This is a genomic window from Agrobacterium sp. ST15.13.013 (genome assembly GCF_027956525.1).
In the GTDB taxonomy this organism is placed as follows: Bacteria; Pseudomonadota; Alphaproteobacteria; order Rhizobiales; family Rhizobiaceae; genus Agrobacterium; species Agrobacterium salinitolerans.
Genome location: NZ_JAQKGP010000012.1, coordinates 57672 through 113891 on the forward strand (window position 1 = coordinate 57672; position 56220 = coordinate 113891).

Below are 56220 nucleotides of genomic sequence, written 5' to 3' on the forward strand. Positions count from 1 at the left end.
TGAGGTTTATCACACTGGCAACCCTGCCAGTTACGTCAATGATGCAAACACTTGTTTCCTTGATCGAGACGTCCAATCCGGCAAAATATACCATGCTGCGCTTCTTCAACTAATGTTTGGAGCTACGTCACGTAGCGCGACGCGCTCAGTCCGCTTCATTTGCGAGGCGATTCCTCCGATACTCAAAGCGGTCTTGTAGCAGACCAGCAGTGACACAATCGGTGCCAGATACCGAACGGTTTTTATAGCTGTTACATAATTTACTTCATGCCCCAATCACGCGGTAAATGGCGGGAATGACCAGGATAATCAGCAGGGTCAACGATGCGGATTTTGTCTTCCGCAGAATGATGCTTGCGCGTCGCGCGGCGGATGTCCTTGATGGTGTTCTCCACCGCCGATGTCTGCGGCCCGGTTTTCTGTCTCATCGCTTCCTTCGATAGTGCTACGATGAGCCGAAAATCCTCTCTTCTCAATTAAACCAATTCTGTCTCAAGGGCGCTGATCCGGGACAGGTTCGACTGCATGCACGGAGTTCTGAGTCATCACACCGACGCGGCAGTATAAGCGGATTCGATGAGTATTTTAGTGTACTCAGCCGACGGCTTGCTGAATATTGTGTCTGTCTCTCCCTCCTCCACGATCTTTCCATTTCTCATGACGATGACGTAATCCGAAATGGCCTTGATGACGGACAGGTCGTGGCTGATGAAGATGTAGGAAAGGCCGTGGGCTTTCTGAAGATCACGTAGCAGATCGATGACCTGGCCCTGAACGGACCGGTCCAGCGCTGACGTGGGTTCGTCAAGAATGATGACCTCGGGTTTAAGAATGATGGCGCGGGCGATGGCGATGCGTTGGCGTTGTCCCCCGGAAAATTCGTGGGGGTATCGGTTGCGGGCGGCGGGATCAAGGCCCACTTCCTTCAGAGCCTCGATTGCGCGTCTGTCCCGTTCCGCACGGTTGAGGTCATGGCCGTGGACGAAGAGCCCCTCGGTGATGATCTCGCCTACCGTCTGTCGCGGCGAAAGCGAACCATACGGATCCTGGAATACCAACTGGAGATGTCGCCGTAGCGGCCGCATCGCCTTTCGATCCAGGCCGGTGATTTCCTGTTTTCCGAAGAAGATCCGGCCATCGGCCTGGATCAGGCGCAGGAGCGCCCGACCGAGCGTGGACTTTCCTGACCCGGATTCCCCAACAATGCCGATTGTCTGCCCCTGGTGGAGGTTGACGTTCACGCCGTCCACTGCCCGGAACTTGCGCGATTTCGACAGGAAGCCGCCCGGAATCGTGTAGTCGATCGTCACGTTCTGACCGGAAAGCACGATCGGAGCCTCTTGACTGACTGCGGACTTGTTCCCACGGGGTTCGGCATCGAGAAGCATCCGGGTGTAATCGGCCTTCGGGCGCTGGAAGATGTCCTCCGTTGACCCGGCTTCCACGATTTCCCCCCGACGCATGACCGACACGCGATCGGCAAAGTGGCGTACGACGCCGAGATCATGCGTAATCAAGACGATTGCCATCCCGAAACGCTGCTGCAGCGATTTCAAAAGATCCAGGATCTGGGCCTGGATCGTGACGTCAAGCGCTGTGGTCGGCTCATCTGCAATCAGGATGTCCGGCTCGTTCGCGAGCGCCATGGCGATCATGACGCGCTGGCGCTGACCACCGGAAAGTTCGTGCGGATAGCTGTCTATCCGCCGCTCGGGTTCTGGAATTCCCACCAGCTTCAGCAGTTCGAGAACGCGCGCCCGCGCCTCTTTTTTACTGCCGCCCCTGTGGTGAATAATCGGCTCAGCAATCTGCGCTCCGATCCGGTAGAGAGGATCGAGCGACGTCATCGGCTCCTGAAAGATCATGGTGATTTTCGCGCCGCGGATTTTGTTCAGCTCGCCGACAGGCAGTCCAAGTAGTTCCCTCCCGCGATATTTCGCCGAGCCGGTGATCGCGCCATTGGAGGCAAGCAATCCCATGATACCCATCATGGTCTGACTTTTGCCCGAACCGGACTCGCCGACGACAGCAAGCGTTTCGCCCTGTTTGACGTCAAGATCGATGCCCTTGACGGCATGGACGGTTCCATCCGGTGTGGTGAAATCGACCTTCAGGTCACGAACGGTGAGGATGGTTTCAGTTTTCGTATTCATGTCAACGATCCTTGGGATCGAGTGCGTCACGCAACCCATCGCCAACAAAATTCAGCGAAAACAGGGTCAGCACGAAGAAGATTGCCGGGAATATCAGAAGCCAGGGGGCTGACTGGATATTGTTGGCGCCTTCGGAAATCAGCGCGCCCCAGCTTGTCAGAGGCGCCTGAACGCCGAGACCGAGGAAGGACAGGAAGCTTTCCAGAAGAATGACTTTGGGCACGACGACCGTCACGAACACGACCACCGGTCCGATCGTATTGGGGATGATATGACGGCGGATGATCTGCCAGTCGCTTAGTCCCAGAGCCTGCGCCGCACTGACAAATTCCCGCCGTTTCAGGGCAAGTGTCTGGCCACGCACGATACGCGCCATATCCAGCCACTCCACCGCGCCGATGACAAGGAAGATCAGGATGAAGCTTCGGCCAAAAAAGACGACCAGAACCACCACCAGAAAAACGAAGGGCAAGGAATAGAGAATTTCGACGAAGCGCATCATCACATTGTCGACGCGCCCGCCGATATAGCCTGCTGTTGCACCGTAGACAACGCCGATCCCCAGCGAAACCAGACTGGCCAGCACTCCAACCGCGATCGAAATCTGTCCGCCCAGCATGACGCGTGCGAGCATGTCACGACCGTTCGAATCTGTGCCGAAGAAGAAGTATTCGCGGTTGACGCCGCCTTCGAGCTTCAGCGTGCGGCCGTCATCTTCGGTTGCAACCAACTTCGTATTTTCGAATTCGTTGGCGCGGTCGAAATAGCGTGTTGCGCGCGGATCGATTGCGCTGCTCGAGGTAATCGTCGCCGTGAAAGACTGGCCTTCAACGGCAAATTCCTTCAGCTCGACGCGGGCTCGGCTGGCGACACCCTCCATCACTCCCTGAAGGTTATTCACATCGGGACGTGGCTCGAGGCTGGGTGCGACCGAGACATAGGAGGAAAAGACCTGATCATACGTATGCGTCAGGAAATGAGGCCCGACAAACGAGAACAGAGCGATCAGAAGCAGCATGACGGAGCCCGCCATGGCCGCCTTGTTGCGTCTGAACCGCAGGGCTGCCAGCTGGAACAGGCTGCGGCTTTTGACCTGTTGCATATGGGCATTCGTGCCGGGGATATCAGTCATGTCTGACCCTCGGATCAAGCAGGCCGTAGAGGATATCGACCACGAGATTGAACAGGATGACGAAGATGGCAACGAGAACGACGGTTCCCATCACCAGGGTATAGTCACGGTTGATGGCGCCGAGAACGAAGTAGCGGCCGACGCCGGGAATGGTGAAGATGGTCTCGATAACCGCCGAACCTGTCAGCAGGGCGGCGGCACAGGGGGCGAGATAGGAAACGACCGGCAACATCGCGGCGCGCATGGCGTGAAAAACAACCACGCTGCGTGCAGGAAGGCCATACGCTTTCGCCGTGCGGATATGGTCCATGCGTAGCGCCTCGATCATCGCGCCGCGCGTTAGCCGTGCAATGACGGCAAGCTGCGGCAAGGCAAGCGCGATCATCGGAAGAATGAGGTAGCGTAGCGATCCGTCGCCCCAGCTGCCAGCCGGGAGAAGCCCGAGCAGCACGGCAAAGACGAGCGTGAGAACCGGAGCAACGACAAAATTCGGTACGGTCACGCCGACCGTCGAGATGGACATGATCGAGAAGTCGAAGGCGCTGTTTTGCCTGAGCGCCGCGAAGGTGCCGGCAAGCACACCGCCGACCAGCGCTAGCAACAGGGCGTAAGAACCCAGTTCGAGCGAATAGGGCAGACCCTTGCCGATCAATTGCGCGACGGTGTTGTCCTTATAGATGTAGCTCGGACCAAAATCGCCGGTGACGGCATTGCCTAGATAGATGAGATACTGGCGCCAGAGTGGCTCATCCAGATGGTAGGTTCTCATCAGGTTTTCCATGGTCTGCGGCGGCAGGGGTCGTTCAAGATTGAACGGACCACCGGGCGCAAAACGCATCAGGAAAAAGGAAATCGTGACGACGATGAACAACGTCGGCACGGCGCTCGCCAAACGGCGCAGAATAAACGATATCATGTTTTTTCGGGCTCCGGCATGGCACGGTGGTGTCTGCCACCGTGCCAGTGCTGCTTATTCGGAAACGCTCAGGAAGCGGCTGAGGTGTTCGTTTGCAGCATTGTCCACCCAGCCCTTGACGCGGTTGGAAACCAGCCAGAGATCGGCCTGCGTCAGCAGCGGTGCCACCGGCTGTTCCTTCATGAGGATTGTTTCTGCCTCATGCAGCAGCTTGGAGCGCGCCGCCGGATCTTTTTCCTCATAGGACTTCTTCATCAACGCGTCATATTCGGCGTTGTTGAACTTCGAGTAGTTGAAGGTCTTGTTGGACGAGATGGAGAGCGCGAGAAAGTTTTCCGCATCCGCATAGTCGGCAACCCAGCCGGCACGTGCCACGTTGAACTTGCCGCCTTCCTGGAGGTACCCATAATGCGAGGCGACGTCGAGGTTCACGAGGGAAACCTTGGCGCCGAAGGTATTCTTCCACATATCGGCGATGGCGGTCGCAACGCGCTCGTGGTTCGGGTTGGTATTGTAACGGATTTCGATGGACAGCGGCTTGCCGCCCTCACCATAACCGGCTTCCTTCATGAGGTTAAGGGCCTCGTCCTCGCGGTCGAGCTGCGACAGTGTCGCGAAGTCGGCCTTGGCGGGCTCTCCGTAGGAATCCATGCCCGGAGGAACCATCGAATAGGCCGGAACCTGCGAGCCGCTGTAGATTTCCTTGGCGAGGAAGTCGCGATCGACAGCCATGGATAGCGCCCGGCGCACGCGGACGTCGTCATACGGTGCTTCGCGCGTATCGAAGGTGTAATAGTAGGTGGCAAGCGTCGGTGAAACGTGCACCTGATCGCCATAGGATTTCCGCAGACGGTCGATCTGGTCAGCAGAGAAATTGTAAGCAAGGTCCATTTCCTTCGCCTCGAAACGGCGAACGGAGGCTGCCTGGTCATCGACGGGGTAGAAGATCACCTTGTCGATCTTGGTATTGGCGGCATCCCAGAAATTGGTGTTCTTCACCACCGTCAGGCTGTCGTTCGGCACATGGGCCTCAAGCTTGTAGGCCCCGTTTGACACCATCACGCCCGGCTTCACGAAATTCGTGCCGTTCTTTTCGAAGCTCGCCTTGGAAATGGGCAGAGCCGTTTGATGGGCGAGCAATTCAAGGAAGAACGGCGTCGGCCGCTCAAGCGTGATCTCCAGGGTCTTGTCATCGACCGCCTTCACGCCGAGCTGGTCAACGGGCGTTTCGCCCTTGTTGATCTTTTCGGCGTTCTTGATCGGGTAGAGAATATTGGCGTATTTCGCTGCGGTCTTCGGGTCTTCGACGCGCCTATAAGAAAAGACAAAATCCTCCGCCGTCACGGGCGTACCATCCGACCACTTCGCATCGGCGCGCAGTTTGAACGTGTAAACGGTACCATCGTCAGACAGCGTCCAGCTTTCGGCCGTGCCCGGAACGATCTTGCCGGTCGCGTCATAGATGGTCAGACCTTCATAGAGATCCTTGACAATAAAGGCCTCGATGTTGATGGACGTCTGTGCCTGATCGAGCGTCTGTGGTTCGCCGGCATTGCCGCGGTGTAGCACCGTTTCGGCGAACGCAGAGCTCGTGCCAAGAAGAAGCGTTCCCACCAGAAGTGCGGTCCGAGTCTTGGTTGTTATCGACATTCTTTCTTTCCCCGTGACTATTGAGCCGACAAATATGGCCAAATCGCCAGGAAGCGCAACCGAGACGAAATCATCAGGTAGAATTGCCACTCCATCGCCCAGGGTTGCGAGAACCGGATGCAGCAGTTGTTTGCCCAATGACTGAAAAACGGTAGAGGTCATGCGGAATTCCGCAACATATTTTGCAAATGTACGGAATTCCGCTCGCGCGCGGATCTGCTAACTTGCAAGTCCTGGTATCTCATCCGACATAATTTACTGGCCGCTCGAAGCTATGCTCCAACTTACCTGATGTGATGGACGGCCTCCGCTCCGGCATCGCATTGTGTCAGGATATGGAGTGTCGAACTCACATCAGGAGGTGGCATGAAAGATGCTGCTCCCAGCATTGAGAGAACGGATTTCTGAGATGCAGATAATCGTGGGACAGTCACGTTTTGCGCCATTTGGCTTATCTTTCCCGGGTCGCAATTCGCGATGATGGCTGGAGTGGACGTCGTGACGGGGGATGTGGAAAAGGTTGGTAATCTGTTTTGGATGGAGACAGAGCGTTGTAATGTCGCGATGACTTGAAGCGCATCATGATCCGCTCTCGCCGCCGGACTGGTTGGTGAAAATTCTCCGCCCGATTGTTCAACCCTTTGTTGGAGCGATGCTCAACGCCGGGCATGATCTGGTGCTTTGCGGCGTCGTAAGATCGAAGCTTATCGGTGATCATCACCCGCGGTGCTCGGCCCTGGCCCTTCAAAAGCTTGCGCATCAGACGCTTGGTTGCCTCGGCATTTCGGCCGCTTTGCACAACAACCTCCAAGGCGAACCCGTCTTGATCCACAGCGCGCCACAGCCAACGTTTCTCTCCACCGATCGAAATCTCGGCTTCATCGAGGTGCCATTTCTCGCCGAGCCGACCGGAGGAGCGGCCGCGGATCTCATTGGCGAAAGTTCGCCCAAATTTCTCCGCCCACAGCCGAACCGTCTGATGGGAGACAATGATCCCTCGAGCCGCCAGCAAGTCCTCGACTATGCGCAGTCTGAGAGGAAACCGGAAATACAGCCAAACGGCGTGAGCAATGATTTCCGCGGGAAAGCGATGGCGGCGATAGAGGGGATCACGGTCTGTCATAGGCCGTCATCGCACATCGAGTTCCAGCTTTCAGTTAAATGACAATGCCCATCGGATGGATGTTTTTAGGCGTCACGTGGTTGTAGTGGTTTTCACGGCCAGCGCGCGGTTCAAAATTGGGATGCATGCGAAATACACCGCCGCGCCAATAAGCCATACGGCACCCGTATGAAGGTCGCGCACAAGCATATAGACGGTTCCAAAAACCGGGGGACCAGCTATGGCCGCCAAGGCGATGGCACTGGAGAGTACGCCTTGTAGAAGGCCCTGTTGCTCTTCTGCGACCTGCCGGGACATTGCAGACAGCAGCGCTGGTTCTCCAACGCCGCCCAGACAGAATAGTGGTATCAGGAGCACCGCCATCCAGCTCATAGAAGCGAATGCCAGAAGAGCGCATGCGGCGGTATCGCAGAGAACAGCAAAGAGTACCGTGCGGAACTCGCCTAGGCGTTCGCCAATTGGTCCTGTTGCAAAAGCTTGCACCGCGGCGTGGAACAGGCCCAAACCTGCGAGCGAGAGACCGATTTGAACAGAGTTCCAGCCATAGCGATCCTGGCCATGCAAAACCCAGACAGTGGCACCAATTTCTCCGACAAGCGCCACGATCACATATACCGCCAAAAGCGGGATCATCGATCGCTGACGCAGGGCCCAGCGGAAGGCAGCAAGAGGCCCCAGGGAGCTGCCCGGGTTCTCATCGGGTGCTTCTGCAGGATGGCTTTCTGATAACCAGCCTGCGACGAGAATAAGGTTAAGCGCGTTGAGGATCGCGGCGAAAATGAAAGGGCTTTGCAGGGAATAGTCACCAAGCATGCCGCCGGCGGCAGGGCCCACTACAAACCCCAACCCAAAAGCGGACGCTAGATAACCAAATCGTCTTGTTCGTTGGTCAGTCGGTGTGACGTCGGCGACATACGCATTCGCCACGGCCATCACAGCCGATGTCATGCCGGAAATTGCCCTGGCGAGGAACAGGACCGGCAGCGTTGGCGCAAATGCCATCAAAAGGTAGTCCAGTGTCCCTCCTGCCAAGGATATGAGTAGGACGCGGCGCCGGCCATACCGATCACTTAGTGTACCTAACACAGGGGCGCAGACGACCTGCATGAAAGCAAAAACAGCGAGGAACAGCCCGTGGAGAACAGGCGAATTCTGGTGTCCAAATTGCTCAAATAAAAGTGGTACTACCGGCAGCACCAGACCTATCCCGGTTACGTTTAGAGCGACGGTAAACCACAATATTGCTATTGACTTCGAAACCAATACCACGTTCCCTATCGATGATAGATAATTTGCCTATCACCGATAGGGAGGGCTCGCAATGGAGAGGACGCTGGAAAAGGAAATTATAATTCGTGCCGCTTTCGACCTGTTGTCGGATCAGGGCCTGGATGCCTTCTCAACCAGGAAGGTCGCGGCAAAGCTGGGCGTGCAGCAACCCTCGCTTTACTGGCATTTCCGAAACAAGAGCTCGCTGTTGTCAGCTATGGTTGAGGATATGCTGGACCGGGGGGGAGCGCATTCTACGCCCCGACCCGATGAGCCTTGGCCCGATTTCATGTTGCGCTCGGCGCATGCTTTCCGAAATGCACTCTTGCAATGTCGAGATGGCGCGCGCCTTTTCGCCGGGACGAAAATTATTCCCGGTCGCCTCGACGCTTTCGAGAACCAACTACAGTATCTGATTACCGGTGGCCTCAATGTGAAGGCTGCAACTCAGCTTACCATCTCAGTCGGTCATTTCGTCGTAGGCTGTGTCATGGCGCAACAGGCCAGCGAGTCCACTCATTCAAAGGAGTCTGGATACGCTCCCGATTTGGGAGAACACGACCTTCTCAAGAATGCTCTCGAAAACCACGCCGGTGCTGACGAGGTCTTTGAATTCGGTATTTCGGCGCTGATCGCTGGTTGCGGGAGTTCCATCGTCAATAGGAAACCGGTTGAGGGCCGCTGCACCTCCAATTTCGCCGATCATCAAACTTCGATAGTAGAGTGCTGATAATCAATGGGTTTTTCTGGCAACTGTGGCTCTCGGGATGATGGTCGAGTGCGCTTCAAGCTACTGCTTTTGAGCGACGCGAAATTTAGTTCCTCGGCAAGATTAGAGCGCGGCGCCTTCTCGCTTCTTCATGCATGTTGACGGGCGAAGCTGCGAGAACGCGGGTAAGCAAAGACGGGAGAAAACGTGCCGGCGACAGATCATCTGGTGTCCGCTCTTCCAGGGTCGATACCTTCGGCAGGGCCTTGACGATTGCCTCGACAGTGCTGGCCGGAAGATGCGCGATTTCGCCCGTCGGCGGGATCTTCGATTGGCTGAGGTCCGGGTTCCAATATACGTTCGGTCGGTTCTTGCCTGTCGGCCACCGGTAGTGCCGAATTCCGATGTGAATAGATGGCGATGTTGCCGCTCGACCCACCCGGCACGTTCGGTCAGAGCATGGTCGGGTTAATCCCAGCGGGCGCAAGGATGCCAGCATGGCATTTCAATACGATGATTGGGATCAATCTGGCGAAGAACGCTTTTCAGGTTCATGGAACTTTTCTTCCGGAGAGGTCAAGTTCCGGCGGAAGCTATCCCGGCAGCATTTTCGTAGATTTATGGCGGACAAGACGCTTCGATAGTCGTTGTCCCGGCACTCTCTTATCCTCCAGAATTGCCCGCCCCAATCGGATAGGGCGGGCTAGGATGATTGCTCAGAAGTCCATTCCGGCGCCGGACGGCAGTGCCGGAGCGGCTTCTTTCTTGGGCTTCTCTGCAATCATTGCTTCGGTCGTGACCAGCAGACCTGCGACAGAGGCTGCATCCTGCAGGGCAGTGCGAACCACCTTTGCCGGATCGATGACCCCTTGGGCGTAAAGATCACCATATTCGCCCGTTTGGGCGTTCCAACCAAACGAAAGATCTGTCTTTTCCCGGAGTTTGCCGACGACAATCGAACCTTCGGCGCCGGCATTTTCAGCAATCTGTCGCACAGGCGCCTCGATTGCCCGGCGAACAATCTCAATACCAACGCGCTGATCGTCATTGGCCGTCGGTAGACCCTCCAACGCTTTGACTGCACGTAGCAAGGCTACGCCACCACCGGGCAGGATACCCTCTTCGACGGCTGCGCGGGTTGCATGAAGGGCGTCATCGACGCGATCCTTCTTCTCTTTCACCTCGACTTCGGTCGAGCCGCCGACGCGAATGACGGCAACACCGCCTGCGAGCTTGGCAAGACGCTCCTGCAGCTTTTCGCGGTCGTAGTCGGATGTCGTCTCCTCGATCTGAGCACGGATCTGAGCCACGCGGCCGTCAATCTCGGCCTTGGAGCCGACGCCATCGATGATGGTCGTGTTTTCCTTCTCTATCGCGACCTTCTTGGCGCGGCCGAGCATGTTCAACGTGACGTTCTCAAGCTTGATGCCGACGTCTTCGGAGATGACGGTGCCCCCCGTCAGGATAGCGATGTCTTCCAGCATCGCCTTGCGGCGATCACCGAAGCCAGGTGCTTTCACTGCGGCGATCTTCAGGCCGCCACGCAGCTTGTTGACGACGAGCGTTGCGAGTGCTTCACCCTCGACGTCCTCGGCGATGATGAGGAGCGGCTTGCCAGACTTCACGACGGCTTCCAACACCGGCAGCAAAGACTGGAGATTGGAGAGCTTCTTCTCATGGATCAGTATATAAGGGTCTTCGAGCTCTACCCGCATCTTGTCCTGGTTGGTCACGAAGTAGGGCGAGAGATAACCGCGGTCGAACTGCATGCCCTCGACGACTTCTAGCTCTGTCTCGGCAGTTTTTGCTTCCTCGACGGTGATAACACCTTCATTGCCGACCTTTTCCATCGCTTCAGCGAGGTACTTGCCGATCTCTTCGTCGCCATTGGCCGAGATCGTTCCAACCTGTGCGATTTCCGAATTGCTGGTAATTTTGCGCGCGTTCGCTTGCAGCTCTTTAACGACTGCCTCTACGGCGATATCGATGCCGCGCTTCAGGTCCATCGGGTTCATGCCCGACGCAACAGCCTTGGCACCTTCCTTGACAATCGCCTGGGCAAGAACAGTTGCGGTTGTTGTGCCGTCGCCGGCGAGATCATTGGTCTTTGATGCCACTTCGCGCAGCATCTGCGCGCCCATGTTCTCGAACTTGTCTTCCAGTTCGATTTCCTTGGCGACCGAAACGCCGTCCTTGGTGATGCGCGGCGCGCCGAACGACTTGTCGATGACGACGTTGCGGCCCTTCGGGCCGAGCGTAACTTTGACGGCGTCGGCAAGAACATCGACCCCACGCAGCATGCGTTCACGGGCATCGGTGTTGAATTTGACTTCTTTTGCAGCCATTTGTTCACTCCTTCAATAGGCAGCTTTTTGACTGGTGGGCGGCGGTGCGTGACTAGGCAGCCTGCTTCTGCTCGGCCTGGGCTTCGATAATGCCCAGAACGTCGCTTTCCTTCATGATCAACAGATCCTCGCCGTTGATCTTGATTTCGGTGCCTGACCATTTGCCGAACAGGATGCGGTCGCCAGCCTTGACGTCCAGTGTCTGGATCTGGCCCGCCTCGTTGCGTGCACCAGGGCCGACGGCAACGACTTCGCCTTCCTGCGGCTTTTCCTTGGCAGTGTCAGGGATGATGATACCGCCTTTGGTCTTTTCTTCGGATTCGACCCGGCGGACGAGAATGCGATCATGAAGCGGTCGGAACGACATGTTTTCCTCCGTTGAGCAAAAATGATGACGTTGAAGACCCAGACCGGACCGGATGACCAGTCCGGGGGGTGCGAACCTCACTTGAGCGTCCGCGGGCAAAATCTATTTTCGAGATTTTTCGATTTCAAGAGGGCGCATGCAAAAAATTAGCACTCGGGCGCGGTGGATGCTAACATGCTGTAAAGGAACAGAAAATTTATATATTTCGTTCGAAAACATGTTGATGGCGGAAATGTTTTGCATCACCATCATCGCGTCACGAAACGGAGATGAAGCATGCAATTCTCATCGGATCTGGAACGGCAATTGAGCGGCTACGGCTTGACCACCGCGCATATCCTTTATCGCGTCCCGGACTTTGAATCCGTTCTCCAGACCTACGTCTGGCAGGACTACGATCTGGCTCCCGATTTTCCCGAGATGCACAGGTTCCTTGACTTCTGGAGATCGACCCTCGATGGTCCTCTGCACTCTGTCCACTACAGCCATCAGCGCCTGATCGGGCCCAACGAATGGCGGCGTGTCGATGGTGAGTTCAAGCTGCACTAGGCTTGAACCGGACACGTCCACTTCCTAGCTCATCCGGCGATCGGGGCTTGATGAGCCCGGTCGCTTTCCCACGTCTGTATGGAGTGAGACCAAATGGAAGAAAACATTAAAATCATCAAGGACGCTAGCATCGCCGAGAGGGAAGAGATCATCGTTGATTTCGCGCGGTGGCTTGAGACCGCCTCGCAGGAGGCCTTTGTCTACGGTGAGGGTTGTTTTGCATTGTTGTCTGCGAATATGGCGGAAGCCATCCGCATAAACGCCGACGAACTGGCACGCGACACTCCCGAAACCACCGAGCGGGTATTACAACAAGCTTGCGAGATGATCTCGCAGTTCAAGGCGGCTTATCCGCATCGCGTTCTCAGCCGATCGGTACATTGAAAGCCGGACGGTGCGAATTCGGTAAATTTTTTCCGCAGTAGATCTTGAATCGGAAAATCGCCAAAACCAAATCGGTTGCCGCCAGCCGCTTAAGACAGGGTTGGCATTGCCGGGAGCGCCGCTTTTGGCACTCCCGTACCCATGTTGCTTCAAGGAGGATATGGCTATGGCAACATCTTACGACTATGCACCACTCTACCGCTCGAGCGTTGGTTTCGACCGGATCTTCAATCTTCTGGAGAACGCCCAGCGCACCCGGTCGTCCAACGACTGGCCGCCCTATGACATCGTCAAGACAGGGGACGACACATATCGGATCTCGATTGCGGTGGCGGGGTTTGGCCAGGACGATCTCGACATCAGTTTCCAATCCAACCTGCTGACGGTCGCCGGCAAGAAGCAGGAGGCACCCTCGGATGGCTACCTGCATCGCGGCATCGCTGGTCGCCCGTTCGAACACCGTTTCGAACTCGCCGACCATGTCCGTGTGAACGGAGCGGGTTTGAATAACGGTCTCCTGTCGATCGAGCTTGTCCGCGAGATTCCCGAGGCATTGAAGCCGCGGAAGATTTCGATTGAGAGTACGCCCGCGCTGACGTCGGCGGCTCCGGCACAGATCGAAGCACAGAAGGCAGCTTAATCTCTAAGTTTGTCCACTAAGTCCAAGGGCGCCATTGCGATGGCGCCCGTCAACATTCCGGGTTGGGAAGGAGAGAGATATGAAACCCGATATGTTCAGAAAACCTGTCACCATTCTTGTCGGCTTGGGCTTGCCTGCGGAAATCCGCTCCGTAATGGATGCCTATCGACACCTGGTCGAGTGGCCGGTTTCACTCAGAGACACCGCGCATTCGGTTGCTGTTAAAGCCTGTCAGGCGGCACTTCGCGGCGAGATTGAAGCAGAAACGGCGCGTGGAATGTTCACAGCATTTGCAGAAAAACATGAGCTTCTTGCCCCTGAAACATCCGCGGTTGTGACTTATCGGCTGTGTCGCGATAGGGATCCACACGTGGGGTGATGCAGCTCAAGAGGTTGACTGGTTGGCGCGACGCCTCACGGGGGCGTCGTCAACTTAACAGAATGTGGACGTTGATGTGCGAACGACGGTTCATGACAGACCGTGACCCACTCTACCGCCGCCATCGCTTTTCCGCTGAGATCATCGCCCATGCGGTCTGGCTCTATTTCCGTTTTCCTCTCACCCTGCGAATGGTTGAGGACTTGCTAGCTGCCCGTGGGATCACTGTCTCGTACCAAACAGTCAGGCTGTGGGCGGAGAAATTCGGTCGTGCCTTCGCCAACAAGATCCGACGCTGGTTCTCGTTCAAAGCCGCCAAAAGCGAAACGCCTGATGCGCAAGCTGTTGACAGGACAAGGTCGCTCACCGCGTGTGATGATTACTGACAAGCTGGTATCCGACGACGCAGCAAAGCGAGAGATCATGCCGGTGTTGAGCACCTTTCGCATAAAGGCTTGAATAATCGGGCAGAGAATTCTCGCCAACCTGTCCGGCGGCGAGAGCGGATCATGAAGCGCTTCAAGTCACAGCGACATCTACAACACTTCGTCTCTATCCATGATCCAATTGCCAACCTGTTCCACATTTCCGCCATTACATCTCCTCCGCCCATCATCGCCAATTGCGTTCGCAGGCGATGGACCTGTGGGCACAAATCGCTCGGGTACAAGCGGTATAATGCGGCCGGCGTCATCCTGCTGCTTCTCGGCCGATTAACTTTACGATGCCGTTTTTAGGGTGCCTTACTCATCGACCACGAGGTGCGCTCCGCGATGAATTCCGCGAACGGTTTGACGTTCATGAGGACGCTCGCCTGTTCAAGGCTGCCCAAATAAGTTGACCGATCCTCAACCCTGACCACTGTCCATGGAAAACCACCCGCGGCGAACATCGCGTTCATCAGGAAGCGCGCCATCCGTCCGTTAACGTCAGGATAGGGATGAACATAGCCTATCAACCAGTGGTCAAGGACTGCCCTAACCGCTGGTTCGCTTTCCTTCTCCAGTAGATCGAACAGGGCCTCCATTCCATCGGAACCGCTTCGGAACGCGGTGGTACATGCCATGATCTGCAAAGATATACAGGGTTGTTTCGATAGCCCACGATTGCGCTGGCTTTCAGGATACCTGCGGCGACCGAGGGGCCGAGCAGTTCGCGGTACCAATCCCTATGTTGCTTGCGGATAACGGCTCCTGCCGGTGCACCGCGGAGAATCTCATCGTTTTCAAGATATCGTCGGCGAACTCGCCTTTTCCTGTGCGCCGGAAATGCCCCGGCCAGACGGCCTGCCACGACCGAATGCCATCCGTCGAGTAATCGACCGAGGACACCCGACACATCGCGCATGGATTTCCGAACGATCTGAGCTTCGATAGGTGATCTTTGGAAAAGCGAACTCACAATGCCGCGTCTCATAAGGCAATGCCTGCGTCATTTCGCGTTTTTGGTGCCGCGATTCATCGCGGCATTCATGTTGACCTAAGCAGCCTGCATCAAGGTGCGAAAGTGAGATGGTGGTGATTGGATTCTTACGACGATGGATCGAACATCGGCGAGCTATCCGCCGCCGTTCGCTGGCCGATGCCAGGCGGCTTGCCGCAAAGGATCCGGTTGGTGCCTATTACCTGTGTTTCGGCATGGAATATTGACCCCTCTGGCGGGGTATCGGCGTCCAATTGGCCGCCGATACGGGGTTCGGAGACGCTATGACCGATGCGACGCAGCGCCCCGACTATCCAGCCCTGCTAGATTTTCCCGTTGCGCAGGTGAGTTCCTATCCGCCCGCAACGGTGATCGCCGAGAAGTTCCAGGCGATGGTGGCCCTTGGTGTTCTCAACGGGCGCATGAAAGACTATTACGACCTGTGGGCGATACCGCGCGCCGTCGGAGCCACCAGGATATCAGTCAGAACCGCCATTTCCACCCTCATCTATGCGCCGACCTACTACCGTCGACACCCAATTTTGAGAACGCTTCGTGCGAGGCTCTCGTCAACTCGACGAGGAAATCCTGCACGATATGTACACGTGAGGGCGTGTGACGTTTGTCGATCCGCACGGCGTAGAGCGGGACTTCACCGCTACGCCAATCGCGTAAAACCTCGGTCACGACACGTTGCTTCCAGTCGTCTATGCCGACCCACGCTGGTGCATAGCCTACCCCAACTCCAGACCGGATCATGTCCCAAGCCGCTTCTGGATCATCGAAAACATGTCGCGCCTTAGGCTGGTGACGAATCGTTTTTCCGTCCAGCGGGCTACGGAAACGCCAGCTTTCGACCTGCCCATTTGCCCGATTACGCAAACCTATAAGATCGTGGCTGGCGAGATCGGACGGAGTGACCGGCCGTCCATGAGCGCTGATGTAGTCGGGCGTCGCACACACGATCCACGGGAACGTACAGAGTTGGCGAACGAAGTGACCGGGCAGCCCTGACACGTCTCCGCCTCCGATAGCGATGTCGATCCCGCGCACTGCCATATTGAGGAAATCGGCGCTGAATTCGATCTCTACCGAAATGCTTGGGTTCGCACGGAGAAAATCCGGCAGGCGGGGCAGAATGCATCTCTTGGCAAATGAAGGCGGTGCGCTGATACGGACACGCCCCACAGCTCCTTGATGGCCAACTTCACCGATGGCGTCACGGGCTTCTTCCAGATCGCTCAGGAGCTTGATGCCGATAGCCAGTAGACGGTCCCCTTCGGGCGTCGTCGATAGAGAGTGCGTCGTCCTGTTGAGAAGTCTTACCCCGTGGGCCTGTTCCAGCCGACTGACCGCTTTGGACATCGCGGAGGTAGAGCTGTTCGCCCGCCTTGCTGCTTCCGAGAACGACCCGGCTTCGACGATGCGGGTAAACCAGAGGAGCTGGAGTAGATCGGATGACAAGGGCGGTATTGACATGCAGTCAACACTACCATGGCGGCATTCCGGGTTCAACCCGATCCCGATCGCGGCGATAAGTGGCCATCGAAGGCAATCGGACGGCATCGATGTGCACCGATCATCCTTCGCCCCTGCGTCAGCCGAGAGCTGCCAGGCCAACTTACCGGAGAAATCGAAATGGCTAAGACATGGTTTATCACTGGCACCTCTTCCGGCTTCGGCCGCGCTCTGGTTGAGCAGCTCCTCGCCCGGGGCGACCGGGTCGTCGGTACCGTACGCAAGATCGCAGCGTTGGATGACCTCAAGGCGCGCTACGGTGACCAGCTTTCGGTGGCGAGCCTGGACGTCACCGATACCAACGGCATCCGCGACGTTGTCCGTTCCGCGTTCGAGGAGCTAGGACACATCGACGTGGTCGTAAACAATGCAGGATACGGCTTGTCGGGCGCTGCGGAGGAATTGACGGACGATCAGATTCGCCTCCAGATCGACACCAACTTAATCGGTTCCATCCAGGTCATTCGTGCTGTCATCCCTCATCTGCGTCAGCAGGGTGGCGGTCGCATTCTCCAGCTCGCATCCATGGGTGGCCAGATCGCCATACCGAACCTCAGCGTCTACCATGCGACAAAGTGGGCGGTCGAAGGCTTCATGGAATCCGTTGCGCAGGAAGTCGCTCCGTTCGGCATCGAAGTCACGATCGTCGAGCCGGGTCTGGCACGGACGAACTTCATGGGGGGCAGCATGGTGTCTGGACAGCCGATGGAAATTTACGACAGGACCCCGGTCGGAGACTTCCGCCGCGCCGTCGAGCAAGGTCTGGTCCCGAACAATGGCGATCCGGTCAAGATGGCGAACGCCATGATTGACTCCGTCTACGCGAACCCCGCCCCCCTCCGTCTGGCTCTGGGAAGCGATGCTTTCTCCGCCATTCGCGGTGTACTTGTCAGTCGCCTCGCCGCGCTCGACGCTCAAAAGGCGATAGCCCTCTCAACCGACGTTGAAGAGGTGGGGTTGTTGCAGAACGTCGCCTGAGCAACGAGCACCGACGACATCTTATTCATCCCACGGCGCTGGTTTGGCACCGTGCGCCACGATGTCTCAGATGATTTAACAGACATGGAAAAAGAGGAAGACAATGGTTGCGTTTTCACCCACTGCGTTCGCCGAGTTCTTGGCCGCCAAAGATGACAGGGAAGTCATCATGTTGAACCTTCTGAGATTCGATCCCGATGGTGGCCGGGAGAGGCATCTTGAATATCTGAAAATGGCTGAACCGATCCTGGCTCGCTTTGGAGCGAAGATTTTGTTTCGTGGTAACGGTCTGCCCGTCCTCACGGAGGGCGAAACGCGTATGTGGGATTCGGTATTGCTCGTGCAGTATCCGGGGAGAGCTGCGTTTAAAGCGATGGTTGACGATGCAGAGTATCAGCGCGCGTTCCAGGTCGGTATCTCGGCACTCGCAGATATTGTCCTGCAGCCGCTGACGAGGGCTGACGATCTGATCTGACCTTGTCGCAACGCCTTTACGGCGATCTTCGGGCGGCGGGAAGGTATACTCCTGTCGCCCGTAGTAACATCGGCAATATGCGACGACCGATCTGAACCGATGACCCCATTGCGCTGAAGCGCCAATTGCGGTCATGACTGGCGCCGCTTACTTCGTTGCGAGTGCCGTTTCAGCGATTTGCGCCAGCGTCGTTGCCGCGTAAGCTTTTTCCAATTCAGCTTCCGCGACCCTATGAGCATGTTCGAGAACGGCATTCGAAGCGCGTTCGACTGGACAATTGGGATGGTCCCGGGATAGGGGGGCAGGTAGCATTTGCCCTTCGATCAAAGCGCGCTGCACATCCAGGACCGTGATCCGATCGAGCGGGCGGGTTAGCTTCCATCCGCCTCCACGTCCACCTTCCGACTCGACGATTCCGTGGTTGCGCAGGCTTCCAAGAGTGCGGCGCACGACAACCGGATTTGTGTTTAGCATTTGCGCAATCCGCTCAGACGTTTCTCGGCCTCCGAGCAGCCCCATGTGAACGAGCACGTGCAGCATCCTCGCGAGACGACCATCACTTTTCATTGGCAATCTTTCTGCAACATATTTTGTTACGGTATCTTGACCTCGCTCACTTATGTGTAACATATGTGGTTACGATAAACGATGCAAATCGTAGGCTTCGCCGAACCGTTATGGCCGCGGCAGCGCAATTCGTTGTCCACGGTTCCGCCAGACAGGCGTTTAGTCAGGAGGCTCCTATGAAAGACACTGTCATTTCCACAGCCACAATCCGCATGAGCATCATCGAGGCTGGGCAAGGTCCGCTCATCTTGCTCTGCCACGGCTTTCCCGAAACCAAATATGCCTGGCGTCACCAGATCGAGGCCCTCGCGCGCGTCGGCTACCGCGCCGTTGCGCCCGACATGAGAGGATATGGAAAGACGGAATCTCCGGAACGCCCGGACCAGTACACCGCTTTCCACGCGGTAGGCGACCTCGTCGCGCTACTGGATGCTCTCGGCGAACGGCAAGCGGTCGTGGTGGGCCATGACTGGGGTGCCACAATTGCGTGGCAGGCCGCGCTGATGCGACCCGACAGGTTCCGTGCCGTTGTCGCTTTGAGCGTGCCGATGATGGGCCAACCACCTGTACCTCCTTCACAAATTTTCCCTCAGGATGAAAGGAGCCTATTCTATACCCTCTACTTTCAAGACCCGAATGACGCCGAGGCCGAGTTTGGACGGGATGTCGCACTGACGCTGCGCAAGCTGATCTTCGCGGCCAGCGGCGAAGCCGGGCCCCGTTTGCCCGGTGACAGCACCCCCAATCCGTTTGGCATGGTCTCCCGATCCACGGGTCTGTTGAAGAGCCTTCCGGAACCCCCTGCGCTGCCGGACTGGTTGCCCGCCCTCGACTTCGACCGCTTGGTCAAGGACTTCGAGGCATCAGGCTTCCGAGGTGGCTTGAACTACTACCGTAACCTCGATCGAAACTGGGAATTGCAGCATCTAGCCGCTGGCCTGCCGATCACAATTCCAGCGCTGTTCATGATTGGCGAAAGGGACACGGGTCTCAACATTCCGGGAATGGATCAGATCATCGCGGCAATGCCGACGCTTGTTCCCGATCTGCGAGGATCACACGTCATCCCAGACGCCGGTCACTGGCTTCAGCAAGAACGGCCAAACGAGGTCTCGGCGTTGATCCTGAGGTTTTTGGAAAGCGTCTAGGCGGCTTGGTTGCTGCTTTGCAATGGTGCCATTAGGTCCACCTAGGCCGATGGCCGTCATGGAGCAAAAGCGCCGGAATCCACTCATTTTGTATATATCGTCGGTCCAGCGAGCCTCGACGAGACCGTCGAAGGCGCACTGAACCAGCACGTTGCGGAGGTGGAAGGGGTAGAGGACGCAGGCATCGTAGACCGCGACGGGCGGATTAGAGGCCATAGGTCTCGATGAGGTCCTCTGTGTCCTCGGCAAGTGCTTCCATCGCCGTCTGCCGTTTGTCGAGCTTCGACTTTAACGCGAGCACATCCTTCAGGAGGGCGCGGCGGTGTTTGCCGACGTAGCGGAATGGCAGATCGCCCCGGTCCATGCGGAGGACGACGAGCGGACGAGAGATGCCGAGAATGGTGGAAGCATCACTTGGGCTCACTTCCTGGTCCTCGGCCAGCACTGCAACGCGCTCTCCGCGCAGCATGGGCGCCGGAAGGGCTTCAACAGCCGCGGCGGCGCGTCCGTCGTCGAATGATTTGAAACTTTTTGGGCTTTGGAAGAATGGAGTTTCCGGCTCGGTTTGCGTTCTGATTTAAGCCGCTTTGGCCTGGTGGTTCAAGCGGCGCTGTCTGATTTTGTCTTCCGCAGAATGGCGCTTGCGCGTCGCGCGGCGGATGTCCTTGGCGGTGTTCTCCATCGCCGATGTCTGCGGCCCGGTTTTCTGTCTCAAGGGCGCTGATCCGGGACAGGGGTCCGCGATCGTTCCAGACTTGGCGAAGACATTGGTCGCCAGAAAAGGCGCAACGGAGATGGCTGCAAGGGCCCCGTAAGAAGAGAACGGCGGCTGACATAGGGTGTGTTGGCGGTGTTCATGTCGAAGTTCCATGTTGCCTGAGACGATGGCCAGACAATATGCCTGCCGCCGCATTCAATAATCGGCATAGCGCGCAAGGGATTATTTCGCTTGGCGTAAGAGTTCCGCCAACTCCCCGTCATGCCGAAGCACCTTCAAACGTGAATTCCGGAAGCATGATGTCTGTACGCCGCACACTGTTGCATCTGGCGTAATGGTCCAGTGCCAAACATGAGTATTCAGCCGCCCGATCGCTCAATGCATCCTGTGTCTACGGATCGGGAACGAACCCGGCCTTCAATCAGGAGCGAACACATGAAACTCTATCACCATCCGCTGTCAGGTCACGCGCACCGCGCCCGACTCTTCCTTTCGCTGATCGGGATGCCCCATGAGCTGGTCGAGGTCGATCTGAAAGCTGGCGCCCACAAGCAGCCTGACTTCCTCAAGATGAACCCGTTCGGGCAGGTCCCGGTTCTGGCGGATGGCGATGTCTTCATCTCCGATTCCAACGCGATCCTGGTCTACCTCGCTAAGAAGTCGGGCCAGACGGAGTGGCTTCCTGAAGATGCCAAAGGGGCCGCGGACGTCCAGCGCTGGCTTTCGGTCGCTGCCGGTGAGATTGCCTACGGACCGGCAGCTGCGCGTCTGGTGACGGTCTTCGGCGCCAAGTTCAACGCCGAAGAAGTCATCGGCCGTGCCCATATCATCCTCGGCCGGGTCGAGGGCCATTTGCAAGGGCGGGAATGGCTGGTGGGCAGCCGCCCGACGATCGCGGACGTCGCGATCTACAGCTACGTCGCGCGCGCCCCGGAGGGCAATGTCGACCTCAGCGCCTATCCGTCCGTGAATGCTCTGCTGCGCCGGGTCGAGCAACTTCCGGGCTTCGTGGATTTTGTCAAAACGCCGGCAGGCCTTGCCGCCTGAGCTTCAATAGGGCGTGCGGGATCTCGCGCGCTCTTTGCCCTTTCCCGGAGAACGCAGATGTCCATGAAGTTCACAAAACTGCCGACGTGGCATGAAGGCGAGACCTTTATTCAGGAAAGGCCCGGCGTAAAGGAACGCATGGCCTCCGTCGGCCAGCGTGTCGTTCGCGATTACATGCCGGACCAGCACCGGGATTTCTACGCGCAACTGCCGTTCATCGTTCTCGGGAGCGTCGACCAGACCGGAGACGCCTGGGCGACGTTTGTCGAAGGCGAGCCGGGGTTCATGTCGTCACCTTCGCCCGTCGCGCTTGACATTGCTGCGCACCGCGATCCGAGCGACCCGGCCAGTGAAGGGCTGGCGGACGGCTTGCCGATCGGTCTCCTTGGCATCGAGATGCACACCCGTCGCCGCAACCGTATGAACGGCTTTGTGTCGACGATCGACGGTGGTTTTCGCGTCGATGTCGACCAGAGTTTTGGAAATTGTCCGCGTTACATTCAGCTGCGCGACTTTTCTTTCGAGCGTCAGCCGGGGACGTCTTTTCACGGTACAGTCGAGGAACTGCCGGCACTCGACGACAAGGCACGCGCGATCATTGAGGAAGCTGACGCGTTTTTTGTGGCGTCTTACGTCGATCGCGAAGACCGGCGCCAGGTGGATGTTTCCCACCGCGGCGGCAATGCCGGATTCGTTCGCATCGGCGACGATGGCGTTCTGACGATCCCGGATTTCGACGGCAATCTCTTCTTCGCAACGCTCGGCAACATCCTGCTGAACGGAAAGGCAGGACTTCTGTTCGTGGATTTCACCACCGGCGACATGCTGCAGATGACGGGGAAAGCCGAAATCATTTTCGATTCGCCCGAGATCGCCGCTTTCCAGGGGGCAGAGCGGTTCTGGACATTCAAGCCGACGCGCATTGTTCGGCGCCGTAATGCGCTGGCTCTGAGGTGGGCTTTCCAGAAGGACGGCTGGTCCCCAAGTTCCCTGATGACGGGCAGCTGGAGCGAAGTGGTCGACCGTCTTCGCGCCGCAGAGTTTGCTGAAAGCTGGCGGCCAATGACCGTCACCGCGATCGTCGATGAAAGCGCGACGATCAAGTCTTTCCACCTCCAGCCCGGCGATGGCGCAGGGCTGCTCCCTCACAACGCCGGTCAACATCTCCCTATCCGCATAAAGCTACCCGATGTAGAAAAGGCGGTTATTCGCACCTATACCCTTTCGGTCGCGCCGTCCGACGGTCTCTACCGCATCAGCGTCAAGCGAGACGGTCAGGTATCACAGTTCCTGCACGATACCATTTCCGTCGGCGATGTCATCGAGGCGCGCGCGCCGGCCGGCGACTTCAGCATCGACGCCCGCTCGACACGCCCGGCGGTGCTTCTTGCGGGGGGTGTCGGCATTACGCCGATACTCGCGATGCTCCGTCATGTCGTCTATGAAGGGCTCCGCAAGCAGCGCGTCCGCCCAGTGACGCTATTCCATGCGTCCCGCTCCAAGGCCGATAGGCCGTTCGATCAGGAGATCTGGGATCTGGTCGGTGCAGCCAAGAGCGCCGTGCGGCTGGTCAGGGTCCTCAGTGATACCACGAATGCCGAAGAGGGCAGGGATTTCGATGCCGCAGGGCGGATCGATATGGCGATGCTGACTCGGTTTCTTCCCTTCAACGACTATGATTTCTATCTCTGCGGGCCTCCCCAGTTCACACAAGGACTCTATGACGGGTTGAGGGCTCTCAACATTGCTGACGATCGCATTCAGGCTGAAGCCTTCGGTCCGTCGTCGCTGGTCCGCACGGGGCACGCCACACCAGCCCTGATACCTACCGCCACGCAGCCATCCGAAAAACCTGTGCCCGTCATATTCACGAATTCCCTGAAAGAGGCGCGGTGGACTCCAGGTTCCGGCACCCTCCTGGAGCTTGCCGAAGCGCGTGGCCTCGACCCCGAATTCAGCTGCCGCGAAGGCAACTGCGGCACGTGCCGGACGAAGCTCGTCAAGGGTGCCGTCGCATACGTGAAGCAGCCCACAGCGAAGATCAACGCCGATGAAGTGCTCCTGTGCTGCGCTGTTCCTGCTGAGCAGGAAGGCGGCCTGCAGCTCGCTGTCTGAGAGCTCGATTGCTGCGCCCGGCGTAACGGTCCTTTGTTTCCTTTCGATGTTCAGCAACCTCCCCCACCAGTTCATATTCAATCTCAAGAGAGCGACGTCCCTCTCAAACGAAAAAGGAGAATACAATGTCACGCATTCCTACCCCCGCCACGATCGCCGACGCTCCGGAAGCCTCTCGTCCGATCCTCGAAACCATCCAGAAGCAGATCGGATCCGTCCCGAACATCTTCCGGCTGGTTTCCAACAGCCCCGCCGCATTGACGGGCTTGACGTCGCTCCAGGGCGCACTCGGTAAAGGTAAACTCCCGGCGGCCACTCGCGAACGCATCGCACTCGCCATGGCTGAAGCCAACGGCTGTGACTACTGCCTCTCGGCCCACACCTTCACCGGCACGAAATTCGCCAAGCTCGATGAGAGCGAGATCGCTGCCAACCGGAGAGGCACTTCGAACGACCCCAAGGCGGCGGCGGCTGTCGAATTCACCCGCGCATTGATAGTGGCCCGTGGTTCCGTCGCACCAGCCGAAATCGCCAAGGTTCGTGACGCCGGCTACAGCGACGCCGAGATCGTCGAAATCATCGCCCATGTGGCCCTCAACACCTTCACGAACTACGTGAACGAGGCTCTCGATACCGAGATCGACTTCCCCCGGATTGATCGCGCGGCTGCGTGACCGAAGCCCTCAAGAGGCGGCGCAAGATGCGCCGTTTCTCGCCAATAAAGACAAACGTCATCTGAGGCACCGGCAACCGCATTGCCGTCCGATATGCCTGCGAATATCGCGACGACAGCGGCCAGTGGTTCCGCGTCTATGGCAACGAGAACTGGGAATTTGCCGAAGATGGCCTGATGCGGGAACGTCATGCAAGCATCAACGAGCACCCGATCGCCGAAGCGGATCGCAAGTTTCGTTGGCCGCCGGGCCGCCTGCCGGACGACCATCCTGGCCTGAGTGATTTCGGCTTTTAGACGGCTAATCAAGGAGATAGAAAAATGGCCAGCTCGTCAATTGATCCGCGGGTAAGGCTTTCAATAGAACTGGCTCTGACCGGAACAAATGCGAGCAAATCGTGGCTTGCGCAACAGGAAGAAGCCGGTCGTGCCCTTGGCATGACCGGCGCTGAGATGGACATCGCAACGCGGGGGAAAAGCTTCGATTTCAATACGTCGGTCGCTCTATCGCTTGCGTTGAACCCCTGCCGCGAAACGCACCAACGCGCACTGCGCGCCGGACTGTCGGAAGAAGCCTGTGCGGAGATAGGGCGCATCTCCAGGCTTGCTGTTCGCCAATCGCATGACCCTCTGCTAGAGGCTCTTGAGGGTTGGGTTACAAGCCCTTAGGGTCTTGGAAACGCGAATGCTTTGGGGGAGTGGATGGATCGCTGGCAAGCAATGAAGATCTTTGTAAAAGTCGCCGAAACGGAAAGTTTCGCAGACACTGCGCGCCAGATGTTCATGAGCGCTCCGGCTGTCACACGTGCCGTCGCCTCACTCGAAGACCTCATTGGAGCGCGCCTCCTGGTGCGAACAACCCGCTCGGTAAAAATGACCGAAGCGGGCGTTCGCTATTTTGAGGATTGCCGTCGGATTCTTGCCGATATCGCTGAAGCAGAGGCGGCTGCCGGCGGTTCCTACACGACGCCGACGGGAACGCTATCCATCACTGCGTCCGCGCTGTTCGGGCAGATGTACGTGCTTCCGATCGTAACCGACTACCTCGATACCTATCCCACCATGAAAGCCAGGACGCTGTTCATCGATCGACCGGTCAACATCGTTGAGGAGGGTATCGACGTGGCAGTGCGTATTGGCCATCTCCCCGACTCTAATCTCACTGCCGTGAAGGTTGGTACGGTCCGTCGCGTCATGTGTGGTTCTGCGAAGTATTTTGAGCGCTTTGGTGTTCCGAAAACGCCGGCCGATCTCAAAGACCACCGTATCGCGGCTTCCACTGCAGCCTGGGCTTCACCTGAGTGGAAGTTTGGCAACGACCTGCGAGTATCCGTGGATGCGGCTCTGCAATGCAACACCAACGAAGCGGCGATCCAGTCGGCACGCGAGGGATGGGGCCTGACCAGGGTTCTCAACTACCAGATTGGCCCAGCTCTCGTAGCTGGCGAGCTCCAAATCATACTCAGTGAATTCGAAGAACCACCTTTACCCATACATATCCTTCATCCGGAGGGTCGGCACGCTCCAGCAAAGGTGCGCGCCTTCGTCGATATGGCTGCATCAAGGCTGCGCGAGAACCGCCTTCTCAACTAGCCCGTCAATATCACCGAGCCAGGCCTGAGCTCGTGGTGCGAACTGCGTCCGCCCGCCGTCTCTTTGCGCGGGATTGCCGTTGGACCAGACAACAGCCGCGGCCAAGAGGAGCAATAGTCGTACCGTAAGTCGATCCCTGGGATCGATCCGTCGGTGGGCCTTAACCTCCGCCGGACGATTTTTTGATCGTTGATCTCGACATGGAAGCAGGCGCGTTCTCCTTGTGAGTGATGCCGCATTGGTATCATTCGTAAGTCCTGGTTCAAAACTGAAACCACATGGCCCGGCTTCAGATGAACTGGAAGTCATTCCCGGGCGGCCTTGCTGGTTCCGGCACGTGCGCCAACGACATCTCAAGTTGGATTGTGACATGGTCAAAGCTGGCCTCCTGCCTGCGATCCCGGCGCAGGAGGGAAAACCGATCCGTTCCAGCCAGTGCCGGCCATGCGCAAGCGGCATGGCATGGACATACCGGACCCGAGAGGGCTTTCAGATTAGATCTGTGAAAAACCTGTTTGGTAAAATCAGAAATTTCCGATCGTAACGTCACCACCAAGTGCGGCAAAAACCTGCTGCGAAAACTCAAACTGTCGAGCTGTTCCTCGTCCCATTGAGTTTCTGCCCAGCGTTTCCTTAAGGATGCCGCGCCGAACCAGGAGATCGATGGTTTCCACCACTCCGCCGCGCGTCATTCCGGTAATCTCTATTACTTTTGAGAGGGTTAACTTCTGATGCGCCTGATGCATGAGATAGAGAATATTCATCATGCCGATCTGTTTGATGCGCGACTGTGCCGATTCACCTTCGATCGGCTTCTCTAGGATTTCACGCACTGTAAATACGGATAAGGCTTGGGCCTGCCATCTCTCACTTAAATTGCTTGCCATCGATTTAACTATCCATTATTTGCATAGTCAAAGAATTGAAACGAGTCGCCGTTCAGTTGGGGCGGAGGTTGAGGAAACCGGAGGGTAGTGGGCATGAAGAGCCTTTTCTTTCGATTAATCATGACAGCGTTGGGGTTCGCTTCACTATATACCATGTCGGAGCAAAGTGCTCATGCCGACGAATGGGGGTGTCAGGTTATCCTGTGCTTATCCAACCCGGGCGGCCCAACTCAATATAGCGAATGCAGGCCGCCTGTCGAAAAGCTTTGGAGGTGGTTGGCAAAAGGGCGTTCGTTTCCGAATTGCTCGGGCGTCGGTTTTCAAACCTCTCGCCCATTTTACGAACCATACCATTGCAGCGACGGTTACCGATTATCCGCTGGCTACGGTCCCAAAGGACGTGACGCGACGTGTATTTCGACGTCGCTGCAGACCGTGAATCACAGCTTTTGCCGATCGGATCGGGATGGTGGGGATGCAAACAACAGCCTTGTCGCATCGCCGCGGTGGCAAAGGGTAGACGGACGATACCAGTGCCTGGCCAATACCCTAAAGAGACCGCTGGTCCGCGAGAAGCCTCGATATGTCGATGTGACTATCGATGGCGTCGGCAAGCAGAGAGTGTGGTTCTGAACATGCCCGTTGCCTTCCCAGATCTTGCGCAGGCCTGTGCGCCCTTCGTTGCAACGGTGGCTCCCGCAGGTGTGGTCAGCCTGCAAAGCCGGTTCGCTCCGTTCAACATCCGGATCAACAGCGGTGCACGGCTTCGGCTCAATCAACAATCGGCGGCATGGGGGAGGGGTCGCGGACAAACGCTGCGGTGAACTCGTCCCAGGCATACGTCGCAGCCGAGGTGGCGGCGGAAAACAGCTTCGGGGAAGCATCCGCGATCTCAACGGCGTCCGCGTGGGACGTTTTCAAGACCCGGCGCCGGTCATCCGTCCTGGTGTTTCAGGACAATCAATTGGAATTGGAGCAGAGTGAATGATAATCAGTTCCCGTATCAGGCCCGTCGTCACTTCGTTCGTCATCGCTGCCGCCATTGTGGTGACGATGGTTGAGCCCGCCTTCGCGCAAGCCGCCGGTATCGAAACCGTCCTGCAGAACATCGTCGACATGTTGACGGGAAACATTGCCAAGCTTCTGGCTGTGATTGCGGTCATCGTCATCTGCATCGCCTGGATGTTTGGCTACATGGACTTAAGGCGAGCGGGCTTCTGGATCATCGGCATTGGCGGCATCTTTGGTGCCACCGAACTCGTCAACACCATCGTCGGCGGCTGAAGATGGCAGACGGACGAACGGTTATCGAAGAAGACACACTCTTCATCGCGTGCACACGGCCCGCGATGATTGCCGGCGTCACGATCGAGGCTATGGGCTTCAACATCATGCTCACGACGATCCTCTATATCGTCGCCGGATCAATTTCCTACGCGTTCGTCGGCATCGTTTTTCATCTCATCTTCCGAGCGCTGGTCAAGCACGATCACAACATGTTCCGCATCCTGCTTGCCTGGATCGAGACACGCGGCCGGTCACGCAACAGCGCCTATTGGGGCGGGGCAACACTTTCGCCTCTCAGACTGGCACGCCGCTTCGACAAAAGGGATATTGGAATTGCCTGACATCGCAAAACTCAGATCACGCGAACTCATGCCAGAGGCTTTTATCCCTTACGTGCGGCACGTAGACGAAACGACAATTGCGCTCGAGTCCCGCACACTCATGGTCATGGTCGCGCTCGCAGGCGTGTCCTTCGAAACCGCCGATCTGCTCGACCTCAACGCGCTCCATCGCGACCTCAACACACTTTATCGAAATATAGCCGATGAGCGGCTCGCGATCTGGACCCATCTCATTCGGCGCAGGGACAGCGATTATCCGGGTGGAACGTTTGCAACACCATTTGCTGCCTCGCTCAACGAGAAATACCGGGAACGCATGGCGGGCGAACATCTGTTTCGCAATGATCTCTATCTGACCGCCCTTTGGTCGCCAGCACGTGACCCTGCGGACAAGGCGGGAAAGCTGCTCTCGCACCTTCGGCGGTCAAAACGTCTCGATATGGAGCTGGATGGGGAGGCTCTGAAACAGCTAAAAGACAAGGTCGCCAATATAGTGTCGGGCTTGAGGCGTTTCGAGCCACGTGTCCTTTCTCTATATGAACAGGAAGGCATGCTCTTTTCTGCACCGAGCGAGGTGCTGCACCAGATCGTCGGTGGGCGGCGTGAGCGTGTGCCACTGACCGAAGGCCGCGTCGCCTCGGCAATTTACTCTGATCGCGTAATCATAGGTCGAGAAACGATCGAGATCCGACATGAGGCAGAAAGCCGCTTTGCCGGCATGCTGAGCTTCAAGGAATATCCGGCTCGCACCAGGACAGGCATGTTGGACGGAGTGCTGAACAGTCCGTTTGAGCTCATCCTCTCACAGTCGTTCTGCTTTGTGTCGAAGGCGGACGCACGCATCATCATGGGACGTAAGCAAAACCAGTTGGTAAGCAGTGGCGACAAGGCAGCTTCCCAGATCGATGAACTTGACGATGCGATGGACGACCTGGAGTCCAACCGCTTCGTGATAGGCGAGCATCACCTGACGCTCTGCGTCTTTGCGCCCGCGTTAAAGGAATTAACAGACAATCTGGCAAAAGTCCGCGCCAGCCTGACCAGTGGCGGGGCTGTCGTTGCGCGTGAGGATCTCGGCCTTGAAGCGGGATGGTGGGCGCAACTTCCGGGCAATTTTCGCTACCGCGCGCGCTCGGGTGCGATCAGTTCGAAGAATTTCGCAGCACTGTCACCGTTCCATTCCTATCCGATCGGACAGAAGGACGGCAATGAGTGGGGACCTGCCGTCGCCCTGCTCAAGACCGCCTCGGGCTCGCCCTACTACTTCAGTTTCCATCATGGCGATCTCGGCAACACTTTCATGTGCGGTCCGTCCGGAGCGGGCAAAACCGTGATTGTCAATTTTATGCTGTCACAGCTGGAAAAGCACGATCCACACGTGGTGTTCTTCGACAAGGATCGCGGTGCGGAGCTTTATGTTCGCGCTGCCGGCGGTACCTACCTGCCGCTGAAGAACGGGGTCGAGACCGGCTGCGCTCCTCTGAAGGCACTCGACCTGACGCCGGAAAACAAGGTGTTTCTGGCGCGGTGGGTCGGCAGGCTCGTGGGGTCAGCGAAGCGGGAACTGACGGTTACCGAACTTCGCGACATTTCGGGGGCAATTGACGGCCTTGCCGACCTGCCCGCCGATCAACGGACGATAGGGGCTCTGCGAACTTTCCTCAACAATACGGATCCGGAAGGGATCGCCGCCAGGCTCCGCCGATGGGAGAGGGGAGGACCGCTTGGCTGGGTCTTCGACAATGCCATCGAGAATATCGGCTTTGGCGATTTGCGCGGATCAGGCAAGTTCATAGGCTACGACATGACCGACTTCCTCGACAACGAGGAAATCCGCACGCCACTGATGGCCTATCTCTTTCATCGCGTCGAGCAACTGATCGACGGCCGACGGATCATCATCGTCATTGACGAATTCTGGAAGGCGCTACGCGACGAGGGGTTCCGCGATCTCGCGCAAAACAAGCTGAAGACCATTCGCAAACAAAATGGATTGATGCTTTTTGCCACGCAAAGTCCGCGCGACGCACTGAACTCGCCGATCGCGCACACGATTATCGAGCAATGCGCGACACAAATATTCCTGCCCAACCCGCGCGGTAATCATGCCGATTATGTCGAAGGGTTCAAACTCACGGAGCGCGAATACGAGCTCATCGCTCGCGAGCTTTCGGTCGAGAGCCGGCGGTTCGTGCTGAAGCAGGGACACAACAGTGTCGTTGCCGAGCTCGATTTGAACGGTTTCGATGACGAGCTCGCCATCCTCTCGGGCCGGACCGCCAATGTCGAACTTCTCGACGCGATCCGCGCGGAGGTTGGAGATGACGTTGAGACCTGGCTTCCCGTTTTCCAACAGCAAAGGAGTGCAAGCTGATGACTTCCTATCGACTTCGTGGCGTACTACTCGGCGCGGTGCTCATGCTTGCCGCTGAAGGCGCGGTAGGTCAGGGGATTCCTGTCAACGATCAGGCTGCGATTGCCAAGCAGATCGAGAGCATCGCACAGCTCAAGTCGCAACTCGACGCGCTTAATGCGCAGATCGAGCAGGCTCGAGAGCTTTATGGCTCGCTCAACAAACTGACCGATATGGCGGATGTGGCCAATATTCTCAACGATCCGGCAATCCGCAAGGCGCTTCCCTCCGACTTCGCCGCCATTGAGGGATTGCTCAAAGGCAACGGCACCGGCGCGTTCGGCGATTCCGCCTCAAAGTTTCTAGAAGGGAACTCGGCCTACCGCACTGACGCCGATGATTTCTACGCGCAGGAATTGTCCCGGATCCAGAACAGGAATGCCGGACAGATGAGCCTTGGTGAGCAGATCTACGATGCGGCGACCAGGCGCATCGACGGGATTGATCAGCTACGGGTAAAGATTTCCACGGCTGGCGACGCCAAGGAGATTGCCGACCTGCAGGCTCGGCTGCAGGCCGAACAGGCATTCCTGCAGACCGACGTCCTGCGGATGGAGGGGCTGAGGATGGTGCAGCAGGCGCACAACCAGGTCGACGAACAGCGCAAGGCGGAGGATTGGCGCCAACGGATGGACGCTATGAAGGCGGCGTTGCAGTGAGGCGCCCTCTCATCGTCTTTTGCACGTTGCTCTTGGCGGCTTGCTCGCAAGAGGCGGAGCGAACTCACACGGTTGACGAGTTCGTCGCCGACACCGGATTACTGTCCCGCACGATCTCCGAGTGCCGCAACAACCCGGGTGAATTGCGCCAGACGCCCAATTGCCTGAACGCGGAAGCGGCCGACGTTAAGCTCCGGCTCCAGAACATGCGCAAGGCATTGGGAGGCTGACAAAATGTACCAGGTGTTTGAGTTTATCGACGGTCAGTTCAAGCGGCCGTTGGAGATTTTCGTCTCCGATGGAACGTCGAACATAGCCGAATGGGTCGATGGTCCGTTGACGGTGGCAGTGACACTTTATGTTGTCCTCTACGGCTATCTCATCCTTCGGGGCTCGGTCCAGGAACCCATCCTTGACTTTACCTTTCGCGCGATGAAACTCGCGATCATAGTCATGTTGGTGAAGAACGCCGGCGAATACCAGACCTATGTCACAAACATCTTCTTCGATGTTTTGCCACGCGAGATCGCTCAGGCGCTGAATGCAGGTACGGCGCTAAGTGCCAGCACCTTTGACATCCTGCTGGACAAGGGTCAGGCCTCTGCGGCCGATATCTGGACAAGAGCGTCCTGGCCGATTGACGTCGTCACGGGTGTGGGCGGCATAATGGTGATCGGCATCAGCTTTCTGGTGGCGGGGATCGGTTATGTTGTTTCCCTTTATGCACGGTTGGCACTGGCGATCGTCCTGGCGATCGGGCCGATTTTCATCGCGCTTGCCATGTTTCAATCGACGCGCCGTTTTACGGAAGCCTGGATCGGGCAGCTCGCAAACTTCGTGATCCTGCAGGTGCTCGTCGTTGCCGTCGGTTCGCTTTTGATCTCCTGCATCGACTCGGCCTTCACCGCAATCGACAGCTACAGCGATGTCCTTATGCGCCCTATTGCTCTTTGCGCCATCGGGATAGCCGCACTTTATGTATTCTACCAGCTACCCGGTATTGCATCGTCGCTGGCGTCTGGTGGCGCCTCGCTGGTCTATGGTTATACGACCGCACGCGATGCCCATGAAGGCATGCTGGCCCGAGGAGCCTCTTACACGGGTCGGATGATTGGTCGCGGTGCCCGGTTTGCCCGCCGCGCCTTCGGATCAAGAAATGCCAGCGTATAACACCCAATCCGGAACAATAAATAAAGGCCTGCTGAATGATTAAGCCTGCCCTGTTGCTCGTCTTTTCAGCCGCACTTGTCGGCTGCGTTTCAATCACCCACCCCTTGCCAAAATGCGACGGCTATTCGCGCCGGCCAATGAACCGCTCGATGTGGGGCTGGGACGGCGACAGCAAGCTGAAGCAGCAGCAATCCAATGCGAATTCGTCCACGTCCGTCACACCCTTCACCGAAGAGGCCAGCCAGACCGCAGTTTTTGCTTATCTGGATATCGACGCTTCCTATCGCCGCTGTGAGGGATGAGACATGGTGACGGCAGATAATCTCAAGAGCTACTTCGACAAAGCACGCCGTTTCGATCAGGACCGGATGATCCAGGTCGAGCGATCGAACAGGATTGCCTGGTCGATCGCCATAGTGTCAGGCATCGTCGCCGGTATATCCGTCTTCGCGGTCGCGGGTCTTACACCCCTCAAGACGGTTGAGCCCTTTGTGGTGCGCGTCGACAATTCCACCGGCATCGTCGATGTCGTGTCGGCGCTGACATCGACGGCAGGCACCTACGATGAGGCGGTGACGAAATATTTCGCTGCAAAATATGTAAGGGCGCGCGAGGGTTACGTCTGGAGCGAAGCACAGGAAAATTTCCGCACCGTCGCCCTGTTGTCGACGCAGGCGGAGCAAACGCGTTTTTCGGCCCTCTACCGTGGCACCAATCCGCAATCGCCTCAGAATATTTACGGTCGCGGCGCCACAGCGAGGATCGATATCGCCTCGATCTCCCTCATCAATGAGAATGTTGTCTCCGTGCGCTACATGCGAACCATCAGGCGCGGCGAGGAAGTCCGAATGACTCATTGGGTTGCGTCGCTGACCTACTCCTACGCCAACGCTCCGATGTCGTCGACGGACCGTCTCGTAAACCCGCTCGGCTTTGTCATCAGCGAATATCGTGCAGATCCGGAGGAGGTAAGATGATGCGAACCCCATCAATCCTTGCGTTAATCCTTCATCTTTTGGCGTCGCCAGCGCTTGCGCTTGACGTTCCACGAGGTGCATCGCAAGACAGCCGTGTCCGGTTTGTGAACTACCAACCCTACAATATCACGAGGGTCGTCGGGTCCTTGCGGTCATCCGTACAGGTTGAGTTCGCGGCGGATGAAGAAATCGCCCACGTCGCTCTCGGTAACAGTGTTGCCTGGGAAGTTGCGCCTGCCGGCAACACCCTGTTCCTGAAACCGCGCGAGAACCAGCCGGTGACGAATATATCCGTGGTGACGACGCGCAGGAATGGCTCGACCCGTAGCTACCAGATGGAACTGACGGTGCGCGACGGCTCGGTGGAGGCTGGTCAAAACACCTACTTCTACGTCAAGTACAGATATCCGGACGACGAAGCCGAGCTTCGCCGCCGCGAGGCAGCGTCGAGGGCGCTTGCGGCCCAGGCGAAGGATGCCGATAATGTGCTTTCGCTTCACGAAGCATATGGCCCTCGAAACTGGCGCTATTCGGCTCAGGGCTCGCAGGCGCTGGAGCCGCAAAGTGTCTATGACAACGGCAAGATCACGACCTTCGCCTTTGTGGGTAATCAGGAAATGCCCGCGATCTATATGGAGAACTCCGATGGATCCGAAAGCCTTGTTCCGAAGTCGGTCGATCGAGATCTGGTGATGGTGCATGCGATCAGCCGCAAGTTCATCCTGCGTCGGGGCAAGGATGTGCTCTGCATCTTCAACGAAGCCTACGACCGCGTTGGTATCAATCCTGACACCAACACAACGTCTCCTTCGGTGGAGCGCGTCGCAAAGAGCGACATTTCCGGGCAATAATGAAGGGAATAGTCATGGATCAGGATGACGAGGATCGCATCCTCGGAGAGCGTGCCGAAATCGTGACCAGTCGCGGGGGCGACAACGACCCTGTTTTGAAACGCGGCGCTGTTGCAGTTGCGATCATCGCATTCGTTGGCTTCGCGTTTTGGTCAACGACGGGAAAGAAGGGAAGAGATGACAATGTTCAGCCTGAACGGATCGTTATTCGTCAGACGACCCCCTTTGAGGCTGCAAAAGAGAAAGTTGAACCGGAACAGACGCTGCCTGAAGTAAAACTGCCAACGCCTGTCGCCCAACCGGTTACTGAAGAGCAGGACAAACTGCTCGATTCCGCTCGCCGTGCACCCGTTATGGCCTTCAGTGGTGGCAACAAGAACCGGAAAGAACGGAGCGAAAGCGATAGCTATTATCCTTCCGACAACGGAAATTTCGTGCCCCTCGACAACAATGTGACCGTACAGAACCTGCAGAACAATGAGCAGGATCGTTTCGATGGCCTGCTGCGGCCAACGCGACTTGAAGGCTCAAGGGCCGGTACACTTGGAAACCGCGATTTCATCGTTGCTATGGGAACGTCTATTCCCTGCATTCTTGAAACCGCGTTAGCGTCCGACCAGCCGGGCTTTACCACTTGTGTGATCAACCGAGATGTCCTCTCTGACAATGGCAGGGTCGTGTTGATGGAAAAGGGCACGCAGGTTGTTGGCGAATATCGCGGCGGTCTTCAACGCGGACAAAAGCGCCTGTTCATTCTCTGGAATCGCGCAAAAACGCCGAAGGGCGTTATCGTCACTCTCGCATCACCAGCAACTGATGCGCTTGGTCGTGCGGGTGTCGGTGGCCATGTCGACACCCATTGGTGGGAGCGGTTCGGAAGCGCTCTGCTGCTTTCCATTGTCGGTGACGCAACGAGCTACTCAAGCCGTCGGCTTCACGACAGCGGTGTCGACGCGCAAAAAACCGTGGGTGCCAGTCAACAGGCGGCCGCCATCGCGGTCGAACAGTCCATCAATATCCCGCCGACACTCAATAAGCACCAGGGTGAGCCGGTTTCGATCTTTGTGGCTCGCGATCTCGACTTTTCCGGCATCTACAGTCTTCGGGTGACCGAACCCAGAAACCGCGTTTTCGATCGTGCAGTCCTGGGGGATTTTGCGCCACGATCGACGCTCTCAACGAAATAGGGCGCGAAATGTCACAGAGGCAGGATTCGGCTGTGGTCAGCGAGCTGTTGAAGCCGCTTTCGACATTCCTTCAGGACGTGTCCCTCTTCGAAGTCATTGTTAATCGGCCCGGGCAGGTGTTGACGGAAGGTCCCGGTGGTTGGCGGACCCATGAAATGCCGGAACTTACCTTCGAAAAACTCATGCGTCTTGCCCGGGCCGTAGCGAGTTTCTCCCATCAGTCAATCGATGAGACGCATCCGATATTGTCGGCGACCCTACCAGGGGGAGAGCGGATCCAGATCGTCATTCCTCCGGCGACGATCAAAGACGCTGTCAGCATGACAATCCGCAAGCCTTCCTCGATCGACTTCAGCCTTGATGATCTGGAGGAAAAGGGATTTTTCCAGACAGCATGCGCGACGAACAGTATCTCCTCCGCGCAGGATAAGGAGCTGGGCGAAACCTATCGCGCAGGCCGTTTCAAGGATTTCTTGCGACAGGCCGTCATCGCTCGAAAAAACATCATCATTTCTGGCGCCACGGGTTCGGCAAAAACGACACTTTCCAAAGCGCTGATCAAGCATATTCCTGAAAGCGAGCGGGTCATTTCAATCGAGGACACTCCGGAACTCGTTATCTCACAACCCAACCACGTGCGCTTGTTTTACTCGAAAGGAGGGCAGGGGCTTTCGCGTGCCGGACCGAAAGAGCTTCTCGAATCCTGCCTTCGTATGCGGCCGGATCGGATTCTGCTTCAGGAGCTTCGCGACGGGACGGCCTTTTATTATATCCGGAACGTGAATTCGGGCCACCCTGGCTCAATAACCACCGTTCATGCTAACTCGGCAGAAATGGCTTTTGAGCAGCTGGTTCTGCTCGTTAAGGAGTCAGAGGGCGGCGCGGGCCTTGATCGGGCCGACATCGTGGCTTTTTTGAAGGCCAGTATTGATATCGTTGCTCAGTGCAGGCGAAACAAAGGGAATTTTCGGCTATCTGAGGTGTATTTCAGGAGTGAGCGTGGGAGCAAGGAATAGCCAATTGAGCCCTCCACGCGAGTTTCCAGGTCGCAGCATGCAATGCGCAATTCCATCTTCCTGAGCTGCGGGATCATCGCCTCGACAAGATCGGGAAGTCGGTTAGCATAGCGGATCGGACGCCGCGACCGCTCCGTCAGAGCCTCAAGCCCATAGTTCCTATAGCGATAGAATATCCTGTAGCCGGTCTTGCGCGATATGCCGCAGCCAGCGCACACCTCGCTCATTTCCACGCCATCCAACGATCGGGTGGCAAAGCCCAGCCCGTGCCGGCGTGCAGCTTCCTGCGAGCTACGGTACGCGTCCGGAGCTATTTTGCTGTCTTGACGTCGATCGACGATTCGACCGACATGCCGGATCTCAGACGGCCTTTCATCTTAGCATCGTCGATGACGATCTTCACGGGAATGCGTTGGACGATCTTGGTGAAGTTCCCGGTCGCGTTGTCTGGCGGCAGAAGCGAGAAGTCAAGGCCGCTCGCCGGCGAGATGCTATCGACGTGCCCCTTGAGTGCGGCGCCGGGTAGACCGTCCACTTCAATCACCACCGGCTGTCCTGCTCGAACATGGGCAAGCTGGGTTTCCTTGTAGTTGGCGACGACGTAAACGGCGTCAAGCGGAACGACCGCCATGAGCTGCGTTCCGGCCGCTACGAGCTGACCCAGGCGGATCGACCGCGCGCCCACCGTGCCGTTCACCGGGGAGACAATCTCGGTATAGGAGAGGTTGAGTTCCGCCTGACGCAAGTTTGCGACAGACCTTTCGCGCTGGGCGACCGCCTGATCGCGTTGCGTCATGAGGACGGAAACCCTGTTTTTCGCGGCGACCAGCCCGGCCTGATCACGTTCAACCGCGGCAGACGCCGTCCACCACCACAAGAATGGTCAAAAACGTCTGATCGCAACGCGGTGGGTGTTCGTCGATCTTGGTGGTGATCAGTCGCCTGTCATCATCCAGACGAATAATGATGTGACGGATCTCAAGAAAATGCAGGATGAATTGGCGAGGCGCGAAGCGCATCTTCTTTCTATTCTGGAGACCGTTCCAGACGCGATGGTCGTTATCGACGCCACGGGTATCATCTCGTCGTTCAGTGCGGCGGCCGAAAGGCTCTTTGGTTACGGCGCAGTCGAGGTCGTCGGACGTAACGTCAAAATGCTGATGCCCGATCCGGACCGGGCCGCACATGACACCTACATAGCGCGCTACCTGACGACCGGCGAACGACGCATTATCGGTTACGGGCGAGTTGTGACGGGCCGGCGAAAGGATGGTTCGCGCTTTCCGATGGAGCTGGCCGTAGGTGAGGCGATAGCCGATGGCAATCGTATTTTTACCGGCTTTATCCGCGATCTGACCAGCAGGCAGAAAATTGAGGAGGAGTTGCGCCAGTCACAGAAAATGGAGGCAATCGGTCAGTTGACCGGTGGCCTGGCGCATGATTTCAACAACCTGCTCACCGTTATCAGTGGCAATCTTGAAATGGCTGAAAGTAAACTGAGCGATGAAAGTGTTCGATATCTCATTCGTGAAGCGCAGGATGCTGCGGAGGACGGTGCGAAGCTGACAAGCCAGCTTCTGGCATTTGGTCGTCGACAGCCGCTCAACCCCCAGCGCTTCGACATTGGTGAGCTCATAGGAACAATTTCCGACTTGTTGCGGCGGACCCTCGGTGAAGCAATCGCATTCGCCATTGTCGTGACGGGCTTCCGCAATGAAGCTATCGTCGATGCATCGCAGTTGCAGAATGCGCTCCTTAATCTGGTTATCAATGCGCGCGACGCTATGCCTAAAGGGGGGGCGTTAACGGTCGAAATATCGCGCGTGAAGCTGGACCTGGACTACGCACATATGTATCCGAGCATAAAACCGGGCAACTATGTGCAGATCTCGGTCACAGATACGGGAACAGGCATGGCGCCGGAGGTGAAGGAAAAGGCGTTCGAGCCCTTCTTCTCAACCAAGGAGGCTGGAGCCGGCACGGGTCTCGGTCTGAGCATGGTTTATGGCTTCGCCAGGCAATCCGGTGGCAACGTTCAGCTCTACAGTGAGCCGGGACAGGGAACGAGTGTACGAATCTTTCTTCCCGCCGCCATGGATTCTGCGGGGCCGTTGGAAGACGATATCAAGGATGTCTCAACTGTGATCGCTCCCGGTCGCGGGGAAAAGATTCTCGTTGTTGAAGATGACGCGCGCGTCCGCCGTGTCGCGATTGCGCGTCTTGCCGCGCTTGGCTATCGTGTTGTGGAGGCGTCCAATGGTGTGGAAGCGCTTCAGCATCTGGAAAATCATTCCGACATCGATCTTCTTTTTTCGGACATCGTGATGCCAGGGGGCATGGCGGGTGACGAGCTTGCCGATCTCGTCCGCACTATTCGTCCGGATATCAGGGTTCTTTTTACCTCGGGTTATGCCGAGCCAGCGGTAGCCGGGCGGCAGCTTGCGAAGAAGGGGAGCTGGCTCAAAAAACCCTATACGGCACGTGAACTTGCAATAAGGCTGCGCGAACTCCTGGATTAGGGTGTAGTAAATCGCCCGGTTGGCGAGGCCGCGTCGGCTGGTGAGGTTTCTTGCAGAAAGGCGTTATGTGGCAAATCGAATTATGGACGGAGATCCATTGTCAGGCACGCGGCGATCGCAAACTTGGACGACATATCGGAGTAGCGTCTCTTCCTGCTTTGCGGGCATTCATAGAAACATCGCCTAGTGCTACGATGGTTGTTCGATGCCTGTCTTCCAACGGTCGAAACGTCTATCGTTTTTGATAATCTGTTTGTGAGTTGCCGGTCGACGGACGATTCTCACTCTGGATGGCTGCGATGTCGTCGCAACAGGCCTGCAGGCTCTTGGATGTGTCAATCCTTTGCCACGTCATATCGCCTGTTCTTCGGGCAAGTTGCATTTGCAATATTTCGACATTGGCGTCCGACGGTCCGCTGCGCCGGTCCCGAACACGCCTCCAGAGAACGGCGGGATCCGCATCGAGCCAAAATCCGTGGAAGTCAGCCTGGTATCGTCGCGCAGCAGCCTCGATGGTGGCGCGATGATCTGCGCTGTCAAAGACGGCGTCCGCTACCACACTGCCACCGTCGGCCAGGATGACCTGTGTCCTCAGGACCATGTCCCCATAAACGCGTTCGGATACATCCCTGCGATATGCCGCCTCGGGAAGCCGGGTTTCTGCCGGTACGCCGTGCAAAGCCTTGCGGATACGATCACTCTCGATAATTCGCGCACCTGGCGCCACACCCAGGTGAGGTGCAATGCTTTCTGCAACGGTCGTTTTTCCAGAACCGCTCAATCCGCCAATGGCAACCAGTTCGGGCGGCTCAACAATCAGCAGGCGTTGCGCCAACGCGAAGTAAGATCTCGCTTGAGCGGCAAGCGCCGTTCTATCACCCGTTGTCGCGTCGGCTTGCGTCGCGATCACGTGGGCTCTTACAGCAGCGCGTACCGCCAGAAAAAAGGCCAGGAGTGCAAAACCGTCCTCGTTGTCGGATTCATCGAGGTAGCGGTTCATCACTAGGTTCGCGTGGTGACTGTGTCCCTGGTGCCAGAGGTCCATAAGCAGGAAAGCCAAGTCATAGAGAACGTCGGTAGTGGCAATTTCGTCGCTGAATTCGATGCAATCAAACAATCTCGGTTCGTGTTGGAAAAGGCAGATATTGCGCAGGTGCAGGTCGCCGTGACACCGTCTGACCTTGCCTTTGTCCGCCCGTTCCCGCAGTCGTTCTGAATGGCCCTCTAGGGTTCGGCGAAAAGCGCAATTAAGTCGATCAATCTCGTCCCGGGCAAAGACGGAACTCGCCTTCAGACCGGCTTCGTTGACGTCGAGAACCTGCTCCATCTGACGCCTCCCGTCGAGATTATGCGCGATGGTCGCACGCTCATGAAAATGGACGATCATCCGGGACGTCGATGTCATCAACGCGTCTGTGAGTTCGTTTGCTGCGGCAAGATGATCGAATAGCTGGTCCTGATCGAACCTCGTCATTTCAACGACGGCATCGAGAAGTGTGCCGTCATCGGAAAACCGGAGCTGGCCATCTGCATCCCTGGAAATGATCTTTACACCCAGATAGAGCCCGGGTGCTGTCGGCGAATTGAGAGATATCTCTTTAAGGCAGGCGTCCAGCCGAAGCTCGGGGCTCGAAAAATCGAGATAGGGCAGCTTCACGGATTTCTTGAGCTTGTAGGCTCTGGCGCCGGTCAGAAAGACGATCGAAATATGCGTTTCGATCGTTTCGACGCGTTCTGTCTCTCCAAAGGAGGCGGGATCGCTGAGAAAGGTGATGACCTCCTTTTGCGTGTCGAGAGACATTCCAATTTCCCTTTTGCTTGAGCTTGCCTCGTCTTCGCGTGACAAGGTCGTGAAAACGTCGTTCAAGAGGTTTTCAAACTTTGAACCCGAACCATCACATCCCGGGAGATGTTGGGGCGCATTGATAAGAGTCAAAGGTCTATGAAACAGCACGGGGCATCTGGCGAGACTTCATCGGCCGACAGTACTCGAATCGCCCATTTGTTGATCATGATCAATTTCATTGTTCCATAGAGGCATATCGCTACCATGGGTGTGAAAAACCCGTTGCCTGCAAAGTGAGGCAGGTCTAAGCTCCTTCGAAGGAGCCAGCATAGGGTGCTACGTTTTGGCATGCGGATGTTGAGGCGAACCTTGTGGTGCGGCTGATGACGCGCGAATCCAAGCCTGTTGCCGATGCTGCCCGTTGCCGTCGCCCGTTTTTTGCGGAACTGGGCCGAGTGTCAGAGGGGCGAAGTTACCAGCCGTCGAAAATATCAACGGAGCGGCATCCTAACAGGTGGGGCTTCAACGGATTTCCAGATACGATGCTGCGCACAGCCACGCAATCCAGCGCCAGTGTTTTCAAGCTGCTTCAGTTGGTTCCGTGTTTACACCTCGAATATCGACAGATAGCGAGCCGGAAGTTCCATAAGATAGATTATGCGATTAACAGCTGTAGCCGCGTCCATTCTATTTCCAAGTGCGACGTGCCAGTAATTTCAATGGCTTCACTTTGGAGATTTTGGCATGTCCAGATGCTACACGCAAATCACCCTCGCCGATCGCCGACGCCTTCAACAGCTGATGACAGCGAAAGTGTCCATCAACGAGGTGGCGCGTCTACTTGGCCGTCATCGCTCGACGATCTATCGCGAGATTAGGCGCAACACGTTCCATGATCGTGAACTGCCGGACTACGACAGTTACTATAGCACGGTAGCTCACGATATCTCTAGGGAACGGCGACCCCGGCTGCGAAAGCTTCGGCGGCAACCGAATTTGCGCACGGAAATCATCAACCAGTTGGAGGCAGGCTGGTCTCCGGGCAGATCGCGGGCGCCTGTTGTTGGAGGGACAAAGCCTCGTCCGCGTTTGTAAAGAGACAATATATCATTTTATTTACAGCAAGGAAGATTATAGGCTTGGCCTCTATCAGTATCTACCGGAAGGGCGTCGCAAACGTCGTCCACTGCGATCCAGAAATCCGCAAGGCGGTGTGTTTCCCAGCCTCGCATTGCATATCCCAACGTCCTGAGTGAAAGAGATTGAGCAACCTTCGTCCAGGACAGTATGGTTCAGTTACCAAGTTACTTTCCATCCAACTTTTGCCGCGAGCCGTTACTAATCTAATCTGAGCGATTAGGATCCTTTGGTATAAAGCCAAGTGAGAACCCGAAGAGCTTTCCTATCTTGTCCAAAGTCTCAATTGTCGGGTTTCCTTTTCCCGTTTCTATTTCCGCCACTTGTCGCTTGGTAATTCCTGTAATGTCAGCGAATTTTTTCTGGGTAAGCCCAAGTGATTTCCTCATGTCGAGGACAGCGTCCGGCAATCGTAGGTCAGCTGCGACTGCGCGTGCGCTTAATTGTTTGCGAAGGTCGCGGATTTCGTCTCGGCTGAGCTTTCTCATTCTGGGCATAGATTATCCTTTGCCCTTGCGGTTGCGGGCTTCAAGAACGCCGATACAGACACTGTGCAAACTGGCTGCGGCACGCTGCGATACCGCATGCGGAATACCAAACTGTTCGAGATCGCTCAGCCGAAGGATAGTGTCTGCGAATTCAGCGATCGCTTCCAATAACCTTTCAGCGTCATCCGGGCTGTTGGGGAACACCGCCTGAAAAACGTCGAACCAGTCAGGATTGGTGTCGCGGTGTGTATCGCGCATTGCTGACCAACGCGTTGAACGAGCGATCCCTTCGGTAGCAAGCTTCATGGGAGCGAAGTCAAACAGCGGTGACAGGCGAACGCCGCCGTCCGGTGCCTTCGAAAGTGCGGTATTGCGACCGTGATTGTCTGGGTTGCCAAACGCTCTGTTGGCAATGTCGCGTTTCACATACTCGAGAATATCGTTGTAAGGTTCATCAGAACTGCGACGAATGACATTGATGAAATCCTCGTGGCTGGCCAGATGGCCAAACTCCGCGACACCTATCGCGGAAACCATGCTTTCCTGCCCGTAACGCACTAGACGCCCATCTTCGATACGCCGATCAAAACGAGGAATGATGAGAACCCCGTTGGCATAGTGTGAAGGTTCGTACACATTCAGGCCTAAATTCTGTGCGAGCCGGGAGTAACCAGCCTCCCCTTCCAGGATCAGGCGATCCTGCTCTTCTCGGCTTCTGAGTAGTTTCACGATGACGTGGCTTACCGCTTCGCTATCATCAATGAATGTATCCGGATAATAGAGACCGTCTGTGGCTTGGGTCATCGAAGCCTTGGGCCATTCGCCCTGCAGACCACTTGAACCCGAGGCAATCATGCCAAATCGATCCACGACTTCAATGAACAGGTCTGATCGTTCAAGAATGTCCTGGTACGTCACCCCGGCACGCTGAACATGTGTCAGTCGCTCGGCCTCCGCTTCGGCAGCTTCCTTTATACGGACATTACCAACTGGATTTCCGCCTGCCCTCATGAGCAGGGATAGGTCGGACTCTGGCGCATCGACATTGATCTTCAAATGGTCGGCAAGCTTTCTACGCGCGTGCCCCTGAGGCATTAGGTCGAGAAGGAAGGGTGGCCAAGTGTCGCGATAGTGCGACGCCAGATTGACGGGATAGTTTACGGATAGCGCCCGGGCATCTGTGACCGAACCTTCATCCTGGTAGTCGACAGACGCTTGGTCGACAAAATAGTCCAACTCATAGCTGAGGTCCAAGGGGCCGCCATATCCACGCTCGACATGATTCAAATCCGCCACGGCAGCGATATGCCACTCGTCGTTCCAGAAAACTTCAAATGTCAGCCGCATAATACGGACCCCTTTAGGGGTTTTATATGGCAAAATTCCACTTAAAACAACCCTTATAGGGAGCTGAAAGATATGGAATACCGATCCGTGACGGCACTTTTAAGCATAGAGTGGCAATGCAAAGTTCGGTTCGTTTTCACCTTCGCAGGCGAAGGTCAATGAAAATCCCACTGAGAACATCGGTAAACCCACATCCTGGGGCAATTGCGTTCTCCAGAGAAAGGGGATGTGCACCCGCTTGTTACCCACCCGCTTGATATTTGCACCAGATCAGCAGCTTGACATTATCAGACTCTGAAGATATGTCAGAAATATATCTGATATCTCAGTTATGGATTTGATATGTCTGAAGCCCACGAGTTTCCATCGCTTCCCCTGTCTCAGCTCGTCACACCTGAAGAGCTGCCGCAGGGGGGTAACATGACCAACCGGATCCATGCGCTGCTCCGCAAGCTCATCGTGGAAGTCAAGTTGCTTCCAGGGCGCGCCCTGTCCGAAAAAGAGATTGCCGCTCTCCTGAATGTAAGCAAAACGCCGGTACGTGAAGCGATCATTCGCCTGTCGGAAGAGGGTTTCGTCACCGTTGTCCCGCAGGGCGGTACCTACATCTCTCCGATCGATGTGCAGCGGTATATGGAAGCCTGCTTCATCCGGTTCAAGCTTGAAGAGGGGGCGGTGATAGAGGCTGCCAAACGTCATTCGCTCGAAGACATTGCGCGCCTCAAGACCTGCCTTTCAAATCAGCGCATTGCTGCAAAAGACGAAGAATTCACGAACTTCTTTTTGCTTGATGAGGAGTTCCACAAAAACATCTTTGCAGCCGCCCGTCTCCCGGGAGCTTGGAGTGTTGTCAACCAGGCCAAGGGGGAAATGGACCGTATGCGGCATCTGAAACGCGTGTTTGCAGTCAGACGCACAGAAAAGGTTATCGAGGAGCACGAGGCAATCGTGGATGGAATCGAGTCAGGCGATGTGGAAGCGGCCCGGGAGGCCGTCCAGCGTCATCTCGGATCACTCGAGACCAAGATCGCAGAACTCTCCAGAAACCCGAAAATCTGGACCTTCATCGAGCAGGTCAACACGCGCGTCACGAGGAAGCGCGCTTCACGGGGGTCGAGGACGCCTGCCTGAACATTCAAGGCTTTTGAGGAGGGGCCTTTCATGTCTGCAGTTCAAATCAACGATGTCGTCAAGCGCTACGGCGCTCTCGAAGTCGTCCACGGTATCAATCTTTCCATACAGCCGCAGGAGTTCGTTGTCCTCGTTGGTCCGTCGGGATGCGGAAAATCCACCACGCTGCGCATGCTCGCGGGACTGGAAGACATCTCGGACGGCACCGTTTCCATGGATGGCCGGGTGGTCAACAAGATCGCGCCGAAAGACCGCGATGTCGCCATGGTGTTCCAGAACTACGCGCTTTACCCCCATCTGAGCGTTGGGGAAAACATCGCCTTCGGCCTGCGTGTCAGGGGCGAGAAGCGGGCCGTCATCGACAAGGCCGTTGCCGAAGCCGCACAGATATTGGGGCTTACCGAATATCTGGCCCGCAAGCCGGCCGATCTTTCCGGCGGCCAGCGCCAGCGTGTCGCCATGGGCCGCGCCATCGTGCGCCGGCCGAAAATCTTCCTGTTCGACGAACCCCTCTCCAATCTCGATGCCAAGCTGCGCACACATATGCGTGCCGAGATCAAGCTGCTGCACACGCGGATGCAGGCCACCAGCATCTATGTTACCCACGACCAGGTGGAGGCGATGACGCTTGCCGACCGCATCGTCATCATGAACGGCGGCCACATCGAACAGGTCGGCTCGCCGATGGAAGTTTTCCTAGAGCCGGCGAACACATTTGTCGCAAGCTTCATAGGCTCCCCGCCCATGAACCTCCTGGACGGCACGATTGAAAGCCATGACGGCCGTGTCACCGTTGTCCTCGGCGGTGGCTCCGGGCAGCGCTTCAACATTCCCGACGCCTTCGCGAAGAGCGCAGCGCACGGGCAGGCTGTCAAGCTCGGCCTGCGTCCGGAAATCATGTCGGTAGAGGCTGGCGACGGTCGTGACGTCCTTGATTGCAGCATCGACCTCGTAGAGCCTTTGGGCGCCGAAGCGCTGCTGCATGGGAAGGCCGATGGTCAGCCATTTATCGCCAAAGCCGAAACGCTTTATGGTGACCATGCCCTTAGCGGCGTCAACCGGCTTTCCATCGATACAGCACGCGTTCACGTCTTTGATGCGGCGACCGGAAGATCGCTCAAAACCCGGAGTGGAGGGTGTCCATGAAACAGGATTTTCAAGGGCGCCTTTACGACCTCCGGGAAGACATGCGCCGCGACTGGCAGCTCTACCTCTTGCTCGCGCCAATGCTCATCTGGTTTGCGGTTTTCCTCTACAAACCGATGTATGGGTTGGTCATCGCATTTAAGGATTTTTCGATCTTTCGCGGTATCGAAAAAAGCCCTTGGGTCGGGTTTGCAAATTTTGTGGAGCTTTTCCACAATGACATGTTTGTACGTTCCTTCTGGAATACTATTACAATCAGCGGCCTTGGCCTGATCTTCGCTTTTCCCGTGCCGATCATTCTTGCCCTGATGTTCAACGAGGTTCAAAGCGGCCTTGCCCGTCGCTGGGCGCAGACTGTCGTTTACCTGCCGCATTTCATTTCGGTGGTGATTGTCGCCGGCATCGTTATCAATTTCCTCTCGCCGTCTATCGGCATCGTCAATCTTATGCTGAAAGGCTTTGGATTCGAACCGATCTACTTCCTGACCCAGCCGGAATGGTTCCGTCCCGTCTACATCGGCTCTTCCGTGTGGAAAGAGGCTGGCTTCGAATCCATCGTCTATCTCGCCGCCATCGCCGGCGTGAGCCCGACACTTTACGAATCCGCCCGAGTGGACGGCGCATCGCGCTGGCAGATGATGTGGCGCATCACCCTGCCCTGCATCCTGCCAACAATCGTGATCATGCTGATCATCCGCATCGGCAATCTGGTCGAAGTCGGGTTCGAATATATTATCCTGCTTTACCGTCCATCCACCTACGAGACGGCGGATGTCGTTTCCACCTTCATCTACCGCACCGGCCTGCAGGGCACGCAATACGATCTGGCGACAGCCGCCGGCCTGTTTAATGCGGTCATCGCTTTCGTCCTCGTCTATTCGGCAAATCGCATAAGCCGAAAAGTCTCGTCGACATCGCTGTGGTGAGGAGCTGAAACATGGCGCACTTCAATCTCTATTCCCGTGGCGACAGGATTTTCGGCTGGGCAAACGCCGTTCTCCTCGGCCTGTTCGTCCTGTCAACGCTTTATCCCTTCATCTATGTGCTGTCGGTCTCGCTCTCTTCGGGCGCTGCCGTCACCGCAGGCCGCGTCACGCTATGGCCCGTCGATGTCACTCTTGCCGCCTATGACCGGGTCTTGTCCGACAGGATGTTCTGGGTCGCCTATGGCAACACATTCATCTACACCTTCGGCGGTACGCTCATGAGCCTGCTGATCATGATCCCCGGCGCCTATGCCCTTTCACGCAAACGCCTGCGTGGCCGCACCTTCTTCAATATCGCCATCGCGTTTACGCTCTGGTTCAACGCCGGCATGATCCCCTTTTTCCTGAACATGCGCGATCTCGGCCTTCTTGACAGCCGCTTCGGCATCATTCTCGGTTTTGCGGCCAACGCCTTCAACGTCATTCTGCTGCGTAATTTTTTCGAAGCCGTGCCGAAATCCTTCGAAGAGGCGGCCAAAATGGATGGCGCAAGCGAATTGCAGCTGTTGTGGAAGGTATTCATTCCGCTTTCAAAACCTGCAATCGTCACGGTCGCGTTGTTCTGCATCGTGTCGCGCTGGAATGGCTATTTCTGGGCCATGGTGTTGTTACGCGGCGAAGAAAAAATCCCACTCCAGGTCTATCTGAAGCGCGTGATCGTCGATCTCAACTCGAACGATGAATTCGCCTCGAGCCTGCTCACCGCCCACTATTCATTCGAGACGGTGACATCAGCGATCATGATCGCATCCATCATTCCCGTCCTCATCATTTACCCCTACGCGCAGAAGTATTTCACCAAAGGAATTCTGCTGGGCGGAGTCAAAGAGTAGCAGCACAAGGGAGGAGAACCTGTGAGAGCACTACGAAAAGGCACGCCCCTACTGGCGTTGATGACAGCCGCAACCCTTTCCATGCCGGCATTGGCACAGGATACGGGCAAGATCACCGAAGATCCGCTGGAACTGACGATCCATTTTCACTTCCGCGACAAATACGTCTATTCGGAAAAATGGCCGGTGGAGCAGAAGGCCGCGGAAATCACCAACATCCACGTCCGCAACGTCGCATCGCTGGCGACCACCAGCAGCCGCGACGCGTTCAATCTTCTGATCGCCTCGGGCAACCTCCCAGACATCGTTGGCGGCGACGCCGCCGGCGGCTTGAAGGAAGACTTCATCCGTTACGGGCTGGAGGGCGCTTTCATTCCGCTAGACGAACTGATCGAGGAAAACGCCCCCAACCTCAAGGCATTCTTCGACAGTCACAAGGAAATCCGCAATGCGATTTCCGGACCGGACGGCAAGCTTTATTTCATCCCCTATGTTCCTGATGGCAAGTTCTCGCGCGGCTGGTTCATCCGCCAGGACTGGCTCGACAAGCTTGGCCTGAAGCAGCCGGAGACACCGGAAGAGGTCTATGAGGTTCTGAAAGCCTTCCGCGACAAGGACCCGAACGGCAATGGTCTCAAGGATGAAGTGCCTTATTTTGCCCGTGAGGAAATTGATGCTGTGCGCCTCATCAACCTGTGGGACGCACGTGTGTCCGGATCCGAGCGCTATGGCGACTTTGCGGTTTACGACGGGCAGCTGCGTCACCCGTGGGCGGAGGAAAACTACAAGACCGGCATTTCCAACGTTGCCAGGTGGTACAAGGAAGGGCTGATTGACAAGGAGATATTCACCCGCGGCTCCCGTTCGCGCGAATATCTGCTGGGCAACAATCTCGGGGGCATGACACATGACTGGTTTGCCAGCACGTCGACCTACAATGACGCCCTCTCGCCGAAGATTGCGGGCTTTGCGCTGAAGCCGATGCTGCCGCCCAAGACGGTTTCAGGCGAGCGTTTCGAGGATTCCCGCCGCCTGCGTGTCCAGCCCGTCGGCTGGGCTATTTCGGCGACCAACGAACACCCCGTCGAAACCATCAAATATTTCGACTTCTGGTTCTCACAGCAGGGCCGCATCCTGTCGAATTTCGGTGTCGAAGGCCTCACGTACGAAATGGTCGATGGCAAACCGCAGTTCAAAAAGGAAATCCTCGACAACAAGGATCCGGTCAACGCCCAGCTATGGGCTGTCGGTGCTGCGATCCCGCGCGGATACTGGATGGATTACGAGTATGAGCGCCAGTGGACGAACAAGATCGCGCTTGAAGGCATCAACCTCTACGAAAAGTGCAACTGCCTCAAGGACGAGTTCATGGGCGTTTCCCTGAACGCCGAGGAAAAAGCGACCTTCGACCGCTACTGGCCGAGCATCCTCACCTACATGACCGAGATGCAGCAGACCTGGATTCTCGGCGCGCAGGACGTCGATACCGGCTGGGACGCCTACAAGAAGCGCCTTACTGCTCTTGGTTACGACGAGGTCATCAAGATGATGCAGTCGGCCTATGACCGCCAGTACAAGGCGGCGCAATAAACCCTCCGACCATGATGGCGGCCTTGTCGCCGCCATCCTTTCCCTTCTGTTTTCATAGGAGTTAGAGCGCAATGCGTCCCTCTGCCCCGGCCATCTCCAGACAGACACTTCTCGATGAACCCCGCCCGGGCTCATTGACCATTGGCTACGAGCCAAGCGAGGAAGAGCCGCCGACGGAGAACCCTCCGCGTTTTTCATGGTTACCTGATATAGACGATGGCGCGCGTTACGCGCTGCGCATTTCGACCGATCCCACCTTTGCAGACAAAAAAACGCTCGTCTTCGAAGATCTCGCCTGGAATTTCTTCACCCCGGACGAAGCACTGCCGGACGGCCATTATCACTGGTGTTATGCGCTGTGGGATCAAAAATCCGCAGTTCCGAATTCCAACTGGAGCACCGTACGCAGTTTCGAGATCAGCGCCTCGTTGCCGAAGACGCCGCTGCCGGGCAGAAAGGCCCGCCACGCCGCCGCCCATGCCAGCCACCCGCGGCTCTGGCTCAATTCCGAGCAGCTGAATTCCTTCGCCGACGCTGTAGCAAAGGACCACAACCATTGTGGCTGGGCCGAGTTCTACGAAAAATCGGTCGAACCATGGCTGGAGCGGCCGGTGATGACGGAACCTCAGCCCTATCCCAACAACACGCGTGTCGCCACGCTCTGGCGGCAGATGTATATAGACTGCCAGGAAGTGATTTATGCGATCCGGAACCTGGCCATCGCCGGCCGCGTGCTTGGACGCGATGACCTCCTCGATGCGTCCCGTAAATGGCTGTTGGCCGTCGCTGCCTGGGACACGAAAGGTGCGACCTCGCGCGCCTATAATGACGAGGCGGGGTTTCGTGTCGTCGTCGCACTCGCCTGGGGATATGACTGGCTGTACGATTATCTGAGCGAAGAGGACCGCAGGATCGTACGGTCTGTTCTTCTCGAACGGACGCGCGAGGTTGCCGACCACGTCATTGCGCATGCTCGCATCCACGTGTTTCCCTATGATAGCCACGCGGTGCGTTCGCTGTCGGCGGTTCTGACACCGGCCTGTATCGCGCTTCAGGGCGAAAGCGACGAGGCGGGCGAATGGTTCGACTACACCGTTGAATTCCTCGCCACACTCTATTCCCCATGGGCCGGCACCGATGGCGGCTGGGCGGAGGGGCCGCATTACTGGATGACTGGCATGGCCTATCTCATCGAGGCCGCCAATCTTATCCGTTCCTATATCGGTTACGACCTCTATCAGCGGCCGTTTTTCCAGAACACCGGGCGCTTCCCGCTTTACACCAAGGCGCCTGGAACCCGCCGCGCCAACTTTGGCGACGACTCCACGCTCGGCGATCTTCCAGGTCTGAAGCTGGGCTACAATGTCCGGCAATTTGCCGGCGTCACCGGCAATGGCCATTACCAATGGTATTTCGATCACATCAAGGCTGATGCGACAGGGACCGAAATGGCCTTTTACAATTATGGCTGGTGGGACCTGAACTTCGATGATCTCGTCTATCGTCACGATTACCCGCAGGTGGAAGCGGTGCCGCCTGCCGACCTGCCGTCACTCGCCGTTTTCGACGATATCGGTTGGACAACCATCCAGAAACATATGGAAGATCCGGAACGGCATCTGCAATTCGTCTTCAAATCCAGCCCTTACGGTTCGTTAAGCCATAGCCACGGAGACCAGAACGCCTTTGTACTCTATGCCTACGGCGAGGATTTGGCGATCCAGTCGGGTTACTATGTGGCGTTCAATTCGCAGATGCATCTGAACTGGCGGCGTCAGACACGGTCGAAAAACGCTGTTCTGATCGGCGGAAAGGGCCAATATGCGGAAAAGGACAAGGCCCTTGCGCGCCGCGCCGCAGGCCGCATCGTCACTGTCGAGGAAAAACCCGGACATGTTTGCATCGTCGGCGATGCGACCGCCGCCTATCAGGTTGCAAACCCGCTGATTCAAAAAGTGCAACGCGAAACCCACTTCGTCAATGAAAGCTATTTCGTGATTGTCGACGAGGTGGAATGTGCCGAACCACAGGAATTGCAATGGCTTTGCCATACACTCGGAGCGCCGCAGACCGGTAGGTCAAGCTTCCGTTACAATGGCCAAAAAGCCGGTTTCTACGGGCAGTTCGTCTATTCGTCGGCCGGCACGCCGCAAATCAGCGCCGTGGAAGGTTTTCCCGATATCGACCCGAAAGAATTCGAAGGGCTCAACATTCACCACCATGTCTGCGCCACGGTTCCGGCCGCCACCCAGCATCGGCTCGTCACCCTTCTGGTGCCTTACACTCTGAAGGAGCCGAAGCGGATTTTCAGCTTCATCGATGATCAGGGTTTTTCCACCGACATCTACTTCAGCGATGTCGATGACGAGCGTTTCAAGCTCTCCCTTCCCAAGCAGTTCTAACATTACGAGGTTTTCCAATGCAGCGTTTTACCAACAGAACCATCGTTGTCGCCGGGGCCGGTCGGGATATTGGCCGGGCATGCGCCATCCGTTTCGCACAGGAAGGCGCCAATGTCGTTCTTACCTATAACGGCGCGGCAGAGGGTGCGGCCACAGCCGTTTCCGAAATCGAAAAGCTTGGCCGCTCTGCTCTGGCGATCAAGGCGGATCTCACAAACGCCGCCGAAGTCGAAGCAGCACTTTCTGCGGCTGCGGACAAATTTGGGGAGATTCATGGCCTCGTCCATGTTGCCGGCGGCCTGATCGCCCGCAAGACAATTGCAGATATGGACGAGGAATTCTGGCGTCAGGTTCTTGACGTCAATCTGACATCGCTGTTCCTGACGACGAAGGCCGCATTGCCGAAAATGGCCAAGGGCAGTGCGATCATCACCTTCTCGTCGCAGGCTGGCCGGGATGGCGGGGGTCCGGGCGCTCTTGCCTATGCCACTTCCAAGGGCGCTGTAATGACCTTCACCCGCGGACTTGCCAAGGAAGTCGGCCCTGATATCCGCGTCAATGCCGTTTGCCCCGGCATGATCTCTACCACCTTCCACGACACCTTCACCAAGCCGGAGGTGCGCGAGCGGGTGGCCGGCGCAACGTCGCTCAAGCGCGAAGGGTCGAGCGAAGACGTCGCCGGTCTGGTGGCCTTCCTCGCATCTGACGATGCTGCTTATGTCACCGGCGCCTGCTACGACATCAATGGCGGCGTCCTGTTCTCCTGATGATCTGGATCACCTCATGTCGGTAACGCTCCCCCGGGCTGGCCGGATTGCCATTCTCGGCACCTCGCTCGTCCAGCAGAACCATATTGGTGACGCCAGCTCACTTGCCACATCGGCACGCGGCTGGATGAGCTGGGCCGAGGTTCTGTCGCACGGCAGGCTTTGCTGCCCGGTCTATCACGACCCTTCCGCGCCGCCCGGCTGGGAGCCGAGCAACCGGCTGGGCGTTAGCCGGTTCTTTTCCGGCCTTAATTTCGGAGTTTCCGGCCAAAAGGCGGTCGAGATCGAGCGCCGGCTGCCGCGATTGCTGCGATCGGATTTCGATCTGATCATCGTTGATGCCGGCACCAACGACATGATGGTGGAAACACGACAGACGATTGCGGATTCAAGGGCGCGGATCGCTTCGGCTTTACTCAACGCGGGCAAGACTGTCGTCCTGCTCCCGATTCTCGCCCGTGGTGTCGGAAAATGGCCGGCTGACGGTGCGGAGCGGGCAAAGGCGCACTGGATCAACCGGCAGAGCATCGAATTTGCAGCAGATCATGCCAATTGCCATGTTTTTGACTGGAACTCGGCCTGGGTCGATCCCGAAAGTGAATTCGGCGAGCCCTACCCCGGCTACTCCGACGACGGCACCCATTTTGCGGTGACAGGCGCCTTTGCTGTCGGGAAATTGCTCGCCACCTATCTTGAGACGATCGTGCCACGCGGGCCGGCCCGTATCCTGGCAAAAGACGATCGTTTTGATCCGGTGGACAATCCAGCAGGCAATCTGGCATCGGATTTTTCAGCCCTGACAGTCACGGGAACTGGTGAGCAGAGCCACCGTCTCGGCGGGAGGCTTGCCCATCCGGGCACAGGCGTATGGGTTGAGGCCATATGCGATGTCGAGGTACCAGCGCATGACGAGATGTTGGGAATCTCGCTCCGTCTTAAAGATATCGCAGCCGATGGACAGGAGGCAGTCTCGCTTGCCCCTTTCCTTTCGGATGACGGCACATTTTTTCCTTTCCCAGCGACCCAATGGTGCGGGGCGCTTAGAACTCCACCCCTGAAACTCAGGCCAGGCGGAGCCCCTCCCGAACTTTTTTTCGATGTGATCCTACAGCCCGGTTCTCGTCCGATCGAAATTGATGTCACCCGCATCGAGGTTCGCCCTGTTTCAAGTCCGGTACGCCCATGAGACAATCTCAGGACAAACCACGGCTGTTGATTGCCATGCGCAACGAACTTCCCGAAGGTTTCTTTGGTTCGCGCGAATGGGCACGGTTGAATGCCATTGCCGACATCATCCCGGGTTTCCCCTATACGGATTTCGATACGGCCGCGGGTGCCGAAGCGCTGGTTGATGCCGATATACTGCTCTCTGCCTGGGGCACGCCTTCGCTGACACGCGAGCGCCTCGCCCGTGCGCCAAAGCTCAGGATGGTTGCCTATGCCGCATCATCGGTTCGCACCGTTGCGCCTGCTGAATTCTGGGAAACATCCGATATTCTCCTCACCACGGCGGCATCCGCCATGGCCGTACCGGTTGCCGAGTTTACATACGCTGCAATCATCATGTCCGGCAAGGATGTGTTTCGTCTTCGAGACGAACATCGAGCAGAGCGCGGCACGGGCGGCTTTGGCAGCAGGCGTGGCATGAGTCTGCCCTATCTTGGCAATTATTCGCGCAAAGTCGGCATTGTCGGTGCATCACGGATTGGTCGGCTGGTCATGGAGTTGCTGGCGCGCGGAAAATTCCAGATCGCCGTCTACGACCCTTTTATTTCAGCGGAAGACGCGGCCGCATTTGCTGCTACGAAAATGGAGCTCGACGAGCTTCTCGTCTGGTCCGATGTTGTCTCACTGCACGCGCCAATCCTGCCCGAAACCCGCCACATGATTGGTGCCCGTGAACTGGCGCTGATGGCCGATCATGCGATCTTTATCAATACGGCACGCGGCTGGCTGGTTGATCACGATGCCTTGCTCACCGAAGCAGTTTCAGGGCGGTTGCGTATTCTGATCGATACTCCGGAGCCGGAACCCCTGCCGCCGGATAGCCCATTTTACGATTTGCCCAACGTCGTGCTCACCCCTCATATTGCCGGAGCGTTGGGCAATGAATTGCGGGCGCTTTCCGACTTGGCCATCACCGAGATTGAACGTTTTGTCGCGGGACTTGAGCCGCTTCACCCAGTCCATAAGCGGGATATGGAGCGCATGGCATGAGAGCTTTCAATTATTGTTTTTCCACGCTCGGTTGCTCCGAACTCAGTCTGTGCGAAGTCGCCGATCTTGCAAAACGCCATGGCACGTCAAGCGTGGAATTGCGCGCGTTGTCCGGCACGATCGACCTGATCGCGGCGCTCGCTGCCGAGTTTGGCACTCCCGCCGGATTTGCAGCCTTCCTGATTAAACGCAATCTCAGGGTCGCCGCCCTGAACACTTCCTTTCGGTTGTTCGGCAGCGCCGACCTTTCAGCAATCGAGCCCTTCATCGCTTGGGCAGAAGCTGCAGGCATCGCTTATCTGCGGATTTTCGACGGTGGCAGGCAATCGGGGCCGAACGGGATGGCAGGTGCATTAGCACTGCTAGACGAATGGCAGACCCTTCGGCAATCACGCGGGTTGAATGTCGATCTGATGATAGAGACCCATGATGCGCTGGCCGATTTCGGGCATCTTGTAACCTTCATCGAGCATGTGCCGGCAGCCCGGATTTTGTGGGACACGCATCATACCTGGGCCAAAGGCGCCGATCTCAAGACCCTTTGGCATCATATCGAAAGAAATGTCGTCCATCTGCATGTCAAGGACAGCACGACCAATATCGACGGGCAACGGCGGTATGTATTGCCCGGCCACGGCGATTTTCCCATGGCGGAAATGCTTTCGCTACTAAAATCGGATGAACGACATATCCCCCTCAGTCTGGAATGGGAACGCCACTGGCATCCCGAACTGCCGCCACTGGATGATGCCATGACAGCTGCACGCAGCTGGTGGGGACAAGGAGCTTTTTGATGCGGATAACCGAAGTTCAACTCACACCGGTCGCAGTTCCAGACCGCCCACTGCTCAACTGCAAAGGTGTGCACCAACCGCATGCCCTGCGCACCATCATCGAAGTCGTATGCGATGACGGTACGGTTGGCCTCGGGGAAAGTTATGGAAGTATCAAGGCGCTGGAAGGATTGAGACGCGCGGCTCCGGTACTTGTCGGACTGGATCCGTTTCACCTGCATGAATTGAAATCGCGTGTTTTCGCCGCCTTGCCCGGCGCTGGTGGCATCAATGCCAAGTCGGCTGTCGCTGATCACAAGCTCACGGACGTGGTTGCTTCGGCGTTTGAAGTTCCCTGCCTCGACATTCAGGGCAAGATCCTTGGCCGCCCGGTGTGCGATCTCCTCGGCGGTGCTGTTCGGACGAGTGTTCCTTTCAGT

At 56.9% G+C, this 56220-nt stretch carries 54 protein-coding genes and 8 pseudogenes (1 of these 62 cut by a window edge); 41 read left to right on the top strand and 21 right to left on the bottom strand.

Annotated features, from left to right (window positions below; translation table 11 throughout):
* Window positions 1-260: 260 nt before the first annotated feature.
* The 7 genes and pseudogenes from PL597_RS13840 to PL597_RS13870 form a co-directional block, all read right to left on the bottom strand.
* Window positions 261-428: a hypothetical protein gene (locus PL597_RS13840; protein WP_217005548.1), complete on the bottom strand. Its 168-nt coding sequence runs from the start codon at window positions 426-428 to the stop codon at window positions 261-263.
* Window positions 429-545: 117 nt separating this feature from the next.
* On the bottom strand, window positions 546-2153 hold the full coding sequence (locus PL597_RS13845) for an ABC transporter ATP-binding protein (protein WP_271365430.1): 1608 nt from the start codon (window positions 2151-2153) through the stop codon (window positions 546-548).
* A 1-nt stretch (window position 2154) separates the two neighbouring features.
* The gene (locus tag PL597_RS13850) at window positions 2155-3285 is read right to left on the bottom strand and encodes an ABC transporter permease (RefSeq protein WP_217005552.1); all 1131 of its coding nucleotides are present in this window, start codon (window positions 3283-3285) and stop codon (window positions 2155-2157) included.
* Window positions 3278-4201: an oligopeptide ABC transporter permease OppB gene (gene oppB, locus PL597_RS13855; RefSeq protein WP_149148736.1), complete on the bottom strand. Its 924-nt coding sequence runs from the start codon at window positions 4199-4201 to the stop codon at window positions 3278-3280. Before oppB ends, PL597_RS13850 begins: the two co-directional genes overlap by 8 nt.
* Before the next feature lie 54 nt (window positions 4202-4255).
* A complete protein-coding gene (locus PL597_RS13860) occupies window positions 4256-5851 on the bottom strand; it encodes a peptide ABC transporter substrate-binding protein (RefSeq protein WP_217005556.1) in 1596 nt (531 codons plus the stop codon).
* Between the two features lie 354 nt (window positions 5852-6205).
* A pseudogene (locus PL597_RS13865) lies at window positions 6206-6974 on the bottom strand (IS6 family transposase).
* Between the two features lie 72 nt (window positions 6975-7046).
* Window positions 7047-8243, bottom strand: a complete 1197-nt coding sequence (locus tag PL597_RS13870) for a TCR/Tet family MFS transporter (RefSeq protein ID WP_271365432.1) — start codon at window positions 8241-8243, stop codon at window positions 7047-7049.
* Window positions 8244-8295: 52 nt separating this feature from the next.
* Between PL597_RS13870 and PL597_RS13875 the strand changes: the two genes are divergently transcribed.
* Window positions 8296-8973: a TetR/AcrR family transcriptional regulator C-terminal domain-containing protein gene (locus PL597_RS13875; RefSeq protein WP_271365433.1), complete on the top strand. Its 678-nt coding sequence runs from the start codon at window positions 8296-8298 to the stop codon at window positions 8971-8973.
* A 695-nt stretch (window positions 8974-9668) separates the two neighbouring features.
* On the opposite strand, the gene groL is transcribed toward PL597_RS13875, so the two are convergent.
* Both groL and groES read right to left on the bottom strand, forming a co-directional pair.
* On the bottom strand, window positions 9669-11297 hold the full coding sequence (groL, locus tag PL597_RS13880; protein ID WP_271365434.1) for a chaperonin GroEL: 1629 nt from the start codon (window positions 11295-11297) through the stop codon (window positions 9669-9671).
* Between the two features lie 52 nt (window positions 11298-11349).
* Window positions 11350-11664 (bottom strand): co-chaperone GroES, encoded by a 315-nt coding sequence (gene groES, locus PL597_RS13885; protein WP_217006039.1) that lies wholly within the window; start codon window positions 11662-11664, stop codon window positions 11350-11352.
* A gap of 276 nt (window positions 11665-11940) precedes the next feature.
* Here groES and PL597_RS13890 point away from each other — a divergent pair, with 276 nt between their 5' ends.
* The 5 genes and pseudogenes from PL597_RS13890 (at window position 11941) to PL597_RS13910 (ending at window position 14295) form a co-directional block, all read left to right on the top strand.
* Window positions 11941-12213: an usg protein gene (locus tag PL597_RS13890; protein ID WP_271365436.1), complete on the top strand. Its 273-nt coding sequence runs from the start codon at window positions 11941-11943 to the stop codon at window positions 12211-12213.
* A 93-nt stretch (window positions 12214-12306) separates the two neighbouring features.
* Window positions 12307-12597 carry a hypothetical protein gene (locus PL597_RS13895; RefSeq protein ID WP_271365438.1) on the top strand — a complete coding sequence of 97 codons (291 nt, stop codon included), beginning with the start codon at window positions 12307-12309 and terminating at the stop codon, window positions 12595-12597.
* Window positions 12598-12763: 166 nt separating this feature from the next.
* Window positions 12764-13237, top strand: a complete 474-nt coding sequence (locus PL597_RS13900) for an Hsp20 family protein (protein WP_271365440.1) — start codon at window positions 12764-12766, stop codon at window positions 13235-13237.
* 79 nt (window positions 13238-13316) lie between these two features.
* Window positions 13317-13616 carry a DUF982 domain-containing protein gene (locus tag PL597_RS13905; RefSeq protein WP_271365441.1) on the top strand — a complete coding sequence of 100 codons (300 nt, stop codon included), beginning with the start codon at window positions 13317-13319 and terminating at the stop codon, window positions 13614-13616.
* A gap of 92 nt (window positions 13617-13708) precedes the next feature.
* Window positions 13709-14295 (top strand): annotated as a pseudogene (locus PL597_RS13910) (IS6 family transposase).
* A gap of 54 nt (window positions 14296-14349) precedes the next feature.
* On the opposite strand, the gene PL597_RS13915 reads toward PL597_RS13910, so the two are convergent.
* Complete coding sequence (locus PL597_RS13915; RefSeq protein WP_271365443.1) at window positions 14350-14643, bottom strand: Fic family protein; 294 nt, start codon at window positions 14641-14643, stop codon at window positions 14350-14352.
* A gap of 649 nt (window positions 14644-15292) precedes the next feature.
* On the opposite strand from PL597_RS13915, the pseudogene PL597_RS13920 reads away from it, so the two are divergent.
* Window positions 15293-15490: pseudogene (locus PL597_RS13920) on the top strand (nucleotidyl transferase AbiEii/AbiGii toxin family protein); the annotation flags it as partial.
* A gap of 52 nt (window positions 15491-15542) precedes the next feature.
* Here PL597_RS13920 and PL597_RS13925 read toward each other — a convergent pair.
* Complete coding sequence (locus PL597_RS13925; protein WP_271365444.1) at window positions 15543-16502, bottom strand: LysR family transcriptional regulator; 960 nt, start codon at window positions 16500-16502, stop codon at window positions 15543-15545.
* A 174-nt stretch (window positions 16503-16676) separates the two neighbouring features.
* Here PL597_RS13925 and PL597_RS13930 point away from each other — a divergent pair, with 174 nt between their 5' ends.
* Window positions 16677-17534, top strand: coding sequence for an SDR family oxidoreductase (locus PL597_RS13930; protein ID WP_271365445.1), 858 nt, complete (start codon window positions 16677-16679; stop codon window positions 17532-17534).
* A 103-nt stretch (window positions 17535-17637) separates the two neighbouring features.
* Window positions 17638-18009 (top strand): DUF1330 domain-containing protein, encoded by a 372-nt coding sequence (locus tag PL597_RS13935; protein WP_149148723.1) that lies wholly within the window; start codon window positions 17638-17640, stop codon window positions 18007-18009.
* A gap of 147 nt (window positions 18010-18156) precedes the next feature.
* Here PL597_RS13935 and PL597_RS13940 read toward each other — a convergent pair whose 3' ends face one another.
* Window positions 18157-18576, bottom strand: a complete 420-nt coding sequence (locus PL597_RS13940; RefSeq protein ID WP_271365446.1) for an RrF2 family transcriptional regulator — start codon at window positions 18574-18576, stop codon at window positions 18157-18159.
* Window positions 18577-18752: 176 nt separating this feature from the next.
* On the opposite strand from PL597_RS13940, the gene PL597_RS13945 reads away from it, so the two are divergent.
* Window positions 18753-19724: an alpha/beta fold hydrolase gene (locus tag PL597_RS13945; RefSeq protein ID WP_271365447.1), complete on the top strand. Its 972-nt coding sequence runs from the start codon at window positions 18753-18755 to the stop codon at window positions 19722-19724.
* Window positions 19725-19929: 205 nt separating this feature from the next.
* Here PL597_RS13945 and PL597_RS13950 read toward each other — a convergent pair.
* A pseudogene (locus PL597_RS13950) lies at window positions 19930-20226 on the bottom strand (DNA-binding protein); the annotation flags it as partial.
* Window positions 20227-20301: 75 nt separating this feature from the next.
* Window positions 20302-20637, bottom strand: coding sequence for a hypothetical protein (locus PL597_RS13955; RefSeq protein ID WP_271365535.1), 336 nt, complete (start codon window positions 20635-20637; stop codon window positions 20302-20304).
* A 240-nt stretch (window positions 20638-20877) separates the two neighbouring features.
* On the opposite strand from PL597_RS13955, the gene PL597_RS13960 reads away from it, so the two are divergent.
* From PL597_RS13960 to PL597_RS13985, 6 genes and pseudogenes are all read left to right on the top strand, one after another.
* Window positions 20878-21489 (top strand): glutathione S-transferase family protein, encoded by a 612-nt coding sequence (locus PL597_RS13960; protein WP_217005576.1) that lies wholly within the window; start codon window positions 20878-20880, stop codon window positions 21487-21489.
* Between the two features lie 57 nt (window positions 21490-21546).
* Complete coding sequence (locus tag PL597_RS13965) at window positions 21547-23604, top strand: 2Fe-2S iron-sulfur cluster-binding protein (RefSeq protein ID WP_271365448.1); 2058 nt, start codon at window positions 21547-21549, stop codon at window positions 23602-23604.
* 125 nt (window positions 23605-23729) lie between these two features.
* Entirely contained in the window at window positions 23730-24278 is a 549-nt protein-coding gene (locus tag PL597_RS13970) for a carboxymuconolactone decarboxylase family protein (protein ID WP_271365449.1), read from the top strand.
* 68 nt (window positions 24279-24346) lie between these two features.
* Window positions 24347-24574 (top strand): annotated as a pseudogene (locus PL597_RS13975) (DUF1348 family protein); the annotation flags it as partial.
* A gap of 24 nt (window positions 24575-24598) precedes the next feature.
* Entirely contained in the window at window positions 24599-24946 is a 348-nt protein-coding gene (locus tag PL597_RS13980; RefSeq protein WP_217005578.1) for a hypothetical protein, read from the top strand.
* 33 nt (window positions 24947-24979) lie between these two features.
* Window positions 24980-25870: a LysR family transcriptional regulator gene (locus PL597_RS13985; protein WP_271365451.1), complete on the top strand. Its 891-nt coding sequence runs from the start codon at window positions 24980-24982 to the stop codon at window positions 25868-25870.
* Window positions 25871-26394: 524 nt separating this feature from the next.
* Here PL597_RS13985 and PL597_RS13990 read toward each other — a convergent pair.
* Entirely contained in the window at window positions 26395-26757 is a 363-nt protein-coding gene (locus PL597_RS13990) for a transcriptional regulator (RefSeq protein WP_149148713.1), read from the bottom strand.
* A 93-nt stretch (window positions 26758-26850) separates the two neighbouring features.
* Between PL597_RS13990 and PL597_RS13995 the strand changes: the two genes are divergently transcribed.
* Entirely contained in the window at window positions 26851-27390 is a 540-nt protein-coding gene (locus PL597_RS13995) for a hypothetical protein (protein ID WP_254229242.1), read from the top strand.
* A 138-nt stretch (window positions 27391-27528) separates the two neighbouring features.
* Here the strand turns inward: PL597_RS13995 and PL597_RS26335 are convergent, their stop codons facing one another.
* Window positions 27529-27678: a hypothetical protein gene (locus PL597_RS26335; RefSeq protein ID WP_217006045.1), complete on the bottom strand. Its 150-nt coding sequence runs from the start codon at window positions 27676-27678 to the stop codon at window positions 27529-27531.
* A gap of 63 nt (window positions 27679-27741) precedes the next feature.
* Between PL597_RS26335 and PL597_RS14005 the strand changes: the two genes are divergently transcribed.
* From PL597_RS14005 to virB11, 11 genes are read left to right on the top strand one after another with little or no spacing between them, the layout of a single operon-like run.
* A complete protein-coding gene (locus PL597_RS14005) occupies window positions 27742-28041 on the top strand; it encodes a TrbC/VirB2 family protein (protein WP_217006047.1) in 300 nt (99 codons plus the stop codon).
* 2 nt (window positions 28042-28043) lie between these two features.
* Window positions 28044-28385: a type IV secretion system protein VirB3 gene (locus PL597_RS14010; RefSeq protein ID WP_149148710.1), complete on the top strand. Its 342-nt coding sequence runs from the start codon at window positions 28044-28046 to the stop codon at window positions 28383-28385.
* Window positions 28386-28413: 28 nt separating this feature from the next.
* Window positions 28414-30759 carry a VirB4 family type IV secretion/conjugal transfer ATPase gene (locus PL597_RS14015; protein ID WP_416372231.1) on the top strand — a complete coding sequence of 782 codons (2346 nt, stop codon included), beginning with the start codon at window positions 28414-28416 and terminating at the stop codon, window positions 30757-30759.
* Window positions 30759-31457: a P-type DNA transfer protein VirB5 gene (virB5, locus tag PL597_RS14020; RefSeq protein ID WP_217006051.1), complete on the top strand. Its 699-nt coding sequence runs from the start codon at window positions 30759-30761 to the stop codon at window positions 31455-31457. Before PL597_RS14015 ends, virB5 begins: the two co-directional genes overlap by 1 nt.
* Window positions 31454-31687: an EexN family lipoprotein gene (locus tag PL597_RS14025; RefSeq protein ID WP_217006054.1), complete on the top strand. Its 234-nt coding sequence runs from the start codon at window positions 31454-31456 to the stop codon at window positions 31685-31687. The genes virB5 and PL597_RS14025 overlap by 4 nt, the downstream gene beginning before the upstream one ends.
* 4 nt (window positions 31688-31691) lie before the next feature.
* Complete coding sequence (locus PL597_RS14030) at window positions 31692-32627, top strand: type IV secretion system protein (protein ID WP_271365457.1); 936 nt, start codon at window positions 31692-31694, stop codon at window positions 32625-32627.
* A 35-nt stretch (window positions 32628-32662) separates the two neighbouring features.
* Complete coding sequence (locus tag PL597_RS14035) at window positions 32663-32929, top strand: hypothetical protein (protein WP_217006058.1); 267 nt, start codon at window positions 32663-32665, stop codon at window positions 32927-32929.
* Between the two features lie 3 nt (window positions 32930-32932).
* The gene (locus PL597_RS14040) at window positions 32933-33604 is read left to right on the top strand and encodes a virB8 family protein (protein ID WP_217006060.1); all 672 of its coding nucleotides are present in this window, start codon (window positions 32933-32935) and stop codon (window positions 33602-33604) included.
* On the top strand, window positions 33601-34455 hold the full coding sequence (virB9, locus tag PL597_RS14045; protein WP_217006062.1) for a P-type conjugative transfer protein VirB9: 855 nt from the start codon (window positions 33601-33603) through the stop codon (window positions 34453-34455). The genes PL597_RS14040 and virB9 overlap by 4 nt, the downstream gene beginning before the upstream one ends.
* 14 nt (window positions 34456-34469) lie before the next feature.
* The gene (gene virB10 / locus PL597_RS14050) at window positions 34470-35642 is read left to right on the top strand and encodes a type IV secretion system protein VirB10 (RefSeq protein ID WP_271365459.1); all 1173 of its coding nucleotides are present in this window, start codon (window positions 34470-34472) and stop codon (window positions 35640-35642) included.
* Window positions 35643-35650: 8 nt separating this feature from the next.
* Complete coding sequence (gene virB11 / locus PL597_RS14055; RefSeq protein WP_217006066.1) at window positions 35651-36658, top strand: P-type DNA transfer ATPase VirB11; 1008 nt, start codon at window positions 35651-35653, stop codon at window positions 36656-36658.
* Window positions 36659-36714: 56 nt separating this feature from the next.
* Here the strand turns inward: virB11 and PL597_RS26340 are convergent.
* Together PL597_RS26340 and PL597_RS14065 are read right to left on the bottom strand one after the other, a co-directional pair.
* Window positions 36715-36921: pseudogene (locus PL597_RS26340) on the bottom strand (helix-turn-helix domain-containing protein); the annotation flags it as partial.
* 47 nt (window positions 36922-36968) lie between these two features.
* A pseudogene (locus tag PL597_RS14065) lies at window positions 36969-37520 on the bottom strand (HlyD family secretion protein); the annotation flags it as partial.
* Window positions 37521-37569: 49 nt separating this feature from the next.
* On the opposite strand from PL597_RS14065, the gene PL597_RS14070 reads away from it, so the two are divergent.
* Window positions 37570-39177 (top strand): PAS domain S-box protein, encoded by a 1608-nt coding sequence (locus PL597_RS14070; RefSeq protein WP_271365462.1) that lies wholly within the window; start codon window positions 37570-37572, stop codon window positions 39175-39177.
* 232 nt (window positions 39178-39409) lie between these two features.
* Here the strand turns inward: PL597_RS14070 and PL597_RS14075 are convergent, their stop codons facing one another.
* Complete coding sequence (locus tag PL597_RS14075; protein WP_271365463.1) at window positions 39410-40978, bottom strand: bifunctional aminoglycoside phosphotransferase/ATP-binding protein; 1569 nt, start codon at window positions 40976-40978, stop codon at window positions 39410-39412.
* 729 nt (window positions 40979-41707) lie between these two features.
* Here PL597_RS14075 and PL597_RS14080 point away from each other — a divergent pair.
* Window positions 41708-42216 (top strand): annotated as a pseudogene (locus PL597_RS14080) (transposase); the annotation flags it as partial.
* A 90-nt stretch (window positions 42217-42306) separates the two neighbouring features.
* Here the strand turns inward: PL597_RS14080 and PL597_RS14085 are convergent.
* Window positions 42307-42588, bottom strand: coding sequence for a helix-turn-helix domain-containing protein (locus tag PL597_RS14085; protein WP_333781945.1), 282 nt, complete (start codon window positions 42586-42588; stop codon window positions 42307-42309).
* 12 nt (window positions 42589-42600) lie between these two features.
* Window positions 42601-43935, bottom strand: coding sequence for a type II toxin-antitoxin system HipA family toxin (locus PL597_RS14090; RefSeq protein ID WP_271365466.1), 1335 nt, complete (start codon window positions 43933-43935; stop codon window positions 42601-42603).
* A gap of 342 nt (window positions 43936-44277) precedes the next feature.
* Here PL597_RS14090 and PL597_RS14095 point away from each other — a divergent pair, with 342 nt between their 5' ends.
* The 11 genes from PL597_RS14095 to PL597_RS14145 all read left to right on the top strand — a co-directional run.
* A complete protein-coding gene (locus PL597_RS14095) occupies window positions 44278-45066 on the top strand; it encodes a GntR family transcriptional regulator (RefSeq protein ID WP_271365468.1) in 789 nt (262 codons plus the stop codon).
* 30 nt (window positions 45067-45096) lie between these two features.
* Complete coding sequence (locus tag PL597_RS14100) at window positions 45097-46212, top strand: ABC transporter ATP-binding protein (protein ID WP_271365471.1); 1116 nt, start codon at window positions 45097-45099, stop codon at window positions 46210-46212.
* Window positions 46209-47138 carry an ABC transporter permease gene (locus tag PL597_RS14105; protein ID WP_217006146.1) on the top strand — a complete coding sequence of 310 codons (930 nt, stop codon included), beginning with the start codon at window positions 46209-46211 and terminating at the stop codon, window positions 47136-47138. The genes PL597_RS14100 and PL597_RS14105 overlap by 4 nt, the downstream gene beginning before the upstream one ends.
* Window positions 47139-47149: 11 nt before the next feature.
* The gene (locus PL597_RS14110; RefSeq protein ID WP_271365473.1) at window positions 47150-48031 is read left to right on the top strand and encodes a carbohydrate ABC transporter permease; all 882 of its coding nucleotides are present in this window, start codon (window positions 47150-47152) and stop codon (window positions 48029-48031) included.
* Between the two features lie 60 nt (window positions 48032-48091).
* Window positions 48092-49621: an extracellular solute-binding protein gene (locus PL597_RS14115; RefSeq protein WP_271365532.1), complete on the top strand. Its 1530-nt coding sequence runs from the start codon at window positions 48092-48094 to the stop codon at window positions 49619-49621.
* Window positions 49622-49692: 71 nt separating this feature from the next.
* Entirely contained in the window at window positions 49693-52023 is a 2331-nt protein-coding gene (locus tag PL597_RS14120; RefSeq protein ID WP_271365474.1) for an alginate lyase, read from the top strand.
* A gap of 17 nt (window positions 52024-52040) precedes the next feature.
* Window positions 52041-52790: an SDR family NAD(P)-dependent oxidoreductase gene (locus PL597_RS14125; RefSeq protein ID WP_271365475.1), complete on the top strand. Its 750-nt coding sequence runs from the start codon at window positions 52041-52043 to the stop codon at window positions 52788-52790.
* Window positions 52791-52806: 16 nt separating this feature from the next.
* Window positions 52807-53976: an SGNH/GDSL hydrolase family protein gene (locus PL597_RS14130; protein ID WP_271365476.1), complete on the top strand. Its 1170-nt coding sequence runs from the start codon at window positions 52807-52809 to the stop codon at window positions 53974-53976.
* Window positions 53973-55007 carry a hydroxyacid dehydrogenase gene (locus tag PL597_RS14135; RefSeq protein WP_271365477.1) on the top strand — a complete coding sequence of 345 codons (1035 nt, stop codon included), beginning with the start codon at window positions 53973-53975 and terminating at the stop codon, window positions 55005-55007. Before PL597_RS14130 ends, PL597_RS14135 begins: the two co-directional genes overlap by 4 nt.
* Window positions 55004-55801 carry a sugar phosphate isomerase/epimerase family protein gene (locus PL597_RS14140; protein ID WP_271365478.1) on the top strand — a complete coding sequence of 266 codons (798 nt, stop codon included), beginning with the start codon at window positions 55004-55006 and terminating at the stop codon, window positions 55799-55801. The genes PL597_RS14135 and PL597_RS14140 overlap by 4 nt, the downstream gene beginning before the upstream one ends.
* Window positions 55801-56220, top strand: partial view of a glucarate dehydratase family protein gene (locus PL597_RS14145; RefSeq protein ID WP_271365481.1) — the 5' end (the start) only. 828 nt of this gene lie beyond the right edge of the window; 420 of the gene's 1248 nt are visible here — the first part of the coding sequence; the start codon lies at window positions 55801-55803; the stop codon falls past the right edge of the window. The genes PL597_RS14140 and PL597_RS14145 overlap by 1 nt, the downstream gene beginning before the upstream one ends.

Excerpts from the sequence above, each read along its gene's own strand:
- virB10 (WP_271365459.1), top strand. The coding sequence starts at position 34,470 with ATGGATCAGGATGACGAGGATCGCATCCTCGGAGAGCGTGCCGAAATC.
- PL597_RS13875 (WP_271365433.1), top strand. The coding sequence starts at position 8,296 with ATGGAGAGGACGCTGGAAAAGGAAATTATAATTCGTGCCGCTTTCGAC.
- PL597_RS13945 (WP_271365447.1), top strand. The coding sequence starts at position 18,753 with ATGAAAGACACTGTCATTTCCACAGCCACAATCCGCATGAGCATCATC.
- PL597_RS14110 (WP_271365473.1), top strand. The coding sequence starts at position 47,150 with ATGGCGCACTTCAATCTCTATTCCCGTGGCGACAGGATTTTCGGCTGG.
- PL597_RS13940 (WP_271365446.1), bottom strand. The coding sequence starts at position 18,576 with ATGAAAAGTGATGGTCGTCTCGCGAGGATGCTGCACGTGCTCGTTCAC.
- PL597_RS14100 (WP_271365471.1), top strand. The coding sequence starts at position 45,097 with ATGTCTGCAGTTCAAATCAACGATGTCGTCAAGCGCTACGGCGCTCTC.
- PL597_RS14040 (WP_217006060.1), top strand. The coding sequence starts at position 32,933 with ATGGTGACGGCAGATAATCTCAAGAGCTACTTCGACAAAGCACGCCGT.
- PL597_RS13985 (WP_271365451.1), top strand. The coding sequence starts at position 24,980 with ATGGATCGCTGGCAAGCAATGAAGATCTTTGTAAAAGTCGCCGAAACG.
- PL597_RS13845 (WP_271365430.1), bottom strand. The coding sequence starts at position 2,153 with ATGAATACGAAAACTGAAACCATCCTCACCGTTCGTGACCTGAAGGTC.
- PL597_RS14090 (WP_271365466.1), bottom strand. The coding sequence starts at position 43,935 with ATGCGGCTGACATTTGAAGTTTTCTGGAACGACGAGTGGCATATCGCT.
- PL597_RS13965 (WP_271365448.1), top strand. The coding sequence starts at position 21,547 with ATGTCCATGAAGTTCACAAAACTGCCGACGTGGCATGAAGGCGAGACC.
- PL597_RS13840 (WP_217005548.1), bottom strand. The coding sequence starts at position 428 with ATGAGACAGAAAACCGGGCCGCAGACATCGGCGGTGGAGAACACCATC.
- PL597_RS13990 (WP_149148713.1), bottom strand. The coding sequence starts at position 26,757 with ATGGCAAGCAATTTAAGTGAGAGATGGCAGGCCCAAGCCTTATCCGTA.
- PL597_RS13900 (WP_271365440.1), top strand. The coding sequence starts at position 12,764 with ATGGCAACATCTTACGACTATGCACCACTCTACCGCTCGAGCGTTGGT.
- PL597_RS14005 (WP_217006047.1), top strand. The coding sequence starts at position 27,742 with ATGATAATCAGTTCCCGTATCAGGCCCGTCGTCACTTCGTTCGTCATC.
- PL597_RS14105 (WP_217006146.1), top strand. The coding sequence starts at position 46,209 with ATGAAACAGGATTTTCAAGGGCGCCTTTACGACCTCCGGGAAGACATG.
- PL597_RS14125 (WP_271365475.1), top strand. The coding sequence starts at position 52,041 with ATGCAGCGTTTTACCAACAGAACCATCGTTGTCGCCGGGGCCGGTCGG.
- groL (WP_271365434.1), bottom strand. The coding sequence starts at position 11,297 with ATGGCTGCAAAAGAAGTCAAATTCAACACCGATGCCCGTGAACGCATG.
- PL597_RS14015 (WP_416372231.1), top strand. The coding sequence starts at position 28,414 with ATGCCAGAGGCTTTTATCCCTTACGTGCGGCACGTAGACGAAACGACA.
- oppB (WP_149148736.1), bottom strand. The coding sequence starts at position 4,201 with ATGATATCGTTTATTCTGCGCCGTTTGGCGAGCGCCGTGCCGACGTTG.
- PL597_RS13915 (WP_271365443.1), bottom strand. The coding sequence starts at position 14,643 with ATGGAGGCCCTGTTCGATCTACTGGAGAAGGAAAGCGAACCAGCGGTT.
- PL597_RS14120 (WP_271365474.1), top strand. The coding sequence starts at position 49,693 with ATGCGTCCCTCTGCCCCGGCCATCTCCAGACAGACACTTCTCGATGAA.
- PL597_RS14030 (WP_271365457.1), top strand. The coding sequence starts at position 31,692 with ATGTACCAGGTGTTTGAGTTTATCGACGGTCAGTTCAAGCGGCCGTTG.
- PL597_RS14115 (WP_271365532.1), top strand. The coding sequence starts at position 48,092 with ATGACAGCCGCAACCCTTTCCATGCCGGCATTGGCACAGGATACGGGC.
- PL597_RS14140 (WP_271365478.1), top strand. The coding sequence starts at position 55,004 with ATGAGAGCTTTCAATTATTGTTTTTCCACGCTCGGTTGCTCCGAACTC.
- PL597_RS13860 (WP_217005556.1), bottom strand. The coding sequence starts at position 5,851 with ATGTCGATAACAACCAAGACTCGGACCGCACTTCTGGTGGGAACGCTT.
- virB5 (WP_217006051.1), top strand. The coding sequence starts at position 30,759 with ATGACTTCCTATCGACTTCGTGGCGTACTACTCGGCGCGGTGCTCATG.
- PL597_RS13850 (WP_217005552.1), bottom strand. The coding sequence starts at position 3,285 with ATGACTGATATCCCCGGCACGAATGCCCATATGCAACAGGTCAAAAGC.
- PL597_RS13935 (WP_149148723.1), top strand. The coding sequence starts at position 17,638 with ATGGTTGCGTTTTCACCCACTGCGTTCGCCGAGTTCTTGGCCGCCAAA.
- PL597_RS13960 (WP_217005576.1), top strand. The coding sequence starts at position 20,878 with ATGAAACTCTATCACCATCCGCTGTCAGGTCACGCGCACCGCGCCCGA.
- PL597_RS13980 (WP_217005578.1), top strand. The coding sequence starts at position 24,599 with ATGGCCAGCTCGTCAATTGATCCGCGGGTAAGGCTTTCAATAGAACTG.
- groES (WP_217006039.1), bottom strand. The coding sequence starts at position 11,664 with ATGTCGTTCCGACCGCTTCATGATCGCATTCTCGTCCGCCGGGTCGAA.
- PL597_RS13970 (WP_271365449.1), top strand. The coding sequence starts at position 23,730 with ATGTCACGCATTCCTACCCCCGCCACGATCGCCGACGCTCCGGAAGCC.
- PL597_RS14035 (WP_217006058.1), top strand. The coding sequence starts at position 32,663 with ATGATTAAGCCTGCCCTGTTGCTCGTCTTTTCAGCCGCACTTGTCGGC.
- PL597_RS14085 (WP_333781945.1), bottom strand. The coding sequence starts at position 42,588 with ATGAGAAAGCTCAGCCGAGACGAAATCCGCGACCTTCGCAAACAATTA.
- virB11 (WP_217006066.1), top strand. The coding sequence starts at position 35,651 with ATGTCACAGAGGCAGGATTCGGCTGTGGTCAGCGAGCTGTTGAAGCCG.
- PL597_RS13890 (WP_271365436.1), top strand. The coding sequence starts at position 11,941 with ATGCAATTCTCATCGGATCTGGAACGGCAATTGAGCGGCTACGGCTTG.
- PL597_RS13895 (WP_271365438.1), top strand. The coding sequence starts at position 12,307 with ATGGAAGAAAACATTAAAATCATCAAGGACGCTAGCATCGCCGAGAGG.
- virB9 (WP_217006062.1), top strand. The coding sequence starts at position 33,601 with ATGATGCGAACCCCATCAATCCTTGCGTTAATCCTTCATCTTTTGGCG.
- PL597_RS14010 (WP_149148710.1), top strand. The coding sequence starts at position 28,044 with ATGGCAGACGGACGAACGGTTATCGAAGAAGACACACTCTTCATCGCG.
- PL597_RS13930 (WP_271365445.1), top strand. The coding sequence starts at position 16,677 with ATGGCTAAGACATGGTTTATCACTGGCACCTCTTCCGGCTTCGGCCGC.
- PL597_RS13995 (WP_254229242.1), top strand. The coding sequence starts at position 26,851 with ATGAAGAGCCTTTTCTTTCGATTAATCATGACAGCGTTGGGGTTCGCT.
- PL597_RS14130 (WP_271365476.1), top strand. The coding sequence starts at position 52,807 with ATGTCGGTAACGCTCCCCCGGGCTGGCCGGATTGCCATTCTCGGCACC.
- PL597_RS13955 (WP_271365535.1), bottom strand. The coding sequence starts at position 20,637 with ATGCGGCGGCAGGCATATTGTCTGGCCATCGTCTCAGGCAACATGGAA.
- PL597_RS13905 (WP_271365441.1), top strand. The coding sequence starts at position 13,317 with ATGAAACCCGATATGTTCAGAAAACCTGTCACCATTCTTGTCGGCTTG.
- PL597_RS14135 (WP_271365477.1), top strand. The coding sequence starts at position 53,973 with ATGAGACAATCTCAGGACAAACCACGGCTGTTGATTGCCATGCGCAAC.
- PL597_RS14095 (WP_271365468.1), top strand. The coding sequence starts at position 44,278 with ATGTCTGAAGCCCACGAGTTTCCATCGCTTCCCCTGTCTCAGCTCGTC.
- PL597_RS14075 (WP_271365463.1), bottom strand. The coding sequence starts at position 40,978 with ATGTCTCTCGACACGCAAAAGGAGGTCATCACCTTTCTCAGCGATCCC.